General features: G+C 55.7%; 54 protein-coding genes (2 of these 54 cut by a window edge). 21 read left to right on the top strand and 33 right to left on the bottom strand.

Annotated elements, in window-relative coordinates:
• Both thiE and G491_RS0102680 read left to right on the top strand, forming a co-directional pair.
• Positions 1-136, top strand: the end of a protein-coding gene (thiE, locus tag G491_RS29155) for a thiamine phosphate synthase (protein ID WP_051326987.1). 491 nt of this gene lie to the left of the window's left edge; 136 of the gene's 627 nt are visible here — the last part of the coding sequence; the start codon falls outside the window, past its left edge; its stop codon occupies positions 134-136.
• Positions 137-416: 280 nt separating this feature from the next.
• Positions 417-2,210 (top strand): S10 family serine carboxypeptidase-like protein, encoded by a 1,794-nt coding sequence (locus G491_RS0102680; protein WP_028313491.1) that lies wholly within the window; start codon positions 417-419, stop codon positions 2,208-2,210.
• 221 nt (positions 2,211-2,431) lie between these two features.
• Here G491_RS0102680 and G491_RS0102675 read toward each other — a convergent pair whose 3' ends face one another.
• Positions 2,432-3,838 (bottom strand): arylsulfotransferase family protein, encoded by a 1,407-nt coding sequence (locus G491_RS0102675; protein ID WP_169829379.1) that lies wholly within the window; start codon positions 3,836-3,838, stop codon positions 2,432-2,434.
• Positions 3,839-4,054: 216 nt separating this feature from the next.
• Between G491_RS0102675 and G491_RS0102670 the strand changes: the two genes are divergently transcribed.
• The 5 genes from G491_RS0102670 (at position 4,055) to G491_RS0102650 (ending at position 8,463) form a co-directional block, all read left to right on the top strand.
• Positions 4,055-4,885: an undecaprenyl-diphosphate phosphatase gene (locus tag G491_RS0102670; RefSeq protein WP_028313489.1), complete on the top strand. Its 831-nt coding sequence runs from the start codon at positions 4,055-4,057 to the stop codon at positions 4,883-4,885.
• Positions 4,886-4,918: 33 nt separating this feature from the next.
• Complete coding sequence (locus G491_RS0102665) at positions 4,919-6,265, top strand: phosphomannomutase/phosphoglucomutase (protein WP_028313488.1); 1,347 nt, start codon at positions 4,919-4,921, stop codon at positions 6,263-6,265.
• A 124-nt stretch (positions 6,266-6,389) separates the two neighbouring features.
• Positions 6,390-7,562, top strand: coding sequence for an MFS transporter (locus tag G491_RS0102660; RefSeq protein ID WP_015947155.1), 1,173 nt, complete (start codon positions 6,390-6,392; stop codon positions 7,560-7,562).
• Positions 7,563-7,769: 207 nt separating this feature from the next.
• On the top strand, positions 7,770-8,210 hold the full coding sequence (locus G491_RS0102655) for an iron-sulfur cluster assembly scaffold protein (protein ID WP_015947154.1): 441 nt from the start codon (positions 7,770-7,772) through the stop codon (positions 8,208-8,210).
• 4 nt (positions 8,211-8,214) lie between these two features.
• On the top strand, positions 8,215-8,463 hold the full coding sequence (locus G491_RS0102650; RefSeq protein WP_015947153.1) for an FmdB family zinc ribbon protein: 249 nt from the start codon (positions 8,215-8,217) through the stop codon (positions 8,461-8,463).
• A gap of 281 nt (positions 8,464-8,744) precedes the next feature.
• On the opposite strand, the gene G491_RS0102645 is transcribed toward G491_RS0102650, so the two are convergent.
• Both G491_RS0102645 and G491_RS0102640 read right to left on the bottom strand, forming a co-directional pair.
• Positions 8,745-9,593, bottom strand: coding sequence for a metal ABC transporter permease (locus G491_RS0102645; protein ID WP_015947152.1), 849 nt, complete (start codon positions 9,591-9,593; stop codon positions 8,745-8,747).
• Positions 9,586-10,344 carry a metal ABC transporter ATP-binding protein gene (locus G491_RS0102640; RefSeq protein WP_015947151.1) on the bottom strand — a complete coding sequence of 253 codons (759 nt, stop codon included), beginning with the start codon at positions 10,342-10,344 and terminating at the stop codon, positions 9,586-9,588. Before G491_RS0102640 ends, G491_RS0102645 begins: the two co-directional genes overlap by 8 nt.
• Positions 10,345-10,589: 245 nt before the next feature.
• On the opposite strand from G491_RS0102640, the gene G491_RS0102635 reads away from it, so the two are divergent.
• Positions 10,590-11,870 (top strand): HDOD domain-containing protein, encoded by a 1,281-nt coding sequence (locus tag G491_RS0102635; RefSeq protein WP_028313486.1) that lies wholly within the window; start codon positions 10,590-10,592, stop codon positions 11,868-11,870.
• A 169-nt stretch (positions 11,871-12,039) separates the two neighbouring features.
• Here the strand turns inward: G491_RS0102635 and G491_RS0102630 are convergent, their stop codons facing one another.
• The 26 genes from G491_RS0102630 to G491_RS0102505 form a co-directional block, all read right to left on the bottom strand.
• Positions 12,040-12,402: a DVU0772 family protein gene (locus G491_RS0102630; protein WP_015947149.1), complete on the bottom strand. Its 363-nt coding sequence runs from the start codon at positions 12,400-12,402 to the stop codon at positions 12,040-12,042.
• A gap of 268 nt (positions 12,403-12,670) precedes the next feature.
• Positions 12,671-13,105, bottom strand: coding sequence for a flavodoxin domain-containing protein (locus tag G491_RS0102625; protein ID WP_015947147.1), 435 nt, complete (start codon positions 13,103-13,105; stop codon positions 12,671-12,673).
• Between the two features lie 119 nt (positions 13,106-13,224).
• Positions 13,225-15,195, bottom strand: a complete 1,971-nt coding sequence (gene cooS / locus G491_RS0102620; protein ID WP_028313485.1) for an anaerobic carbon-monoxide dehydrogenase catalytic subunit — start codon at positions 15,193-15,195, stop codon at positions 13,225-13,227.
• Positions 15,196-15,324: 129 nt separating this feature from the next.
• Positions 15,325-15,555, bottom strand: coding sequence for a DUF4177 domain-containing protein (locus G491_RS0102615; RefSeq protein ID WP_028313484.1), 231 nt, complete (start codon positions 15,553-15,555; stop codon positions 15,325-15,327).
• Between the two features lie 110 nt (positions 15,556-15,665).
• Complete coding sequence (gene sfsA, locus G491_RS0102610) at positions 15,666-16,379, bottom strand: DNA/RNA nuclease SfsA (protein WP_035217626.1); 714 nt, start codon at positions 16,377-16,379, stop codon at positions 15,666-15,668.
• Positions 16,380-16,381: 2 nt separating this feature from the next.
• Positions 16,382-17,083 carry a DVU0298 family protein gene (locus G491_RS0102605; RefSeq protein ID WP_035217624.1) on the bottom strand — a complete coding sequence of 234 codons (702 nt, stop codon included), beginning with the start codon at positions 17,081-17,083 and terminating at the stop codon, positions 16,382-16,384.
• 65 nt (positions 17,084-17,148) lie between these two features.
• On the bottom strand, positions 17,149-17,499 hold the full coding sequence (locus G491_RS0102600) for a hypothetical protein (RefSeq protein ID WP_028313481.1): 351 nt from the start codon (positions 17,497-17,499) through the stop codon (positions 17,149-17,151).
• Between the two features lie 9 nt (positions 17,500-17,508).
• Positions 17,509-17,700 (bottom strand): ferredoxin, encoded by a 192-nt coding sequence (locus G491_RS0102595; protein WP_015947141.1) that lies wholly within the window; start codon positions 17,698-17,700, stop codon positions 17,509-17,511.
• Positions 17,700-18,893, bottom strand: a complete 1,194-nt coding sequence (locus G491_RS0102590; protein ID WP_028313479.1) for an FprA family A-type flavoprotein — start codon at positions 18,891-18,893, stop codon at positions 17,700-17,702. The genes G491_RS0102595 and G491_RS0102590 overlap by 1 nt, the downstream gene beginning before the upstream one ends.
• Positions 18,894-18,973: 80 nt before the next feature.
• Positions 18,974-19,132 (bottom strand): rubredoxin, encoded by a 159-nt coding sequence (gene rd, locus G491_RS0102585; RefSeq protein WP_015947139.1) that lies wholly within the window; start codon positions 19,130-19,132, stop codon positions 18,974-18,976.
• A 51-nt stretch (positions 19,133-19,183) separates the two neighbouring features.
• Complete coding sequence (locus G491_RS0102580) at positions 19,184-19,543, bottom strand: cytochrome c3 family protein (RefSeq protein WP_028313478.1); 360 nt, start codon at positions 19,541-19,543, stop codon at positions 19,184-19,186.
• A gap of 21 nt (positions 19,544-19,564) precedes the next feature.
• Positions 19,565-19,744 carry a hypothetical protein gene (locus G491_RS0102575; protein WP_015947137.1) on the bottom strand — a complete coding sequence of 60 codons (180 nt, stop codon included), beginning with the start codon at positions 19,742-19,744 and terminating at the stop codon, positions 19,565-19,567.
• Positions 19,745-19,755: 11 nt separating this feature from the next.
• Positions 19,756-21,255, bottom strand: coding sequence for a multiheme c-type cytochrome (locus tag G491_RS0102570; RefSeq protein WP_028313477.1), 1,500 nt, complete (start codon positions 21,253-21,255; stop codon positions 19,756-19,758).
• Between the two features lie 3 nt (positions 21,256-21,258).
• Positions 21,259-21,414: a rubredoxin-like domain-containing protein gene (locus tag G491_RS35835; protein ID WP_015947135.1), complete on the bottom strand. Its 156-nt coding sequence runs from the start codon at positions 21,412-21,414 to the stop codon at positions 21,259-21,261.
• A gap of 85 nt (positions 21,415-21,499) precedes the next feature.
• Positions 21,500-21,874 carry a desulfoferrodoxin gene (locus tag G491_RS0102560; RefSeq protein WP_015947134.1) on the bottom strand — a complete coding sequence of 125 codons (375 nt, stop codon included), beginning with the start codon at positions 21,872-21,874 and terminating at the stop codon, positions 21,500-21,502.
• A gap of 101 nt (positions 21,875-21,975) precedes the next feature.
• On the bottom strand, positions 21,976-22,551 hold the full coding sequence (rbr, locus tag G491_RS0102555) for a rubrerythrin (RefSeq protein WP_028313476.1): 576 nt from the start codon (positions 22,549-22,551) through the stop codon (positions 21,976-21,978).
• A 67-nt stretch (positions 22,552-22,618) separates the two neighbouring features.
• Positions 22,619-23,038: a Fur family transcriptional regulator gene (locus G491_RS0102550; protein ID WP_248635299.1), complete on the bottom strand. Its 420-nt coding sequence runs from the start codon at positions 23,036-23,038 to the stop codon at positions 22,619-22,621.
• A 168-nt stretch (positions 23,039-23,206) separates the two neighbouring features.
• Complete coding sequence (locus G491_RS0102545; protein ID WP_028313475.1) at positions 23,207-23,785, bottom strand: hypothetical protein; 579 nt, start codon at positions 23,783-23,785, stop codon at positions 23,207-23,209.
• Positions 23,760-24,569 carry a ParA family protein gene (locus tag G491_RS0102540; protein WP_028313474.1) on the bottom strand — a complete coding sequence of 270 codons (810 nt, stop codon included), beginning with the start codon at positions 24,567-24,569 and terminating at the stop codon, positions 23,760-23,762. The genes G491_RS0102545 and G491_RS0102540 overlap by 26 nt, the downstream gene beginning before the upstream one ends.
• A gap of 79 nt (positions 24,570-24,648) precedes the next feature.
• The gene (locus tag G491_RS33260; protein WP_051326985.1) at positions 24,649-25,566 is read right to left on the bottom strand and encodes a response regulator; all 918 of its coding nucleotides are present in this window, start codon (positions 25,564-25,566) and stop codon (positions 24,649-24,651) included.
• A gap of 32 nt (positions 25,567-25,598) precedes the next feature.
• Positions 25,599-28,352 carry an HD domain-containing phosphohydrolase gene (locus G491_RS0102530; protein ID WP_028313473.1) on the bottom strand — a complete coding sequence of 918 codons (2,754 nt, stop codon included), beginning with the start codon at positions 28,350-28,352 and terminating at the stop codon, positions 25,599-25,601.
• Between the two features lie 17 nt (positions 28,353-28,369).
• Entirely contained in the window at positions 28,370-29,119 is a 750-nt protein-coding gene (locus G491_RS0102525; RefSeq protein ID WP_028313472.1) for an oxygen-binding di-iron domain-containing protein, read from the bottom strand.
• 28 nt (positions 29,120-29,147) lie between these two features.
• Positions 29,148-29,516, bottom strand: coding sequence for a roadblock/LC7 domain-containing protein (locus G491_RS0102520; RefSeq protein WP_015947126.1), 369 nt, complete (start codon positions 29,514-29,516; stop codon positions 29,148-29,150).
• Positions 29,517-29,636: 120 nt separating this feature from the next.
• Entirely contained in the window at positions 29,637-30,665 is a 1,029-nt protein-coding gene (gene cydB, locus G491_RS0102515) for a cytochrome d ubiquinol oxidase subunit II (protein ID WP_028313470.1), read from the bottom strand.
• Positions 30,666-30,731: 66 nt separating this feature from the next.
• Entirely contained in the window at positions 30,732-32,042 is a 1,311-nt protein-coding gene (locus G491_RS0102510; RefSeq protein WP_028313469.1) for a cytochrome ubiquinol oxidase subunit I, read from the bottom strand.
• 76 nt (positions 32,043-32,118) lie between these two features.
• Positions 32,119-32,553, bottom strand: a complete 435-nt coding sequence (locus tag G491_RS0102505; protein ID WP_028313468.1) for an RrF2 family transcriptional regulator — start codon at positions 32,551-32,553, stop codon at positions 32,119-32,121.
• Between the two features lie 384 nt (positions 32,554-32,937).
• Here G491_RS0102505 and G491_RS0102495 point away from each other — a divergent pair, with 384 nt between their 5' ends.
• From G491_RS0102495 to G491_RS0102430, 13 genes are all read left to right on the top strand, one after another.
• On the top strand, positions 32,938-33,408 hold the full coding sequence (locus G491_RS0102495) for a ferritin-like domain-containing protein (protein ID WP_015947122.1): 471 nt from the start codon (positions 32,938-32,940) through the stop codon (positions 33,406-33,408).
• 185 nt (positions 33,409-33,593) lie between these two features.
• Positions 33,594-34,796 carry an NAD(P)/FAD-dependent oxidoreductase gene (locus G491_RS0102490; RefSeq protein WP_028313467.1) on the top strand — a complete coding sequence of 401 codons (1,203 nt, stop codon included), beginning with the start codon at positions 33,594-33,596 and terminating at the stop codon, positions 34,794-34,796.
• 421 nt (positions 34,797-35,217) lie between these two features.
• On the top strand, positions 35,218-35,685 hold the full coding sequence (locus G491_RS0102485) for a response regulator (protein ID WP_015947120.1): 468 nt from the start codon (positions 35,218-35,220) through the stop codon (positions 35,683-35,685).
• A 78-nt stretch (positions 35,686-35,763) separates the two neighbouring features.
• Positions 35,764-36,276 (top strand): chemotaxis protein CheW, encoded by a 513-nt coding sequence (locus G491_RS0102480; RefSeq protein WP_028313465.1) that lies wholly within the window; start codon positions 35,764-35,766, stop codon positions 36,274-36,276.
• 375 nt (positions 36,277-36,651) lie between these two features.
• The gene (locus G491_RS36230; protein ID WP_051326984.1) at positions 36,652-39,405 is read left to right on the top strand and encodes a methyl-accepting chemotaxis protein; all 2,754 of its coding nucleotides are present in this window, start codon (positions 36,652-36,654) and stop codon (positions 39,403-39,405) included.
• A gap of 689 nt (positions 39,406-40,094) precedes the next feature.
• Positions 40,095-40,526, top strand: coding sequence for a PaaI family thioesterase (locus G491_RS0102465; protein ID WP_028313464.1), 432 nt, complete (start codon positions 40,095-40,097; stop codon positions 40,524-40,526).
• A 161-nt stretch (positions 40,527-40,687) separates the two neighbouring features.
• Positions 40,688-41,638 carry a YbgA family protein gene (locus G491_RS0102460; protein ID WP_028313463.1) on the top strand — a complete coding sequence of 317 codons (951 nt, stop codon included), beginning with the start codon at positions 40,688-40,690 and terminating at the stop codon, positions 41,636-41,638.
• Between the two features lie 3 nt (positions 41,639-41,641).
• On the top strand, positions 41,642-43,012 hold the full coding sequence (locus G491_RS0102455; RefSeq protein WP_028313462.1) for a deoxyribodipyrimidine photo-lyase: 1,371 nt from the start codon (positions 41,642-41,644) through the stop codon (positions 43,010-43,012).
• A 747-nt stretch (positions 43,013-43,759) separates the two neighbouring features.
• Positions 43,760-45,136 carry an MBL fold metallo-hydrolase gene (locus tag G491_RS0102450; RefSeq protein ID WP_028313461.1) on the top strand — a complete coding sequence of 459 codons (1,377 nt, stop codon included), beginning with the start codon at positions 43,760-43,762 and terminating at the stop codon, positions 45,134-45,136.
• A gap of 67 nt (positions 45,137-45,203) precedes the next feature.
• Positions 45,204-46,703, top strand: coding sequence for a TolC family protein (locus tag G491_RS0102445; RefSeq protein ID WP_028313460.1), 1,500 nt, complete (start codon positions 45,204-45,206; stop codon positions 46,701-46,703).
• Positions 46,696-47,862 (top strand): efflux RND transporter periplasmic adaptor subunit, encoded by a 1,167-nt coding sequence (locus G491_RS0102440; protein WP_051326983.1) that lies wholly within the window; start codon positions 46,696-46,698, stop codon positions 47,860-47,862. Before G491_RS0102445 ends, G491_RS0102440 begins: the two co-directional genes overlap by 8 nt.
• On the top strand, positions 47,855-51,064 hold the full coding sequence (locus G491_RS0102435) for an efflux RND transporter permease subunit (protein WP_028313458.1): 3,210 nt from the start codon (positions 47,855-47,857) through the stop codon (positions 51,062-51,064). The genes G491_RS0102440 and G491_RS0102435 overlap by 8 nt, the downstream gene beginning before the upstream one ends.
• Before the next feature lie 339 nt (positions 51,065-51,403).
• Positions 51,404-53,707, top strand: coding sequence for a NosD domain-containing protein (locus tag G491_RS0102430; RefSeq protein WP_028313457.1), 2,304 nt, complete (start codon positions 51,404-51,406; stop codon positions 53,705-53,707).
• A 133-nt stretch (positions 53,708-53,840) separates the two neighbouring features.
• On the opposite strand, the gene hcp is transcribed toward G491_RS0102430, so the two are convergent.
• The 4 genes in view from hcp to G491_RS0102410 are tightly spaced (at most 56 nt apart) and all read right to left on the bottom strand, a layout consistent with a single transcriptional unit that may run on beyond the window.
• On the bottom strand, positions 53,841-55,451 hold the full coding sequence (gene hcp / locus G491_RS0102425; RefSeq protein ID WP_028313456.1) for a hydroxylamine reductase: 1,611 nt from the start codon (positions 55,449-55,451) through the stop codon (positions 53,841-53,843).
• A gap of 56 nt (positions 55,452-55,507) precedes the next feature.
• Positions 55,508-56,245, bottom strand: a complete 738-nt coding sequence (locus G491_RS0102420; protein ID WP_028313455.1) for an HD domain-containing protein — start codon at positions 56,243-56,245, stop codon at positions 55,508-55,510.
• Positions 56,245-57,108 carry a 4Fe-4S dicluster domain-containing protein gene (locus tag G491_RS0102415; protein ID WP_028313454.1) on the bottom strand — a complete coding sequence of 288 codons (864 nt, stop codon included), beginning with the start codon at positions 57,106-57,108 and terminating at the stop codon, positions 56,245-56,247. The genes G491_RS0102420 and G491_RS0102415 overlap by 1 nt, the downstream gene beginning before the upstream one ends.
• A protein-coding gene (locus tag G491_RS0102410; protein WP_028313453.1) for an ATP-binding protein crosses the window boundary here: on the bottom strand, positions 57,108-57,158 show its 3' end. The gene runs 693 nt beyond the window's last position; only the last 51 of its 744 coding nucleotides appear in the window; its start codon lies off the right edge, out of view — the gene reads right to left on this strand; the stop codon is at positions 57,108-57,110. Before G491_RS0102410 ends, G491_RS0102415 begins: the two co-directional genes overlap by 1 nt.

Below are 57,158 nucleotides of genomic sequence, written 5' to 3'. Positions count from 1 at the left end.
CAACCCGGAAAACCTGCCCCAGGTTTTGGAGCACGGCGCCGGGAATTTCTCCGTGGTCCGGGCGGTTAACCAATCCCATGACCCGGAGTCCGCCATTGCAAACCTCATGGACATCTGGCGGAAGCATTATCCTTGAAGGGATGTCGCCATAATCCTGACGCAAAAGCAGGCATCGCCTTTTTCAACCTCGAGCGGCTCCGGAGCACGGGCCGCTCGAGGCCTCATTTCCGAATATCTCCGTCAAACTCCCAGGGCCTTATTTTAGAGCGCCTGCGGATGCAAAACCAAGCGCGCTCGCAACGGATTCCCTATTCATCCCTTTATCCGGTGCAAAAATTGCATAGCATTAGTCGCGGCAATCCTATTGTTAATAGACTGCTCATGGTCAACGAATTATAATTATATAGGAGGAGTGTATGAAAAAGATTTCTTGGATTATTTTGCTTCTTTTGTTCTTATGCTTTTTGCTGACGGGTGCATGCGACCTTGTAGACGATGACGGACACTTGACGCCTGAAGGCGTGGATTTGATTAGCAGGGCTGGCTTTATCAAAATTCCTTCCATTACCTATAGCCTCCACCACGATTGGTTTAATGGCGTTCAGACATCCCCGGCTCACATTTTTTATTCTTTTCAGGCGGCGGACGTGGAAAATCCGGAAGAATACCCGGTATTTGTATTTTTTAACGGAGGCCCCGGGGCCGCCACAACGGGAAATCTGCTCAGCATGAACACCACGGACCGCACCCTGAGCAAACTGGTCACCGGCGACGATCCGGATGCAGCGAACCCCTTTAGCTGGCGAAAAATTGGCAACCTATTATACATAGACGCTCCTGGAACGGGCTTCTCCTACACTCAAGGAGCGGGCGGCGACATCTGCGACGACTTGGGGCAAAGAATGGAGGATTACTATCACGGGGTGAATTTCAATCCCTATATAGACGCCGATATGATGGTCAGGGCTATGTTGGAGGCCCTGCGAATCAATGACGTGCAGGCTGGCAAGGTTGTCCTGGTAGGGGAAAGCTATGGGGGCGTCCGCACCTCCCTCATGCTCAACATGCTTCTTTTTTATAATGATTACTCCGGGCCTTCGGAGCGCGTGTTTTGGGATAATGAACTCCCTGATGTGGTCCGCGCCCATCTTAACGCCATTAACGGCTCCTTGGGACAGGACTTCTCCCCAGCCCAAATTGCGGAGATGCAGTTTGGCAAACATGTCATGATCCAACCCCAGTTGACGGGATGGAGGCAAACCTACCTGACAGGCATGATGCTGGAGGAGGACGGCTCCGTAATCGATCAATTGGCGGATCAATACGGCAAACCCCGTTACGTGCGTTGTGCGGAAAGCAACGCCATCACCTGTTACATCCCCTTCATGGGAGGGCCGTATCTCTCGGTGCTGGATTACGTGAGCAACACCTTGGAGTTGGATGGATACAATTTCCAGGAAGCCATAGGATGGACCGATTCATTTGAGGAGCATACCACCAACAGCCTATACAACCTTAAGGTTTTAAAACGGCTTTTGAACTATGATCCCGAGCTCATAACCGGCATGTATGCAGAGTACAGGCAGGACAACAACGCCTATAAGTATCTTAATGCCCCCACCCCAATCCCGGAGTTCGTGGACGATAACCTGGATCTTGTCCCGGCCTACGCCAAGGCCATAGCAATGGTTAAAAACCCGGTGAACAATATCGGAGCCAATGACCTTGAGGACGCCTTTGGAATTTTGGAGGGGTGCGACGCATACGTTAAAACCTGGGATGAAGAACAGTGCTACGCCTATTACATGAACGACGCGTGGATAAACCTCTTTTTCCAGTTTTTCGGGGATTGGAGCAAAATCGGCAAGTACAGGATAGACCCGGAAGCAGACGAGTACGGCAGGCTGTTTTTATACAACCTGGCGGTGGCCGACGTTATGATCACCAACGCCGCCTATGACTTTATGGTCTACTCCCCCTCCGTTCCCCCGTCCTTTGAAGGGTATGATGAAGTAAACAGGGTGGAGACCGACGCCCAACACGAGGCGTTCACCATATATTATCAAGATTCAACGTTGCGCCAGGACCTTCCTGAGACTTCCAGCAGAACCATATATCATCCCGCTTACGATTCTTCCGGCCACGCTGTCTCCATTACCCAGCCGGAGAAGCTCCGCCGGGATGTGGCGAACTTTGTGTACCGGAGATGAGGAAAGGGCAATTGTGAAAAAACTGAGGGGGTCACTGGTGGAGGCATTATCCCCGAGAGGATGCCGCCAAATGCGTTAGCATGAGAGCAAACAATGCACCATCAGCCTTGAGCGGTTTCACCAGACGGGCGGGCCGTTCAAGGCGTTATTCTCAACCATTCTGGCTCATTGACGGCGCCAAGTTGGGGGTGGACATCCCTCACCCTCAACTCCCAAAAAAATTATTGAGTTTTTGAGAGACGTCCCCAAGAATTCTCCTGGCTCCCCCAATCCGTTTCCGAAAAGTAACTGGCGGGATAAATCCGGGCGCCGGTGATTTCAGTCACTCTGTCTTCGTCATACCGGTTGATGTATTCCCAGACAATGCGGCCTTCCGCATCGGTTTCAAACACGCGCCCTCCCTCATATTCCGTGATGAGCAATCCGTCGCGGGCTGTCAATTCCACCTTGCCCCTGATGACCGATAAAAACTCCTGCCCCTTAACGCCGCCATATAGAACCTTGCATTGGTCGGTCACGGGATTGCATGCCATGATGTTGGTTACTCGAGGGATGTCCGGACGGCTTTCCGATGCATGGGGGGGACGCCCGAAAACATCGCGGTATATGTTGTTGTTGAACACAACAATGGAGCCGTCAGGGCTGAACTCCGGGTCGTGCTGCCGCCGCCAGGGGCCGATTTTCCACCATTTGATTTTTTCCGTGCTGGGCGAGAAAACCGCGAGAAGATTGTATCCCCGGATGGAAATAGCCAGATCGTGGGGTTCGAACATGGGAAAATTTTTCGCCGAATCCCTGGACAACTCGGCTACCTTGTTCAAATGGACGATTTCATCGTCCAACCAGGCATCCAGGTCAAAACTGCATCCGTTGGCGGTCAAAATCGTTTCAAGCCCATTATCCAAAAACAGCTTGGGGATGGAGATTTCCTGCAAGAGTTTACCATCGTCGGAAACCCTTAATGCCGTGTCTTCCCGGCAGGGAGTTTCAAAGGGGGGGAGAGGGGACGCGCTGTCTGCGTCGTAATGCCGGGTGCTGCAGACCCAAAATCCGCCGTCTTCGGCTATCTCCACGGAGTGATGGGTGTCTTTGTACAATTTCCAAACGACATTGCCGTTCCGATCCAACTTGACGAGTCCTGCGTGCACCATGTTGAATACAACCGACCCGTCCGGGAGGGCGACGGCGCCGTGTATATCCACATTCCAATCCGTGGCCGGCGGCTGCAGCATGTGGCTGTCATCCTCATATATCTCCGAAAATCTGATGGGCCACCTGTTAACAAAAGCGCCGTCTCTTGTGATGAGCCGGATTTCGTTCCCTCCATCAAAAAAGCCCGTCATAAATATAAATTCATTGTTATCATTATCCGGGTGGTTAATGGTGACTCCTTCCCCTTCATATTTGGCCGGCTGCAGAAACTGGTGCGGGCTGGTTTTTGTCAGGGTGGGAAGTTCGCCGAATAGCGTGGCAAAGGAGTCCTCAACTTGATGCTTTACGTCCAACACCGCCATGTAAAGAGGCGATTTATGTCCTCCCAGGTAAAGCCCCAAGATGAATGTAAAGCCAAGGATGATAATGATTGAAGCCGTGAAAAACAAAAATTTTGAAGCATCAAAGCGCCTCATGCGAGCAATGTCCTTTCCAGCGGGAGCCTGATTTGATTTGCCGGAGCCTACCATCCTGAAAATTCACTGTCAATCCTGCAAGCCGGTTCCAATCAGGGCAAGATGCCGCCCCGGAGAAGACAATGGTTGCCCAAACGCCCAAAAAACGATAAAGCATCTGCACTATTCAGGGGACGCCCCCTAAGATGCTTATTTCTATTTGAAAGGAGAACCTCCTTGCATTGGCTTGAAGTGGTTTTATTAGGCGTTATTCAAGGTTTGACGGAGTTTCTGCCCGTAAGCAGCTCCGGCCACCTGGTCCTTTTTCAGGGCCTCATGGGCATGGAGGAGCCGGAGCTGCTCCTGGACATCTGCCTGCATGTGGGCACACTGGCAGCCGTGCTTTGGGTGTTTTTCGCTCAAATTTTGGAGGCCGCCAAAGGCTTTTTCCGTTTTTGCGCCGCCGCGCCTAAAGGCAAGGCCGCCATGGCTCAGGTCTGGACGACCGATCAGGACGCCCGCATGGCCCTGCTTATTATCATCGGAACCATCCCCACCGGGTTCATCGGCATGGGGTTTCATAAAATCGCGGACAAGCTCTTTGCGTCTCCCGTCCTGGCCGGGGCCATGCTCTTGATCACGGGCGCCCTGCTTTGGGCCACGCGCTATGTCAGGGCTGAGGGCAAACTATTGCCCAAAATGACATGGGGAAACGCCCTGACCGTTGGGACCATCCAGGGTTTGGCCATCCTGCCCGGCATATCCCGGTCAGGCTCCACGATTTGCGCGGCCCTGTTTTTAGGCGTAGACAGAGAGGTCGCCGCCCGTTATTCTTTTTTGCTGTCCATACCCGCTATTGTGGCTGCGCTCATTCTCGAAGTTGCGGACGCCAGCGCCGCGGCTCATCCTCCGGTTTCCATGCTTTTGCTGGGCGGGATCGTATCTGCATTCACCGGCCTGGCAGCCCTAAAATGGCTGTTGGCCATCGTGCGCAAGGGCAGCCTGTGGTGGTTCGCCCCTTACTGCTGGCTGGTGGGCGCAACCGTATTGGTCGCCAATTTTGTCTAAACGATTAAAAATAAGATTTTTTGGAGGTGTTTCATGAATCCGCAAATGTTCAGGGAATACGATATTCGAGGAATTGCAGGCGAAGATCTTACAGAGGAAAACGTTTACAATCTGGGCAGGGCCATTGGGACCTTGTTAATCCGCAAGGGAAACCGCAAAATCGTACTGGGCCGAGATTGCCGCGTCTCCTCGCCCTCTTTGTCGGCGCGCGCCGCCCAGGGGCTTATGGACGCAGGCTGCGATCTGCTGGATATCGGCGTGTGCCCCACGCCTTTGCTCAGCTTCGCCATTCATCACCTGAACGCGGAAGGCGGAGTCATGGTCACGGCCAGCCACAATCCGCCGGAATATAATGGTTTCAAGTTGAGCAGCGGTACGGATTCCATCCACGGCCAGGAGATCCGCAGCCTTTTGACTTTGCTGGATAGCGGGGATTTCGAGTCCGGCGAAGGATCCATCCAAGACGTGGAAGTCAAGCCGGCGTATCAGGAATATGCGGCCAACAACATTACCATATCCAAGCCCTTGAAAGTGGGCGTGGACGCAGGCAACGGCACGGCCGGCGTGATCGCCGTTCCCCTGCTGAAAGCTCTGGGCTGCGAAGTGCACGATATATACTGCGATATGGACGGCGCCTTTCCCAACCACGAGCCCGACCCCACGGTCATGGCCAACATGGAGGATCTGGCCGCCCTGGTCCGGGATAAGGGCTTGGACCTGGGCATCGGCTTTGACGGAGACGGAGACCGCATCGGTGTGGTGGACGAAACCGGCGCCATGATTTTCGGCGACCAATTGATGACCCTTTTCGCCCGGGAAATCCTCACCCGCAAGCCCGGCGCCGTATTCATCTCCGAGGTCAAGTGCTCCCAGACCATGTACGACGACATCAACAAGCGCGGCGGCAAAGCCATTATGTGGAAAACCGGCCACTCCCTGATTCGCGCCAAGATGAAAGAGGAAAAGGCTGAGCTTGCCGGCGAAATGAGCGGGCACATGTTTTTCGCCGACAGGTACCTGGGCTTTGACGACGCCTCTTACGCCGCCTGCAGGCTTTTGGAAATCCTGGCCGACTCCGGCGGAAAAATGTCCGACCTTCTTTCCGATTTGCCCAAGACCTATAACACCCCGGAAATACGTGTTGAATGCCCCGAGGACGTCAAGTTCGGCGTGGTGGGGAAAGTCACGGAATATTTCCGTTCCCGTCATGAGGTCATTGATATTGACGGAGCGCGTATTATATTTGAGGACGGCTGGGGACTTGTGAGAGCTTCCAACACCCAGCCGGTTTTGGTTTTGCGCTTCGAGGCCTTGTCCCAAGAGCGCCTGGCTGAAATCAGAGAGTACGTGGAATCCGTGGTGGCCGAAATCCGAGGATAAAGAGGGGGCTTGAGATTTCGGGGGACAAGACCTTACCTCTAATGTCTATGCGGCGAAAACATTAAGCATGACGTCTGAGATAAGCATCGCGTCCCCCGTTTATTTGGTATTATAGGAATCTTCCATGGCCCGGAAAATTTTTATAACCCTGTTCTTTAGTATTTTTACGTCCGTAACAGGGGTGGGAATCGTCGTGCCCCTTTTGCCGGTCTACGCCAACAACCTGGGCGCGTCCGGCTTTATGGTGGGCATGATTTTCGGTTCATTCTCGCTCTCCCGAATTCTGTTCCTGCCTTATTTCGGCAAGCGCTCGGACATGATTGGCCGCAAGCCCTTCATCACCATAGGCTTGTTCGCATACTCCCTGGTATCCATAGCCTTCATGTTTTCCCACGGCGTGACCCAACTGGTGGTCATCCGTTTTATCCAGGGCATTGCCTCGGCCATGATTCTTCCCGTATGCCAGGCCTACATTGGAGAGATCGCCCCCCAGGGCCGGGAAGGCTTTTTCATGGGCTTGTTCAATATCTCCATGTACAGCAGCCTGTCTTTGGGCCCCATACTGGGCGGGGTGGTGAACGATCACTTCGGCCTGCAAACCGCCTTTGCATGCATGGGCGTATTGTCGTTGCTGGCTTTTTTCATGGCCCAGCACTTCCTGCCTCCGGTCAAGGAGGAGCCCCGCCAGGAAAGGGGCAGGGAGCCCGTGACGTACCGGATTCTGGCGAAAAACGCCGGCATCATGGGCGCGGTCCTGTTAAGGACCACATACACCTTTTGCATCGGCGCCATTTGGGGCTTTTTGCCGGTGTACGCCGATGCGCATTTTAATCTGTCGTCCAGCGCCATCGGATTCCTGATCATGCTGGGCGTTTTAACCTCCGGGGTGCTTACCACGCCCATGGGGTGGCTGGCCGACCGGGTGGATAAACGGTTGTTATGCGTGATTGGAAGCGTTATGATTTCTGTTGCGGTCTATTCCTTCACCTTCGCGGACGGATTTTGGCATCTGTTCGCCAGCAACATGGCCTTTGGAATCGGCGGCGGCATTATGGCGCCCGCCCTCACCGCCATTTGCGTCATCGAAGGGCATAAGGAAAGAGCCATGGGCTCGGTCATGGCCTTGCTCACCATCGGGCACAGCCTGGGCATGCTTGCGGGCTCCGTGGCGACGGGCGTGCTGATGGACATGTTCTCCCTGTCCGCGGCCTTTACGGCAAGCGCGGTCTTGGCGATTTTGGGAACCGTGGTTTTTATATGGACGGCGATTAAGGACAGCAAGCAAAAGGCTGGTTAACCTCCGCCTCCTCCTGGAACCGGACTTTTATTGTCCTCAAAAGGAACATTTTTGCAGTTAGAACTTGATTGAAACCGGCATTAATGGCATGGAAGACGGGGTGAAAGAATACGCGTCAACTTGCGAGCGCTTTTATCCGGGGCGCCCTGAACCTTATAGACGCTTTGATAACTTTTTGGATAAGAGCATGGATTAAAGGAACGAACTATGGGAAGCGACATTTTACAAAACTATGATGCAGAAGCTGTAAAGGAAATGCTGCAGTCTTCAGGCTACTCAGATAAAGCCATTCAGTATTACGTAGAACGCAAGGGCATGGGCAAGCTGGAGGAAGCAAACCAGATTACCGAACTGACCGGCCCCTGCGGCGACACCATGAAGGTTTTCCTCAAGATCGAAGACGATAAGATCCAGGACGCCAAGATTCAGGTGCTGGGATGCCCCGGCGCCATCTCGTCCGCCATGGTGGCCATGGACATGGCCAAGGGTAAAACCCTGGAGGAAGCCAAAACCATTACGGAAGGCGTGATTTTCAAGGAACTGGAAAACATTCCGGATCAGAAGCAGCACTGCATTCAGTTGACCGTGAAAACGCTTCAGAACGCCATTGAAGAATACCAGAAGGGCAATAATCATAAGGAGGGATGAGACCATGCCGGTTTTTGAGTTCCAATGCCAGGATTGCGGCAGCCAGTTTGAATTATTGATTTTTAATTCGGATGAAAAGCCAAAATGCGGAAGCTGCGGAAGTCAGAACCTGACAAAGCTCCTCTCCGCCCATTCCAGCTTTTCCGGCGCATCCACGGGCGCCATGCCCGGCGCCGGAGACACCGCATGCTGCGGATCAACTCCCGGCCACGCCGGCTGCGCAGGCCCCGGAAGCTGCTGCGGCAAAGCCTGATACAACCCAACAAGAAAATACAACAAGGCCGGTCCCTAAAAAAGGGCCGGCCTTTGTGTTTGCAGGCTGTAAATTTGGCCGCCAGGACTGCCCAAAAGAAGGGTGCTGCAAGCCCCGCAGCGCAGTTTCATTTGGCCGTCTACGATGAATTAAGGAACTCGTTCCCATGCTTCGCGTGGGAATGAATATATAACTATTTGAAATTAATCATGTTGCGTATAATGGTTGCGCACCTGAAACCGCTTCCAATGATACGGACCGCCCAAGAAAATGGCCTGCCTTTAACTTCTTTTTCCGACAAACCGTGCGCCGGAAACCACCGCCAGATAGGTCAGGCCGGCAATCACGATGATCGTGGGACCGCTGGACAGGCTGAAATGATAGCTCACGCCCAGGCCGGTCCAGGTGAACGCCAGGCAAAAGAATACGGCCATGACCATGGTCTGCCACAAGCGTTTGGCGAACTGGCTGGCCACGGCGGCCGGGATGGTCAAAAGCGCAATCACCATGACAATGCCCACCACCCGCACCAGAAGCACAACGGTCAGGGCGGTCAGGCACAGCAGGAGCATATACACCGCGCCTACGGGAATGCCTCTGAGGGCGGAGAACTCCTCGTCAAAGCATACGGCCAGGAGCCTGTTGTAGAACCACAGGGATAAGCCCACCACCAGGACGTTCAAACCCAGGACCATCCACACGTCCTGGGTGGAGATGAGAAGGATGTCTCCGAAAAGATAGCTGGAGATGTCAAAATATCCCGGCGTAATGTCCACAAAAAGAAGGCCGGAGGCCATGCCCACGGCCCACAAGGCGCCGATTACCGTGTCCTCCCGCTGTTTAGCGTACAAGGAAACCGCGCCGATGATCACCGCGGCCAGCAAAGCCGCTCCCACGGCGCCGTACATGGGATCGAACCATTGCAAGCCCACCTTGTTTTGGAGGTACAGGCCCAGGCCGATGCCTCCGAACACGCAGTGGGAAATGGCGCCGGCCAGATAGCTGATTCTTCGGGTGACCACGTAGGCGCCCATGATGCCGAAAGGCACGCTGGCCAGTCCGCCTACGATAAAGGCGAGACGCAGAAAGACATTGTCCGGGTTCATCAAGGCCTGGATGAACTCAATCATGGCAATGCCCTCCCTCGGCGCACCGGTGGTCGTGCCTGACCAGGCGGCAGTCTCCGCCGTAGATTTCCTTGATCAGGGTGCCGTCCAGTTCGCTGGTGGGATGCACCACCAGCTCCCGGCTGACGCAGATTACGCTTTTCACCACCTGGGAGACGAAGCCCAAGTCGTGGGATACCAGGAGGATGGTCATTTTTTCGTTCAATTTTTGAAGCATGTCAAAAAGGCTTTGCTGCACTTCCGGGTCCACGTTGGAGGTGGGCTCGTCCAGCAAGAGCAGCTCCGGCTTGCATGCCAGGGCCCGGGCGATAAGCACCCGCTGCTTTTGGCCGCCGGAAAGGGCGCTGTACATATTGCGGGCCACGTGGCTTAACTGGACCTCGTCCAGGCATTCCATGGCAGCGTCCTTGTCTTTTTTTGAATGCCGGAGCATGGCGCCCTTGCGCATACGCCCCATGAGCACCACGTCCATGACGGTCACAGGAAATTGGGGGTCCAGGTGGGAGTATTGAGGCATGTAGCCGATTTTCAGCCGGGCCTTTTCGGGCGTCGCCCCCAGCACGGTAATGGAGCCGGCGTCCGGTTTCAGCAGTCCCAGCATGAGTTTCAGCAAGGTGGTTTTTCCGCCTCCGTTGGGCCCCACAATGCTGGCGAACTCGCCTTTTTCCACCTGCAAGCGCACGTTGTTCAACACCGGCTGGCGGGTATATCCAAATGTTACGCCATCTAACTCGATGTCGTAGTTGATGCTCATATCAAATGCCCTTTATAAAACGGCGCCCATAAAATCGAAGCCTGTACGGCTGCAAACTCAGCAGCGCGCACCAGCAAAAGTCCGAATTAAAACAAAACATATTAACATAGCACATAATTCTACACAACTTTGCAATTCTTACCCCCGGCTCAAATTTTTATGAATTCCTGCTAAACCTCCATGGGCATTATTCCGAGATTAGAAGAAGGACTATGAAAAACTTTCCCCCATTTAAGGATTGAAAAATGCAGATTGAAGGAAATTTCTCCAAGCCGGGATCTCTTCCGCATCTTATAGATACTCTGTCCCAGACAAAACGAACCGGCGTGTTGCGGTTTTCCGACAACTCCCAGACCGTGATTATATTTTTCAAGGACGGACAGGCGGTTTACGCCTCCGGCCCCAAATCCCAGGCAAGGCTAGGTTTGCTTTTGAAAAAACGGGGCCTGATCTCCGAGGACAACCTCAGGATGGCCGTGACTCACGCCAGGCAAAAGAAGGTCATCTTAGGCCAGGCCCTGGTGGACAAGCATTTGATTGAACCCAAGGATCTGCATACGGAAATAAAGGCTCTGACAGACAGAACCCTGGAAGAGTTGCTCCATTGGAGATCTGGCAGCTTTGCCTATGAGGACGCCCCGGTTTCTCTGGAGTCTTTCTACCCCGCCAAACAGTCCGTGGATGCGAATCGGATGAAAAAGCGCATCGCCAACAGCGTGCGGGTGCTCCCCCCCATGCCGTCGGTCATCCAAAAGGCCCAAAAGGTCATGGCCGATCCCAATTCCAGCCTGCGGCGCCTGGGGGAAATCCTGGAAAAGGACCAGGGCATCGCCGCCCGGATTCTCAGGCTGGTCAACTCTCCGTATTACGGCCTGACGTGCAAGGTCGCCTCCATCGAAAGGGCCATTGTGGTTCTGGGCCGCAAAACCTTGTCAGAGATTATCTCCATGGCATCCATGTCAGTGTTCGCAAACAGAGACTATATGGGATACGGATTCACGGGCGAGGAAATGTGGTGGCACACCATCGCCGTGGGCATGGGCGCTAAGATCATCGCCGAAAAAGTCAGCCCGGGTCTGGCTGAAGACGCCTTTGCGGCGGGCCTGATTCATGACGCCGGCAAGCTGGTCCTGGACAAATTCGTCCTGGAGGAAAAAGCGGAGTTCGACCGCATGATTGCTAACAAGCAACTCTCCTATGAAGTGGAAAAGGAATTGCTTGGCTGGAACCATGCGGAAATCGCCTCCCAGATTTGCAGTTCCTGGAAGGTCCCCGACCATATGACCGAAGCGGTCATGCACCATCACAAGCCGGGAAACACGGAACACAAAACCTTGGCTTCCATTGTTCATTTGGCGGACGCCATGGCCCACGTCTGCGCGGCGGACTTGGGGATGCCGGCCAATCCCTATAAAATCGACCGGAACGCCGTCCAACTCCTGGGCTTGGAAACCCTGGAAATGAACCACATCATGAACAATATCCAGGAAGCCGTTGAAAAAGCCAGGGAAACCATCCAGGCGTAGTCACAAGCATCAAGCGATAGGCAACTATAAAAATAAAAAGGCGACCCGCCAAATTGGCGAATCGCCTTTTTTACAGCGTCACGGGCCGACGCCGTCTTGCGAAAATCTCCGGAGTGACCGGGGATGAAATCCGGCCGGCGGCAGCCGATTTTCCGCCGGCCGAAACTGATTACGCGTCGTAAAGCCTGTTCTTGAGCCAATCCCGCACTTCGCCTTCCACTGCGTATACTCCGCGGTTTCCGCCTACGGATTCGCAAAACACTTCTTGAATCTCCTTGGGTAGCTCAATCCTGGCCAGTTCTTCGGCCTCCGAGGAATCGCGGCGGATGAGCAGGATGTAGGGTTCCTCCTCCCAATTGTACACCACGAAATAATGGGTCTCGTCATCCACGGAGCGAATGACGTAGCGCTTGGCCATGGCCCAGTTGTTTCCCCATTCCAGGTATAGCCGAACGGCTTCTTCCGGGGTCATGTCCCAGTCGATTTTATTCAGCAGGTCGTTGTTGGCTTTGATATCTTCCAATTGCATCATAGGGCGCCTCCTTGGTTTTTTATTCATTGTGCTTTTTTTATTCCCCTGTTCTATGTTGGGGATGCAGAGGGTTTAATAGTTCTCATTACTATTTGATTCAAACAAAACAGCCTCTTAAGCCGCGGACCGGCCAATTGGGCCTTACCGGTCCGCGGCGGCGGCTCAGCCGCCTGGAGCAAGGAGAACTACGCCCGAATGGGGCTTGTATTCAAGCCGGCGTCCCGGCTTTGAATTCCTCTGCAGGTCGATATATTTTCAGCGAGTTATATCATCCCGCCTTTTTTGCCATGTCGCGGCCGTAATCCTGGGCCATGGCCACTCCGCCGCCCAGGCCTGCATTTTTCAGACGCAGGGACTGGGAAACCATGTCCATTTTAAAAATATTCTTCATGGTGTCGAAAATGCGGTCCGGGGACTCGCCGCTCCAGCCGAAAGCGCCGAAAGCGCCGCCGATCTTTCCTGCCAGGTCGGCCTTTTCGGCCAGGAATAAAAAGGTCTTCATAGCTTGGAGCATCTCGCCGTGGTACGTGGGCGCGCCGAAAGCATAGGCGTCGTATCCATCCAGGTCCTGCTCGTTCTTGACGTCCTTGACGTTCAAAACCTTGGCTTCCATGCCTCCGAAGCGCATTCCTTCAGCAACCAGATTCGCTATCTTTTCCGTATCTTTTGTGCGCGTGGTATAAACAACCAATCCCTTTTTCATGCGTATTCTCCTCTTCTGCAGCCTGGATGTTCCGGTTAATGTGTTTGCTGAGCCCCGACCCAGCCTGGTTTTTTGCTTTTGGGGGCTCCCCTAAGGAAGCCCCCGGATGAAATCCCTGCTTACGCGACGTCAAGTTTCTGGCGGTCCGCCATATCCATGAGCACGCGCTCCCTGGCCTTGTTGATGCCCAGTTGCTCGCGCTTCTTGTCAATGTGGGCGATCATCATGTGGGCCATTTCAATGGGGTCGTTGGAGAAACCCCACTTGCCCAGGCCCATTTCCTCAAGCTCTTCAAAAAGGTGCTTGTGGAATTTAGTGCCTTCGGTGATGGGAAAAGTGGTCCCAAACACCGTGTACACGCCGGAGGCCACAAAGTAATGGCCGATGGATATGGCTTTTTCGCTCATCCACTCGGGCGCGGCGCCTGCAGCAGGCAAATCCGCAATGGAGTGACCCAGGCCGCCTGTCCGCACCATTTCACTGGCAGCGGTCAAAATCCGGCTGTTGTCCACGCAGGAGCCCAGGCCCAGGATGGGCGGCATGCCTACGGTTTCGCAGACTTCGGCCAGTCCGTCCCCGGCAAGGTGCGCCGCTTCGGGAATGAGCAGCCCGGCCTTTGCCAAAGCGATCTGGGAGCATCCGGTCTGCAAGACCAGGACGTCGTTCTTGATGAGCTCCTTCACCAGTTCCACATGCATGTAATCCTGCTTGGTTCTGGGCTGGGTGCAGCCCACCACGCCGGCCACGCCCCGGATGCGTCCGTTGATGATGTTTTCGTTCAGGGGCACATAGGACTCGCGGAAGCTTCCGCCCAGCATGTAGCCGATGTATTCCTTGGAAAATCCATGGATGCCCACGTTTTTGTTCTTGGGAATCTGGATGTCTCCCTTTCTGTTCTTGAAACGGGAGATCGCCTTGATCACCACTTCGTCAGTGCAGGCCATGGGATCGTCTTCATCAAACTCAATGTGCTTTACCCCTTCAATATGGCAGCGGGGGTTGGTGGTGAAGAGTTCCGTGCCGTAGCAGTCCGCCACCTTGCCCAAACCCTGCTTGATGCACTGGACGTCCACGGCCATGGCATCCACGGCTCCGGTCACCAGGACGGCTTCCGTGGACATGAAGTTGCCCGCATGGGGCACGCCGTGGCGGGACATCATTTCCGCGCCGGAACAGCACATGCCCACCAGGTTGATTCCCTTGGCGCCGGCCGCTTTGGCCGCTTCGACCATGGTGGCGTCGCTGGTGGAAATCATGATGGACTCAAACAGGTTGGGTTCGTGGCCGTGAACGATGATGTTTACATGATCTTCCTTTAAAACGCCCATGTTCACTTCCGCCATGACCGGCCTGGGAGTTCCGAACATAATGTCCGATATTTCCGTGGCCACCATGGAGCCGCCCCAACCGTCGGAGAGCGCCGTACGGCTGCATTGGTTGACAATGTTTTCGTAATCCTGGTCCACGCCCATGTGGGTGCGGTGCATGATTTCCATAATCTCGCGCATGGCCCCGCGAGGCACGATGTTGTGTTTGCGCCAGGTTTCCAGGGTTTTTTCCGGGACGGCCTTGGCAAAGGGAAATTCCCCTTCCACCTGGGTGTAGGTCTTCATCAGCTCTTCGTAAATATCCAGACCAATGTCCTGGTAGGCCCGGCCGTCGGTTTCAATCTCCAGGGTCTGGGCGACCTGGAGGAGCTTCTGGGTGTCCTTGATTTCGTAGTCTTTGTTGTGACCCTTGACCACTTCCCCGAACAAATGGAGAATGCTCATGCCATGGTCCGTGTGGGCCGCCGCACCTGACGCGACCATGCGCGCAAAGTTACGGGCTTGAATGGTGTCTATGGTGGCGCCGCAGACGCCTACCTTGCCGTAGGGATCCTTGGCGTTTAACCGGCAGGGCCCCATAGAACAATGTTTGCAACATGCTGAATCAGCGCCGATAGGACACGCCTTCATGGTCGCAGCCCTATCGAACACGAGCTCCACACCGTCTCTGCGGGCCTTGTCAATCATTTGCGCAGTGGCCTCGCAAGTGGTGCAGTCGTGTGCAGGCGTCAATTTTTTCTTCAGCTCCTTAGTCTCTCCCATGCAATCCTCCTTGCACAATACTTGGGGGATCAGTACAGAGCGGCATGCCTATTTTCCAGTACAGATAGCCAACCCTTTCAAGCCATCCTGCAACTAATCGCCTTACAGTGAAAATGAGCGTGCAGGCTCCTAATCCTGCCTACGCCGTTTCCAAATGGCCATGCATCCATCTTTGCCGAATCCAACCTGAACCAACTCCCATCCTTGAGCCCCTTTCTCGTTAAGGACGGCGTTCAGGGCGGATCTTTGCGATTCCGGTACTTTATCCAAAGTACAGCCCCCGGACTCGTTGCAAAAAGCAACCACCTTGGAGAAGGCTTCCTGGGGGTAAAAGGTGACATCGTATTCAAAGTTTTCCATAACAGCCTCCTTAGTTGATCAGGCCGCAAAGGGCCTATTTCAATAATGAGACTCATTATCAATAATCTAATACAGGAGTGGGTCTTGTCAACTCAAATGCAGCAGGCTTGTTAAGATAAATCGCAGGGCAGCGGCCGGTTGAGGCGCAGGGAATGCAGATCCATGTCAACGTCCCAGGCCAGGGCTTCCACGCCATTGGTGCAAACCCGGCGCAGGGCGGCCCCGTAGGCCGGATCGATGTGGTCAGCGGGTGCAAAGACGTCGGCGTCCATTCGCTGAATGAGAAAGAACATAACGCTGCGTTTGTTTTGAGATAATGCCTTCTCCAGTTCCTCCAGGTGTTTGAGGCCCCTGGCCGTGACCGCGTCCGGGAACATGGCCCGGCGGTCTTCCACCAGGGTGCAGTTTTTGACTTCCACCAGGCAATCCCGCCGTCCTTCCTCCGAAAGCATGATGTCCACGCGGGAGTTGGCTCCGTACGGGACTTCCATACGCAGCCCGCCGTATCCTGAAAGTTCGGGGATCACCTGATCCTCAATGGCTTTTGCAACCAGTTTATTGGGGACTCCCGTATTGATTCCGACGAGGGAGTCCGGCATTTTGATCATTTCGAGGGTGTACTTGAGTTTGCGTTTGGGATTGGAGGCCGGAGAAATCCATACCGGGCTGCCGGGATCCGAGCAGCCGGTCATTCTGCCGGAATTGGGGCAATGGGCGGATACCACGGTTCCGTCCTCCAACTCCACGTCGGCGATAAAGCGTTTATACCGCCGTAAAAGGGTTCCTTGAATGAGCTTGGGCCAGGGGAGGGCGCCTTTATCCATTTTCACGATGCAGCGGCCTCCAGTTTTTCCAGGGCTTGCCGGGCCAGATCGCCAACGCTCGCCTGGGTTAATTCTCCGTCCAGGAACAAAGGCGTCATGGTTTTGTCATCCGTCATGGCGCGGAGCTTATCCGCAGCCGGGGCGTAACCCATATTGCCGACGGCCCAGGCGGCCAGGCCTTGATTCGGAGCATCCGGGCAATCCAAAAGGGCGGCCAGGGCCGGGCCCGCATCCTGCACCAGCTTGGGGTGGATCCGGGCGATTCGCCCCACGCCCCACACGGCGCCTCGGCGGAATACGTCGTGCTCCAAAAAGCATTGGTCTTCGTCCACGTAGGAGACCAGGATTTTGGCGAATTCCCTGGCCAGGCCGGGATGATTCGCCATGACTTCGGCCATGGCTTCGGGCACGCCCCAGCCAATGCCTCCGGACTCTTCGTTCATATGCCACATGAAGCGGCGCATGATTTCCCGGGCGTCTTCCATGCGGGACTCTGCCATGGCCGGAACCACGCGCCCCAGGGCTGTGACGGCTCGCCACCGGATTTTTTCGTCCTGATGGCATAAAAGCCCTATGAGCGGATTGACCGCCTTTTTAAGGGGAAGTTGCAATATTTGAGCCAAGACCTGGTCCGGAGAATTCTGGGACAAAATCTCCAGGACCTGATTTTTTAATGCCCTTCTTCCGGTCCGTTTTTCCGTCATGCCTGCTCCTTGGAAACAAAAGCCCCGCCGATTTCTGAAAAAGGGCGGGGCTTGCATACAGCAAATTAGAATGTGACGACGGTGTACCCCTGCTCCTGAAACGCGGACATGGACGGATGCCCGGCCATGTCATCCAGCAGTTCCAGGCCGGCCGCCTGGACCTCGTCCAGCACCTTCATGGCCTGGGAGCAGGCCTTGCACGCCCCGGCGAAAAGGCCTTTGTCCAAAACCTTTTTGAACACGGAATGGCGCGGCGCGCCTTCCACGGCCAGTTCCGGGATGAGCTTGGTTGCGGCGCCTTCCACCACGATTTTGGATTCCCAGCCTTTGGCCTCATAGTCCAGGGCGTATAAAAGCACATGGACAAAGCACATGGGATCGTCCCTGAATGCGAACAAAACAACCTTTTGCTCCATGGCGCTCTCCTATTCGTCCTCCCAGGTAATGCAGTCCGACGGGCAGTACTTGATGGCCTCGTCCACGCATTCTTCGGGATAGGAATCCAGGTCTTTCACCTGGATCATGCCGGCGTTATTCCTAAAAAAAATCTCGGGGCATACCTCAATGCAGCCTTCGCAATCCACGCACGTACTGTTATCCACGACCGGAACTTTCATTATTCCACCTTTTTCAGCAACGCCTGGCCGATCTGTTCGCCTAATGCGTAGCACGCCTGCAGGCTGTCGCCGTCCGGGATGTACTGGACGCGCAGGGGATCGTTGGGCAGATCAAAGCCGCTGGCTTCCAGCTCCGCGTTCACCTGCTTGACGGCCTCGCCGCTCCAGCCGTAGGAGCCGAATGCGCCGCCGACCTTGTTCTTGGGCTTGAGGCCCTTCATGTAGGTCAAAAAGTCCGCCACGGTGGGAAACATATTGTTGTTGATGGTGGGGGAGCCCACAACCACAGCGCCTGCGTCCATGACTTCCGTCATGATCTCGCTGCGATGGCAGGAGCGAATGTGCATGACCCGGGCCTCGATGCCTAAGTCTTTAAAGGCCTCCACCATTGCGTCCGCCATTTTTTCCGTGCTGTGCCACATGGTGTCGTAAACCACCACGACTTTCTTTTTAGGCGTCTGCTTGGCCCACTCGGCGTAAGCCTGGATGATTTTGCCGGGATCCTTGCGCCACAAGATGCCATGGTCCGGGCAGATCATGTCTATTTCCAGGCCCATTTCCGTTACCTGATCCACCAGCTTGGTCACCAGTTGGGAGAAAGGCAGCAGGATGTTGGCGTAATATTTGGCGGCGTGAGGCATGATCATTTCGCCCACTTCGTCGTCAAAGCGCTCCAGGCTGGCGTAATGCTGGCCGAATGCGTCGCTGGAGAAGAGAATCTTGTCCGACGGCAGATAGGTGAACATGCTGTCCGGCCAATGGAGCATCCGGGTTTCCAAAAAGGAAAGGGTGCGTTTGCCCAGAGACAGTTCGTCGCCGCTTTTCACGGGCTGGAAGTTCCACTCCTGATGAAAATGGGCCTTTAAATTCTTCATGCCATTATTGGAGCAATAAAGGGGCGTGTCCTTAGCCAGGCGATGCATGACCTTGGGCAGGCCGCCGGAATGGTCCATTTCAGTATGATTGGATATGACGATGTCAATTTTGGAGGGATCCACAACCTGACTGATCCGGCTGAACATGTCGTTGGTGAATTCCTCCTTGACTGCATCGATCAAGGCGACTTTTTCGTCAACGATCAAAAAGGCGTTGTACGTGGTTCCCTGGTACGTGGAATATCCATGGAAATCCCGTATGTTCCAGTCAATGGCTCCAACCCAATAAATATCTTTTGCTATTTCCAAGGGCTTCATGATTCTGTGTCCTTATCCCTCCGAACAGGTAAGGGCGCCGGGCGAAACCGGCGCCCAAAAATTACTCGAAAAACAGGGTGTTACTCTTTTTCAAAATCGTCTTTGGAGGCGCCGCAGGTGGGGCATTCCCAGTCATCGGGCACATCTTCCCATGCGGTTCCGGGGGCTACGCCGTTGTCCGGATCTCCGTCTGCAGGATCGTAAACATAACCGCAAACCGTACATACCCATCTATCCATAATGATTCTCCTTTCGGTGGTCTTGTATCGCCGATGAAATCGGCCTTTTCGCTAATTTTTCTGGTGGCAGCCCCTGCACGAGGTGGGGCCGGTCTTTTCGCCCGCCTTTTTCATTTCTTTATGACAGCCCGTGCATTGGTTCATGACCGCTTTGGATTTAAGCGAGCCGTCCGCCTTATTTTTGTCGATCACGCCTTTTTCCTGGGGGAACATGCCGTGGCATGCGTCGCATTTTCCCAGGGTGGTCTGATGCTGGCCGTGGGGAAAGGGGACGTCCCCGGTCTTTCCTCCGTTAAGCGTCATTTGCGCGGCGCCCGCGTTTTGCGAGACGGCGGAGCCGGCCGTAATCATAAGGCCCGCTGCAGCCAATATCGTACATAAAGCGCCCAAAGCAAACGTTCTGACTTTCATGGTGATTCCTTTAGTTCACTGTTATTCGGTTTCGTGAATCACACAGCCTTCATGATCCTTACCGCACTTTTCACAGTTAACCCTAACTTTGCCGTCGGTGTCACCATATTTTTTTCTGAACTCGTCCGGCGTCATGTTGCAAATAAGGCCGCACCCGCATTCCGGGCATTCCGATTTGATCTGATATCTTTCCTTGGCCATTTTAAACCTCCCTACTGAGACTTTTTCTGCGTTTCAAGCCATTGGGCCATGTCCGCCAGATTTTTGGACATATCCCAGCGTCCGCCTGCAAAGACTCCATAGTCAGCCCCGGCCATGGCGGAGGCCTTTCTGGTGGAGTTGGCGTAGAACAGCCACTGGAGCATCCATTTGCGTTCAATGGATTCGTCAAAGAGATTGTCCGCCTGGGCGTATTTTTTGTTCCAGGCTTCCTCCATGACGTCCGTAGCCGCCTTGACCATCGCGTCTGATGTTTGCAGGGTGTTTTCCATGCGCTTCCAATGGCCTTCCGCCCACTGGCGGCTGTGACAGCCTGCGCACACCCCAAGCATAGCGTTTTTTCTTTCCTCCCGGGCGGCTTCGTCAATCAGGAAATCCTTGGCCCATTCCCCGTCCAGACTGGTCGCCATGGGCTGCCCTTCCTTGTTGCGGATGACGGTGGTATCTGCTTCCTTGGGCTGGGGGTGGGAATAGATCACCCCGAACAGCCGCCAGGGCAGTCGATCGTTCATCTGATGCGTGGACTCGGCCAGCACGTTTCCATTTGCGTCCTCCACGCCGCTGGCATGGCAGACCGCACAAGTCGGGGCGTTAAAATCGCGTCCCGCAACCCAGGGCTTTTGGGTGTAGTCCCAATCTTTGTCCTGACTCGCCTGGATGTTGCCGTGCTTGCTCACCGAATAAATGTTGTACGCCGGGGCGTCGGGCCCCTTGTGGCATTGGGAGCATGTGTACGGCTTGCGCGCCGTGGTCATGTCAAACCCGTGGCGGGGGTGGCAGGCCGTGCACGCGCCCGCGCTCATGTCCGGGTTGATCCTGCCCACGCCCTGGCTGGGCCAGCCTTCCAAGACCGGGAACTCCAGATCCCCGAAATCCGTCTCGCGCACCTGGGTACCGTTAACCTTCACCTCGGTCCCATGGCAGGCCAGGCAGGATTCCGCGTTGGTAAGCTCGTCCGCCGCCGTGGTCACGGGCTTGCCGTCCTTGATGACCGGCGGGCCGTTGATGGCGTTCACCATGGTCATGTACAAGGGGTTGTCCACCAGAATCCTGTGAGCGTTCCCCATTTTGTTCCGGCTGTACTCGTCGGTCTGCCGGGCGTGGCAGACGGCGCAGTCCTTGGGCGACACCACGATGTGAACCTGAAAGCCCTCATGGTTGAACGTGTCCTTGTGGGTATCCGGGTTCAAGGTGTGGCATTCCGCGCACCCCACGGCGACCTCGGCCAGTTCGCCTTCCGGCGCCAGGGAGGAAACCTTCCGGGATCTTTCCGGCGCAGCTGCAGCCATGGTAAAAGACGTTTTGGCGTGGAGGCTGTTTCGCCAATCGGCCACGATTCCCGGGGTGGCCTCCTCATGGCACATCAGGCAGCCTTCCGTGGCCTCGCTCAAGGGAGGCGCTTGCGCCAGGGCGCCGGAATTAAAGAGGAGCACGCCAGCGGCTAAAACCGCCGGAACCAGACCCTTTTTCCATATGTCAATGCGTCGGGCCATGGCCTACTTAATCCGGTCGTCCGTCTTGGTATCCTCGCAATCCGGCGTATAGCAGGACGCGTCCAAAAATTCACATTTTTGCTTGCAGGACGGGCACTCGTTGGGCGGTGCGTCCTGTTCCATCTGATAACCGCAGTTGGAGCATCTCCATGTAGCCATTCGGGCCTCCTTATGGAAGGCCCCGCTTTACCCCGGCAAGGGAGAAAAGCGGGGCGGGATTTACGCAGTATGGGGCGACGGTTTTTTAGGCCTTCCAGAGCCCATGGAGGTTACAGTATTCCCGCACGGTAATGTCTCCGTCCGGCACGCAGAAGGTGGCTTCAGGCGCTTGGCCGGGGGACAGGAATTCGCGATAGGCCTTGCCGTCCACGATGACCTCAATCCATTCGATGTAGTGCTTGTCTTCCATGGGATGGGCCACGGAGCCGACCGTCACCTTGACGCCATCGGCGGTCTTTTCCACCACAGGCACGTGCTTTTCCTTGGCGGCGTCCACGGTGTTTTCTGTAAACAGCTTCATGGGAGCGCCGCAGCATACCAGTTCGCCGGCGCCGCCGGTCAAAACTTCCACGATGTTTCCGCATGCTTCACATTTGTAGATCTGGAATCTTTCAGCCATTTTTTAACCTCCTGTTGAGTTGATTTGCTTTTCCATAAGTTTGCCGCGCCGTTAAAGCCTCCGCCTTTCGGAGGAGTGCAGGCGCAATCAATGGTTGACGGTTACCAGTTTTCGCCCAGAAGCTCGAAGTGGGCCTGGGGGTGGGCGCATGCCGGACATACTGCCGGGGCTTCGTTTCCTTCATGCAGGTATCCGCAGTTGCGGCAACGCCATGTAACGGTTGCGTCACGCTTGAAGACCCTGCCGGCCTCGATGTTGGCGGCCAGGTCCAGGTACCTTTTTTCATGCTGCTTTTCAGCCACGGCGATGGCCATCATCACGTCCGCGACTTCATTGAACCCTTCTTCCCGAGCTATATTGGCATATTCGGGATACATGGAAGTATGCTCATGATTTTCGCCTGCCGCCGCTTCCTTCAGGTTCTCCAGGGTGGAGCCGATGACGCCGGCCGGGAAAGAACCCGTGATTTCCACTTCGCCCCCTTCCAGAAACTTGAACAGGCGCTTGGCGTGTTCTTTCTCCTGGGCGGCGGTTTCCTCGAAAACAGCGGAAATCTGCACGTAACCTTCCTTTTTAGCCTTGCTGGCGAAATAGGTGTAACGGTTTCTTGCTTGGGATTCGCCGGAAAATGCGGTCAAAATATTTTTTTCGGTTTTAGTGCCTTTTAATGACGCCATGGTTGCTATCCTCCTTCAAAGATTTTTTTAATCGGTTAAGTTGATGCAGCATATAGGCGGCCAACGCCTATCGGCATTTTTCACAGATGCCCTTAAACTCCAAACGAAAGCCGGAAACGGCGAAGCCGTTAATCGCCTGGCTCCCAAGATCAAGCTCCACGCCTGCATCCAGGGGAACGTCGCGCACCGCGCCGCAACGCACGCAACGCGCGTGGTGGTGCATGTCCGTGTTCCAGTCATACCGCCTTTGATTCCCGGAAAGCTCCAGCCGGGCCAGAATGCCGGCGTCCGCCATCTTTTCCAAGTTGCGGTATACGGTGGACAGGCTGATCCTTGGCTGCTTTTTCCGCACCAGTTCATAAACCTCGTCCGCCGTAAGATGCTGCCTGGCCTTTTGGACTTCCTCCAGGATGCCTTTGCGCTGATTGGTCATGCGCAGGGGCTCGGGGCGATATGGTTGATTGTTGGCGTTCATGGTTGAGAACAATAATAGTAATTATTCCTAAAAGTCAAGAACTTTTTTTCAAAGTTCCTAAATAGACGGTTTTTCAAGGAGCGCGATACTCATCATAGCTGCGCTTAGTAGGGCATATACCTGGAAAATGTAGGTACGATTACCCCGCCCGTCAAGGGTATGAATAGAAATTGACCGCCATTAACGGGCGTGCAGAATCCCCGCCACCTGATCAATGGACAGCTCAATTTCACCGCGTTCATCCACCTCCTGGGAGCAAATCACCATGAGGTAGGATGGTATTTCATTGATGAAAAATCTGCGTAAGACTACCTTGTCGGTATAGTTTATGTCCATGGAAATATTGTTGGCGTCGTGTTGGTCCAGGAGCTTGGCCGCCTTGGACAAAGCGTCGCCCAGGACGATGGTGAAGGCGCTGATGGCCTCTTCCTGCACCGGGCTGTTAAAAACGGCCAGAGGCAGGCCGTCGTCGTCGGCGATGACGGCGCCTATAAAGCCGCCCCGTTTGCACATGGCGTACAGGACGTTCTCCAGGCGCGCGCCCCGGGTTTCTCCTTCCGGCGGAGGAGGGGGCAGTTGGGTGGGGGCTGCCGGAGCGGAGGGCCTTGAGGGGGGCTGCCTGGGCGCCGGGGCGGGCTGGGGCGCGGAGCGCCTCATAAATCCCGGAGTGCGGGGAGGGGACCATGCCGCCGGGCCTGCCAGTTCGTCCAGAATACGCGCCGCTTCCTGTATTTCAGAAGAGTCCTTCAGCGTCTTCATTGCTTGCGCCTTTCATCTTGCTTTGCAGTTCCCTGACTTTCAGTTCCATGGCCAGATCCAGATAGGGGCGCGCTGCTTCCTGTCCGTCGGGAAGCATGCCCACGGCCACAGACCGCATGGAGGCCCATTCAAACATTTCGTCATAGGGGATGACGGTTTCGAAAAAAATGGACGGTGGAAAGCTCTGGAGGATCTCCTGCTGGATTTCCCGCTGATAGGGGCTTTGTTCATCCATCATGGTGAACACCACTCCCTCCAGAGCCAGGCTTTTGTTGGCCCTGGCCTTGACTCGTTGAATGAGTTTTAAAATGCCGGCCATGGTCTTCATGTTCATGGTCCGGCAATTGACCGGAAGAATGACGCTGTTGCTGACGGCCAAGAGGGCGTAGGCAATGCTTCCTGCGCCCGCCGGAGCGTCTATGAGCACGGTTTCGTATTGCTGCGCGATGGCATGGATGGTCTTGGACAGGTTCCCCTTGAGGGCCTCCTTCTCATAATACATGACCTCTTCCGGCTCCATGGCGCCCACGCCAAGGAACGCCATGCTGTCGTCCTTGGTGGGGATGATGAGCTTGGAGGGGTCCTCCTGGCCTTTGAGAATGTCCACGAGCCCCTGGGTGGTGCGCTTTTTCAGGTTGCTGGCAATGGCAATCCCGCCCTGGGGGTCTGCGTCCATCACCAGGATCTTCTGGCCCAGCCTGCTCAGGCTGTAACCCAGGTTAAGCACGGTGGTCGTTTTTCCAACCCCGCCCTTTTGGCTTGCTACTGTAATGACCTTGGCCATATCTGTCTCCCAATGTATGGTTCAGGGCATGGGAGCCGGATTCAGCTTCCCTGCCGCCCGGAACGAAGCCCGCAGGCTCCTATGACAAATTCCGGGGCTTTGAAGGTTTTAGTTTTCCTTTTTTCACCGCGTCCACCACAGCCAGTAAATTCTCTTTCAGGCTCCCGCCCATGAGGGCCGTCAGATCGCGCAAGGGCGTGGGCGGGTCCGTCATGAGGTCTTTCAATCCCGGCGGACTGTCCCAGGACGGCCCGGGCTCCAGGCTCACCGGGACTTTGCTCATGCGGTTGATGTGGGCGTTTATTTCGTCCACTTCCGCCAGGACGTTCATCAAGACCGCCATCAAAGGGGTGGACCTTTTGGGCAGATCCTCGGGCAGTTGGTCGAACTGCACCTTAAACGGGCCTTTTTCCATGAGGAACATGCGCTCCAATGCGTTTTCCCCGGTGAACGGCCCCATGGAGGCGTGGACCAGAGCTCCGTCCTCCAGGTAAATATTGGCTTTCATCCCGTCCAGGCGGATGGCGGCGGTTTTGGCGCCCAACTCCATGCTCTGGAGCAGGTCCGTCAAAGCCACGTTGGCCAGGTCCCCGGCCATGAGCCCTTCGGTCTTACGGTAGCGCATGGTGCGCCGCAGGCTCGCCTTGACCCGGGCCAGGAGCTCCGGGGGATGAAAAGGCTTGGTGATATAGTCGTCCGCGCCCAGTTCCAGGCCTTTTACTTTCAAGTGCTGCCTGTCCAGGCTGGAAAGAAAAAGAACCGGAGTGTCGGCGATTGCCGGGATTTTCCGAATCTGCGTCAACGTGGCGAAGCCGTCCATGCCGGGCATCTGGATGTCCAGCAGCACAAGGTCCGGTTCATGCTGCTGCATCATTTCCAGGCACTGATTTCCATCCTTGGCATGGATCACCCGGTAATGGGAGAGCTTGAGGTATTCCTCCAAAAGCTCCCTTTGCATGGGTTCATCGTCCGTAATGAGAATTAGAAAACCCGCCATGAGATCACCGGACTTCGTCCTTTCCTGTAGATTCAATCCTCCGCCTGGAGAGCAGGCAGGGAGAGAATGAATTGGCACCCTCCCTCAGCCTGGTTGCGAACGGAAATGGATCCGCCGTGCATCCGCAGGATTTCCCGGGATATATACAGCCCCAGGCCGGAGCCGTAAGTGCGCTCCGTGGAATGAGTCCCTTGTTTCTTGACCTGAAAATACCGGTCGAAAATTTTTTCCATGTCGCTTTCGGGGATGCCCGGGCCTTCGTCGGATATAAAAATCTCAACCCGGTCTCCGCCGTCATCTTTGTAGTGCACCTCCACGGCGCCCCCGTCCGGGGAGAATTTCAGGGCGTTGGACAGTAAATTGTCGAAAACCTGAACCATCCGTTCGGGGTCGGCGTTCACTTTGCGGCGCCCGCCTTTGTCCTGAAACATAATCCGTTTGTCGCCGTTCTGCAGGGCCGTGGCCATGTTCTCCACGTGCTCCTGAAGCAGTTCGTTCAGGAACAGCGGCTCCATTTCCACATCCAGCTTGCCGGATTCGATTTTTTGCGCGTCCAGAATCTGGCCGATGAATTTGACCATCCGGTTCACGGAAAAGATAATGTTGTCCAGGTACTTGGCAATGGTCTCCGGCGAGGCGAATCCCGCCGTTTCCTTAATCAGTCCTGCGTAGCCGGCTATGACGTTCAGGGGCGACTTCAGGTCGTGAGAGGTCACGGCCATGAGGTCGCTTTTTAACTGGTTCAGCCTTTCCAGCTTGATGTTCTGGCTTTCCAGGGCCTTTTCCAGATTCCGGCGCTCGGTGATATCGGCCATATGCCAGATATGGCCCACCGCATTTCCCGTGGAATCCGACAGAGAGTTCACCGTAACCAGGGCCGTTACCTCTTCGCCGTTTTGGGCGCGATGGCTCAACTCCCCGGACCAGCTTCCTCCCGCCTGCTTTTCCAACTTGCGGCGGATTTCATTATATACCTCATTTTGGCCGGGACTGCCAAGCATGGCCGGCGTTTGTCCCAAAAGCTCCTCCATGGAGTAGCCGTAAAGGTCCAGCATGGCCTTGTTTGCGTCCGTTATAAATCCCTTGCCGTCCGTGAAGACAATGGCCTCCAGGCTGTTCAAAAAGCTCTGATACAGCACGGAAAGGCGCTTGACGGGTTGGCCGCCGCCGCTTTTTTTTCGGAGCAGGGCGTCCCATCCCCTTGCGCGGGGCAGGAAGATCGCCTCCATATGCACGCCGTTCCGGGCCGCCAGATCCGTGGAAATCACCTTTTTTTCGCTTTTTTCAAGCATGGCCAGGAATTTCTGGGTGCCCGCGTCGCCTTCCGTCATGTGTATTATGCGGGTTGCGTCGCTTCCAAGGAGCTTCTTCACCCCTTCTCGGCCTTCCAGGATTTCCAGCTTTTCCGATAATCCCACCCGGATCCATTCTTCGGCCTGGCCCAGCATGGCCCCGCGCCCTTCCGGAGTGAGGGTTACGGCGCGTTTGCCGGGCGTCAGGCTGGCCACGTCCGCGTCGTCAGTCATGAACAGACGCTGGAATTCCATGGCTTCCTTGGGCAAGGGCAGGGCGCCGGCGCCGCATGAGTCCAGGACCATCAAGGCCGTGGGCGCTATCCTGGGGTCGAACCGGGAGCCGGTTTCCCGCCGGATTTTCGCCATGGCCTCCTGGTGCTCCAGGGGAGGGCCTTCCACGGAGCAACTGGTCAGCCAGTCGTAGGCGTCCGCATAAGCCAGCATCCTGCCGATCAGGGGGATTCCTTCCGCCCTGCTGCCAAAGGGGTACCCGGTTCCGTTGTACCATTCGTGGTGCGAACCCGCTGCATAAGCCAGGTAAGCCAGATCCTTGATGTTGGAGATGATCTCCACCGTAAACCGTGCATGGCGCTCGAAAGCTCCGTGGCGGGATTCGCCCCGGGCGCAGTTGTTCAAGGCTTGGCGCGATACCCCCATGATGCCTATGTCATGCAGCAGCGCGCACCATAAAACGTCCCAGGGGTTGATATCCTCTTCGCCCAATGCCTGGGCAATCTTCTGGGCGTAATAGGCGACGCGCACCGAGTGGCCCATGAGCTTGGGGCTTTTGGCGTCTATCATCCTGGCGGACAGCCACAAGAGCTGGCCCAACAGATCCAGGCGGGAGTAGTTATCCGCCTCCGGGGGGACGGCCTCGACTTCGTACACCAGGGTCTTTATTCCTGCGGGATCGAACAGGTCGGCCATTAATTTCGGGTTCGAGGCCAGAACGTCCATGGCCGCCTCCGCCGTCTCCGGCGGCAGCGCGCGTCCCGAGTGATAGCGCAGCACCGGCTCCACGTTGGCCATTCTCTCATTTGCCGGCATGCCGCGGAATGCCACGTCAATGATGTCGCCGGCCTGCAAAATGGAGGACTCCATGGGGATTTCATCCCCTTTGAGTCCGTTGGGAAACCCGCCGCCGTCATAATGCTCATGATGATAGGCGATGTGGTCCGCAATGGGGGCCAGGGGCGCAAAGGGCCTGACAATGGCCGCCCCCCGGGAGGAGTGCTCCCTTGCCTCCTGGTCCTCAAAACCCATTTGGGCATGGTGGATTATGTGGTCCTTCAGACCCACGGATCCTATGTCATGGAGCAGGCCGCCATGATACAAAAGATCGCAGCGGGGATGCCCCATGGCCTTGCCGATCAGGTGGGACATGACTCCCACCCTCCAGGCATGATTGAGCTTACGCCCCTCATCCAGATCCAACACCAGCGACATGGCCCGAATGACGTCGGAGAATAATTCCTGGTTACTGCTGTTCATACTGCTTGGCGCTCCAGCTATGCGGGAATGGGATATTCCTCGTCCATCAGGTCCAGGCCGCAACTTACCGTACTGATCCAGTCAATGAATTTGTTGGACATTTCCCGATTCCCGAACACGGCGCCATGCTGGGGCGCAATGATTTCGATATCCAGCTTGCGCACCGTGTTCACCCACATTTTAAGGGCTTTGGAGGTGGGGATGTAGCGTTTGTGGAAGCCTTCCATGTATTGGATATGGTTGTCAAAATTCTCGACAATAGCGTAGTCCTGGCCTAAAGAGGCGCCCAGGTCGCCCGAATACAGGATTTTGGCGACCGGATCGTAAACCTGAAAGTTTCCCGAGGAATGGAGAAAGTGCGCAGGAATCAGGGGAAACCGTTCTCCGGCCACTTCAATGACCATGCCTTCGTCCGGGATGGGCTTGATTCTGTCAATAACCAGTTCGTCCACGCCGAAATGGGTGATGAACCGGGTCCAGATGGTGGAGAGATACGCTGTGGCGTCCGTCACCATAAGCCATCCGTTGGCGGCGGCGATGATGTCAGGATCCTGGTGTGAGAAGAAGATATGCTTTAAGTTGTTGATGGACAGAATGGCGGCGATCTCGGGAAAAAATTTGGAGTAGATTTTGTGCCCGCCGGGATCCAGGACCAGCCCTTCGCCCTTATGGACCACCAGGTGCTGGTTGGCCTGAACCATAGCCCCCGAACCCAAATCGTTGTACATCACGTTAACGTGATCAGCGCTTTCAAATAACTTTATCATGGTAAACCTCAGCGTCCTTCCGTCTCTTTTACATCAAGATGTTTTCCACTTGCTCGGCGGCGCGGGCCAGGTCGAAAAAGATCAGCCCAAGTTTGGCGTCTTTTCCCGTCATGGCGAGCATCACGGCGTGGGGGCCGGCGTACATGATGATAACGTACCCGTCCTCGCCCTTGACGAAAAGCTGCTGCAGTTTACCGCGTTTCAACTCCATGGAGGTACGGCTTCCCATGGACAGCATGGCCGCGCTCATGGCTGCGATGTGGGTCTCCTCCAGCCCTTGGGGAAGCATGCTGGCGATAATCAGTCCGTCTTCAGACACCACGGCGCAAGCCTGGACGTCCGCGGAGCTGGCCTGAAGATTGGCCAGGGCCTTGTCGAGTTCTTCATTTCGTGACATTCCACTCACCTTTCACTCTGTTTTTGGTAAGACAATATGACGAATCAGGCGCCACTGATTCAAATAGGCCGGCCCATGCTCCGTGTGAGTCCGGAGCCCTTTTGGGCCGGCCCGGGTTTCCTAATACGCTTCCTCGTGCGACAGGTCTTCTTCCGTAACCTTGTCGGAGAAAAGTTTATACGCCCATGTCTGGTATGCCAGGACAATGGGGATGAAAATGACCACCACCACCAGCATGATTTTAAGGGTCAGGGGGCTGGAAGAGGCGTTGTGCGCCGTCAGGCTGAGGTCGGCGTTGATGCTTGAGGGGTATAAACGGGGAAACAACCCGGCGACTCCAAAAAAGGTCACGCCGACGATGGACAGGCAGGAGCAGCCCCAGGCTTTAAACCAGGCTTCCTTGCCCATGAATACTTTGATGCCGAGCAAGCCGGCCACGGCCAATACTAAAATGAGAAACAGAACCGGGTTGGCAAGATAGTTGTCGTACAAATCCGTAAAAACGGCGCTGGCGATCAGGCACACCACAATGGCGCCCACCATGACCGGCCACAACCTCTTGCCCGTTTGAATGGCCCGGGCCTGCAAATCGCCCTGGGTCTTGATGGCCAGCCACAAGGAGCCGTGGACGATGAACATAAGCACAAAGACCACCCCGCCGATGAGCCCGTAAGGGTTGAGCAGGGTAATCAGGGTGCCCTGGAATATGCCGTTTTCGTCAAAGGGAATGCCCTGGAAGATGTTGGCGAAAGCTACGCCGAACAAAAGCGCCGGGGCGAAGTTGCCGATGAAAATGGTCGTGTCCCAGACCCTTTTCCACTTGGGGCTGTCCACCTTTCCGCGGAACTCAAAAGACACGCCCCGCAGGATCAGGGCGAAGAGAATCAGCATCAAAGGCGTGTACAGGGTGGAGAACATGGTGGCGTACACATCGGGGAACGCGGCGAATGTCACGCCGCCCGCAGTGATCAGCCAGACCTCGTTTCCGTCCCATAAAGGCCCCACCGAGTTGATCATGATCCGCTTTTCCTCCTCGGTCTTGCCCAGGAAGGGGTACATGGTCCCCATGCCGAAAACGAATCCGTCCGTCATGAAAAAAATCGCCCATAACAGGCCCCATAAGAAAAACCATATATTCTGCAAAACCATGGAAACCTCCTTGTTGCACTAAATATCAAAGTCGTTGAATAAACGTTTTATAAGCGGTCTTCGGCGTTAAGCCTCGGTTTTTTCAGGCCCCTTTTTGGCGGCGGTGTATATCAGGTAAAATCCCACCGCGCCCAACAGGCCGTAAATCAGAATAAAGGCCGTCAGGGAAATGGCGCCCTGGGATTGCAGAATGGGCGACACCGCGTCCGACGTTTTCATGACTCCGTAAACAATCCATGGCTGCCTTCCCACTTCCGTCAAAACCCAACCCAACTCGTTGGCTATGTACGGCAGGGGGATGGCGAACATCATGATTTTCAAATACAAGGGGTATTCCTGGAGCTTGTCCCGCTTCCACAAGCCGAACAGCGTCAGGAAGATGAGCAGGGTGCCAATCCCCACCATGCCCTTGAAGGCCATGGAGACGATGAGGACCGGCGGGCGCTCGTCTTTGGGGAAGTCCTTGAGGCCCTGAACTTCGGCGTCAAAGCTCCCGTGGCCCAGGAGGCTCAGCAAGCCGGGGATCGGCATGATCTCAATGACATTGCGCTCGTTTTCCTCGTCAGGCCATGCAAACATATAAACGGGCGCGTGGGTTTGGGTTTCCCACAGGGATTCCATGGCGGCCAGCTTGGCGGGCTGTTTCTGCGTCACGTCCTTGCCGTGGATATCGCCTTCAACGGCCACGAAGATCGTAAAGATGACGCCCATCACCAGGGCGATGCGGAAGGACTTGGTGAAAAACTCATCATCCGTTTTCTTAAGCAGATGATAGGCGCTGATGCCCATGACGAAAAACGAGGAAAGCACGTAAGCGCCGGCCAGGGTGTGCATGATCATCAAAATGGCGAATTCGTTGGTGACAACGGCGAAGAAGTCCGTCAATTCGGCCCGGCCGTTGCGGATGACGTATCCCACGGGATGCTGCATCCAGGAATTGGCGATGAGAATCCACACCGCCGAAAGGGACGACGCCCCTGCCACCAGCCACATCACTGTTGCGTGGGCCTTGGCCGACAGCTTCTTCCAACCGAAAATCCACACGCCCAACAGCGTGGACTCCAGAAAAAAAGCCGCCGTGGCTTCGATGGCGAGGATGGATCCGAAAATGTCGCCCACGTAGGCCGAGTACCGGGACCAGTTGGTGCCGAACTGAAATTCCAGGGTAATGCCCGTCACCACTCCCAGGGCGAAATTGATCAGGAACATCTTTCCCCAAAACTTGGTCATCCTGAGATACACCTTGTCTCCGGTGCGCACATACTTTGTCTCCATTATGGCGACCAGGATGGAAAGACCCAAGGTGAGGGGAACAAAAAGGTAGTGGAACATGGTTGCGGCTGCAAATTGCAGGCGTGACAGCATCAAAACGTCCATAAGGCGCCTCCTCCACGGGGTTGGGGTTGATTTATGTTATACGAATGTGTTTTTTTTATTATAAACCAAGAATCGCTTAAGCTCTATCATCTTTTTTCTGCAGGCAGTGGCCCTCCTCCACCAGCCCGGCGAACGTCGCCCCCCCCAGGGTCTCCCGCAGTTGCATCCTGGCCTTGCTCCATACCCGGTGGACGGAGCACGTGGGCTGGTTCCGGCACGAGTTGGGGTCCGACACGCAGTCGTTCAGGAAAATCTCCCCGGTTATGGCCTCCACCACGTCCAATAGGCTGATATTTTTGGGATCCCTGGCCAGGCGCAGCCCTCCCTTGGAGCCCTGGATGATCTCCACAATGCCCGCCACGGCCAGTTGCTGGGCGATTTTCGACAGGAATTGATCCGGAATTTCCATGTTGAGCGCGACTTCCTTTTTTTTGACCACCTCCCCTCGGGGACAGCCAGCCAGATAAAGGATGCATCGCACTCCGTATTCTCCTGCGCGTGTGAGTCTCACGGGGCCTCCTAAAGAAGGATAAATAAGATACTTTTTATCTTGTATCTCCCGGGGTAAAACCTGTCAAGCATTTTCGCCGGGGTCCCTGCTATTTCCGAAAAACGTCATGGATGTCTTTCCTACGCTCCCTTTGTTCAGCCTGCCCGCCGGCGTCCGGCGTCGGGCTGTAGTTTGGGGCCGTATTGCGCTTCAGGCTTTTTTTCGGCTTGACTCCTTTGCATAATGCCTGGTTTTTGGCCGGAAACCGCAGGGTTCATTCAGAACAAACCCTGATTGTTTTGCTTTTTTCCCAAAATTATAATATGGCAAACTCTTCTTGACAATCCTTGTGCCATAACAATAATCTTTACCAACATACTAGTCACCCTATTAAGGAGGCGTACCATGGCTTACGAATTTAGTGCAGATGAAATATTCGCAATGGCGGAAGAAATTGAAAAGAACGGCGCCAAGTTTTATTCCGACGCCGCTGCAAAAGTGGATGATGCCGACAACAAGCAATTCCTGGAGGAACTGGCGGCCATGGAAAGAAACCACGAAAAGGTTTTCGCCATGCTGCGCGCCGACCTCGCCGAAGAACTGAAAAATTCCAGCACCTTTGATCCTGCGGGAGAAACCGGTCAGTACCTGAAATCCCTGGCCGACATGCGGGTGTTCTTTAAAAAGGAAATGGATTTCTCCTCCATGAAATCCATCCTCAAAGACGCCATTGTGGCGGAGAAAGACTCCATCGTCCTGTACCTTGGCATGAAGGACCTGGTGGACAGCAAGGAAGGCAGAGCCAAAATCGACCTGATCATCAAGGAAGAAATGGGTCACGTCACGGTTCTGACGAACCGGCTGACCAAAGCCTGATTCGCCGCATCATGCCGTAAATAGTCGGTTCAACCTCGCTCAATCCCGTCCTTGGCGGCTTGAGGCGCGTCGGACCGTGCAGGCTTACTTCATAATTTTTTCAATTATTTTTGTGTGTTAGTCGCCAATCAATAGCCGGCCTCCGCCCCAGGGGGCCGGTTGGATTTTTTTTGCCGGGTGGAGACATGACTCATTATTTGATTGTAGGCAATGGCGTGGCCGGAACCACGGCCGCCGAAACCATTCGCAAGGCCGACTCCCAAGGCCGCATAACCATCCTGACCGAAGAGGATTTGCCCTATTACTCACGGATTCGGCTGCCTGAATACATCGCCGGAGAGACGGATGAGGACGATCTGGTTATCAAGGCTCCCGACTGGTATCAGGAGCGCGCCATAGACATCCGCCTGAAGGCGGAAGTCGCCGGACTTGATCCCGATTCCAAAACCGTGACCTTAAAAGACGGCGAGAAGATTTCCTATGACAAGGTGCTGCTGGCCACGGGAAGCCGTTCATTTGTCCCGCCCATCAAGGGATCCGACCTGTCCGGAGTGTTTACGCTCCGTAATGTCCAGGACGCCCGGGCTATCAAAAGTTACGCCGAAAAATGCGCCAATGCGGTTGTCATAGGCGGCGGCGTTCTGGGCCTGGAAGCGGGGAACGCCTTGATCAAACTGGGGAAAAAAGTCCGGGTGGTGGAGTTCATGAGCCGCCTGCTGCCCCGCCAGACGGACTGGGAATGCTCCAAGCGGCTCCAGGCCATCCTGGAAGGCATGGGGTTCAGCTTCAGCCTGGACTCCAAAACCAGCGCCATTGAAGGAAACGGCCGGGTGGAAAAAGTCCTATTGGAAGGCGGCGAAAGCCTTGATGCGGACATGGTCATCATCTCGGCCGGCGTCAGGCCGTGCAAGGACCTGGCCGAGCCTGTGGATGTGGCCTGCGACAAGGCCGTCAAGGTGGACGAGCATATGCTCACCTCCATGGCGGACGTCTACGCAGCCGGAGACGTGATTGAATTTGAGGGCCGCCCCTACGGCATCTGGCCCGCTGCTTCCGAACAGGGCCGCATAGCCGGAAACAACATGGCCGGCAAAACCCAGGAATACGAGGGCACGCCCATGGCCAACACCCTCAAGGTGGCGGGCGTGGAACTGGCGGCGGCCGGCGAACTGGACCCGGACGGAAAATTGGACTCCGCGGTGTATGAAACCGAAGACGTGTACCGGAAAATCGTCTTTGACAACGGCCGTATTGTGGGGTGCGTCATGCTGGGCGACAAGACCGGCTTTTTTCAGGTGACCAAGCTCATGGGCAAGGATCGCGATTTTTCCCAATTCAAGGAGCAGTTCCAAAGTCCGGATTTCGACTTTAAACAATTGACCGCTTAATTTTATCAGCCGCTAAAAAAAAGGCCTGAACAGATTCAGGCGCCCAAGCAGCCTTTCCGGCGTTTTGCGCCTGACGGCCTTCCCTTAAATTTTTTCCCGCACAGCCGGAGTTTTTTGGCTGTGCGGGTTTTTTCTTGCTTAGCCGCATTTTCTTCCCGCTAAACGATTTTTTGTCATTTCTTCTCAGGTTTCGGTATTAATATTGCATAATTCCCAAAGCGATAAATACCGAGGCAAAAATCTATGTTGTTACAAATGGAATTGATCAAAGGCCTCCCGTAAAACCGGGAAGGCGGAAAATATGAACCGCTGAAGAAACTGCTTTCGTAAAAAAGTCCGGCCGCCCCTGGGCCGGCGTGGATCTGTCAGAGCTTTGACGGTTCATTCGCAATGGATGGCATCCGGTAAAGGAGACGCAACCATGGAGAACGGGTTGTTAAATCAGGAACAGCGCCCCGAAACCGCCGGGGGGCTGAAAATTCTCGTTGTCGAAGACGACTTTGTGGGACGCAAGCTGCTGTTTAAGCATTTGTCCGCTTATGGAGAGGTGGATCTGGCCGTGGACGGCGCCGAAGCGGTGAAAGCCTTTTATATGTCCATGCTGAAAAAAGAGCCCTACGATTTGATTTGCCTGGATGTCATGATGCCTGAGATGGACGGACAGGAAGTGCTGAAATCCATCCGGGAAACGGAAATCAGAAATGGAATCCGGCCGGGCCAGGGCGCGAGAATCATCATGACCACGGCCTTGGACGACACCCATAGCATTATGAAGGCGTTCCGGGAGCAATGCGACGGGTATCTTGTCAAACCCATCAAAAGAGAGGCTCTTTTAAGCACAATGCAGGATCTGGGCCTGATTAAAGATGCTCCGGGCTCCAAACAATAAAGATTTATAACATCAATCCAAAGAAACGCCCGGCCTAAAACTTGGCGCCGGGCGGCGATGGCTGTGAATGGAGGAAACATGTCCAAGGAAATCCAGGCAATGAACGCAGCAACCCAGGCGATGTCCGACCACGAAGGCAAATATCTCACCTTTACCCTGGCGGAGGAGGAGTACGGCATAGGCATTCTTAAAATCCGGGAAATCATCGGCATGATGCCCGTGACCACCGTTCCCCAAACCCCGGATTTCGTCAAGGGCGTCATCAACCTGCGGGGCAAGGTCATCCCTATTGTGGACCTGCGCCTCCGGTTTGGGATTGAAGGCATTGATTATACCGAGCGCACTTGCATCATTGTGGTGGAAATCGCTTCCGAAGGCGGAACCGTGCAAATCGGAATCGTCGTGGACTCCGTCTCCGAAGTGCTAAACATCCGGGCCGAAGACATTGAACCCACCCCGACTTTCGGCGCCAAACTCAATACGGATTACATCCTGGGCATGGCCAAAATGGAGGGCGGCGTCAAGATTCTGCTCCATATCGATAAGGTTCTGAGCGCCGAGGAAGTGGGCATGCTGCAAAGCGCCGCCTGATCTTCCATCTGCATAAAGCCAAGCCGGACCCATGCTTGGCTTCAAAAAGAAATCACGCCTTCGCGCACACCCTTTTTTGCAATCTGCTCCCCGTCTTTCAGGCGGGGAGTTTTTTTTTATCTCCGCCCCTGCACCATGCATCCGTTATCCGTCCGATCACGGGCGAATCATCTGTAAAAAATCCTTTGTTTCAAGCCCTCTAATGCGTTTAACGGCATTGAATTTGCACCCTGTTTGCCCGTATTTCCATTTACTATCCAGTTCGACCCGGTTTGCAGCGTATTTTACGGCCCGATTTTTCATCGATCGGAAGATTTTGTCCGGCGAATTAGCGCCGGCAGGCGCCGTTCCCAAGCTCGATAAAGGAGATGCATAATGTTTGACAAGATCAATCTGGGCGTCAAACTGGCCGTTGCGTTTTTGGCGGTGGGTTTGATCCCATTCGGCCTCGTGGGGGGCGTTTCTCTGTATAAGTCCGGCAAGGCATTGGAAAAGCAGGCCTATCGCTCTTTGGAAAGCGTTCGGGAAATCAAAAAATCCCAGTTGGAGGATTTCTTTTCAGCGCGTCAAGCCGACATGGGCGTGCTCATGGAAACCGTGGAAAGCCTGAAAGACGCCGCCTTCGCCAAGCTGTCCACGGCCCAGGAGTTAAAACGCACCAACATCATGGAATACATGGAAGGCATGATCTCCCAGATGAACGTCCTTAAAAGCGATCCCTACACCATGGACGCTCTGATTGAGATGGACGCCATCCTGGAGGCCTTTGACAACGACCTGGAATCCCTCGAATATAAAGGCACTGTCAAACGATACGACGTACGCATGAAGGCCATGGCTGAGGCCAACGGGTGGTACGACTTGCTGCTTATCCGGAAGAACGGAGACATCATTTACTCCACGGCCAAAGGCGCGGACCTTGGCCGGAACATCCTGGAAAACGGCCTGAAGGACTCCCCCTTGGGCAAGGCGTTCGTGCAAGCCAAGGCTTCCGAAAACAACGCCGCCTGCGTGGGGGATTTCGAGCCCTACGCTCCTTCCGGCGGCAAACCGGCCGCCTTTACGGCCGCCAAGCTGGTCAATCAAATGGGGGAGTTGCAAGGCTACGTGGCCTTTCGCATTCCCACGGAAAAAATCAACGCCATCATGCAGCAGCGGGCGGGAATGGGCGTCAGCGGCGAGTCCTACCTCGTGGGCAGGATCGGAGACCAAACCTCCTTTCGCAGCGACATGAAAACCATGGGCGATGGAAAATACGTGGTGGGCCATCCCATATCCACGCCCTATATTGAAGCCGCCCTAAAGGGGGAGTCCGGCCAAAATGTGTTTACGGACAGCACCGGCAAGCTGGTCATGACGGCCTACGATCCTCTGCCCATCCAGGGCCTGAACTGGGCGGCAGTCTCCAAAATCAATCTAAAGGAGGCTATCGCCGGCGTCGCGAATGGCGAAGCCCGGGATTACTTCTCCAAATTCGTGGATCAACTGGGGTATTACGACCTTTTTTTAATCCACCCGAAAGGCGATGTGTTTTACACCGTAGCCAGGGAAGCGGATTACGGAACCAACATCATCAACGGCGAATTCGCAGACTCCGGCCTGGGCAAGCTGACGCGAAAAGTATTGAAAACCAGACAATTCTCCTTTGCGGACTTTCAGCCCTACGCCCCCTCCAAAGGCGCGCCCGCCGCTTTCATGGCCCAACCCTTGATCCGCAACGAGCGGCTTGAAATGGTGGTGGCCCTGCAATTGTCTCAGGAGGCCGTCAATGCGATCATGACCAAAAGGCAAGGCATGGGCGAGACCGGCGAAACCTATCTGGTGGGAGCGGATAAGCTGATGCGGTCCGACTCCTTTCTGGACCCGGTCAATCGCTCCTTAACCGCTTCGTTCGCCAATCCGCAAGCCGGAAGCGTGGACGCGCCGGGCGCAAGGGCGGCCCTGTCGGGCCAAACCGGCAAAGGCGTCTTTCCGAATTACAGGGGAGACTCCGTGCTTTGCGCTTATACGCCTATCAAGTTCGGCGACACGGCCTGGGCCTTGGTGGCTGAGATCAACGAAGACGAGGCCTTTTCCTCGTCCAAAGCCATCATGGGGCTGATGGGCCTTATTGCGCTGTTTAGCTTTGCCGCCGTTGTTGTGGTGGCTTTTTTGGTCACCCGTTACATCACCAAGCCCATCAACCAGGCCATCGAAGGGCTTAACCAGGGCGCGGAGGAGGTCTCCTCCGCCTCCTGTCAGGTTTCCTCCGCCAGCCAGTCCCTGGCCGAAGGCGCGTCCCAGCAGGCCGCTTCTTTGGAGCAGACCTCCTCGTTTATAGAAGAAATGACCGCCGCCACCCGGCAAAACGCCGAAAGCGCTAATCAGGCGAACGCCCTCATGCAGGAAGCAGGGCAGGTGGTGGCCATGGCCAACGCCTCCATGGGCGAGCTTACCTATTCCATCGAGGAGATCGCCAAGGTCAGCGGCGAGACGTCCAAGATCATCAAAACCATCGATGAAATCGCTTTTCAAACCAATTTGCTGGCCTTGAACGCGGCCGTGGAAGCGGCCAGGGCCGGGGAGGCGGGCGCCGGTTTCGCCGTCGTAGCCGGGGAAGTGCGCAACCTGGCGACAAGGGCCGCCCAGGCGGCCGGAAACACGGCCGGCCTTATTGAGGGGACTGTCAAAAAGGTGGCGGAGGGGGCCGACCTGGTCAAAGACGCCAACGATGCCTTCATGGAAGTGTCCAACACGGCCTCCAAAGTGGGGAAGATCGTGGAGGAGATAGCCGCCGCCTCGGACGAGCAGGCTCGGGGCATTGAATCCGTCAGCAAGGCCGTGGGGGAGATGGAACAGGTCACCCAGCAGAACGCCTCCAGCGCCGAGGAATCCGCCTCCGCATCCCAGCAGATGAACGCTCAGGCCGAACAAATGAAGTCCGTTGTCAGCCGTTTGGCGGCCCTCATCCAAGGCTCCTCCGGCCGGAACGGAAAACCTGCAAAAGACTCGAAACGCGCAGCCGTTCACTCGTATGAGCAGGCGGAAGCTCAAACGTCCGGCCCGCCTTCCGCCCGAGAACACAGTGCGGAACTGGTCCGGCCCCATGACATCCTGGATGCGGATCAGCCCGACGATTGGATTGATTGACGCAACAAAGAAGTCTTTTTGCCAGCCGCGGCATGCAATGCCGGGGGCCGCCAGGCCAATAAGGGCCACCTAAAATGTATGTTGAAATTGGGGATGGTCGGCGGCCGAAAGAGCTTGTCCAAAACCGTTTTTTGTAGTCACGCGGCCTCCTCGCCGTATGGGCGTCGCTTGCTGCGCCCGGTAGTTAGGCGGTCCCCTCGTCCGTGGTTTTAGGGTGGCCCAGGCAACGGCAGTATGTTGCCTGGGTGCGATAGCACAGAAGGAGCGACCTGCATGATTACAGGATTTGAGGATGCCCGGCGGGCGCAAATCCATTTAGAAATCGTTTTCACGTAGTCGCGCGGTCCCCGCGCCCGTAGTTGGGAAGGTTCCCGCGTTTGAGTTTTTTGGGTGGCCCTGGCAGCGCAGTATCCTGCCAGGGTGCGAACGCACACTTTGTGCAAACCTAAAACGTTCCTTGAAAAGGAAAGAAATGGTTGGGTGAAAAACCACTTTTTCGTGGTTACGCGGTCTCCTCGCATGCAATCGCGCGCTCCCTGCACCCTGGACATTTCGTTTTCCAATCCCCCAATCAACAAGGTGGCGCCCCCCTCCGTTTAATGCTATCATTGCACGATCGGACAAACACATAGGGCTGCGGACCCATTTTTTTTCATCACCAAACCCAATGGCAGGCGAAAAAAGCAATCATGGATGCAAAATATCAAGAATTTCTGATGGGGGATTTTTCCCAGGGCTTTACAAAATACATTGGCATGGAAGCCGTCTCCAGCTCCGACGGCAAGTTTGAATCCCGCATGGTCATTACGGAAAACCATCGTCAGCAAGACGGCTTCGTCCACGCGGGCGCTGTTTCCACCCTGGCGGATCACACCGCCGGGTATTCCGCTTTTACCTTGGCCGGGGAGGAGAATCAGATCCTTACCATTGAGTTCAAGATTAATTTTCTGGCGCCCGCCCACGGGGACAGCCTGGTTTGCCGGTCCGAGGTCATCCGCAGCGGCAGAAAAATCATGGTTACGGAAAGCCGGGTGTATGACGTAAACGGCGATGAAGAAAAAATGACCGCCCTGGCCATCTTCACCATGGCTGTGGTGCCCAAAAAGGACCTTGTTCGTTAGAATCCTGATTGAATCGGACGCCCCCTATTTCATAACGATAACAATCTATTCGACGCCTTCGCAGCTCTTGTGCCGTTAGTATTCAGAACATTATTTGATCTGCGCCCTAAACCTATGTATCATGATTCACAACAACTCACACTCAAACGGGGCGTTCTATCATGACCGAAAAAATAAAAATGGGAATCGCGCGGTGCTTGATGGGCGAAAAAGTCCGCTATGACGGGGGCCACAAGCACGACCGGTACATCACCCAAACCTTGGGCAATTATTTTGATTTCGTTCCTGTATGCCCGGAGATGGAATGCGGCATGCCCGTCCCAAGGGAGTCCATGCGCCTGGAAGGCGATCCCGCGGCCCCGCGGCTCATGACCCACAAAACCCGCCGGGACCTCACCCCCATGATGCAGGAATGGGGCGTGGAAAAATTGAAGGAATTGGAAAAGGAAGATCTGTGCGGCTACATTTTCAAGACCCGGTCGCCGTCCAGCGGCATGGAGCGGATCGCCGTATACGGCGAGGATAAGACGGTCCGCAAGAACGGAGTGGGCATTTGGGCGCGGATGTTCAAGGATCATTTCCCCCTGCTGCCCGTGGAGGACGAAGGCAGGCTGCACGATCCCGGGCTGCGGGAGAATTTCATCACCCGGGTGTTTGTCATGAAACGCTGGCGCGACATGATCGCCGGCGGCTATGACGCGGGCAAGCTGGTGGACTTCCACACACGCCACAAGCTCCTGATTTTGGCCCATAGCCAGCAGCATTACCGCCAGATGGGTCCCATGGTGGCCAAAATCCGGGAGCAAAAGCCCGAGGACTTCTTCCCGGCTTATCTTGAAATCCTCACACAGGCCCTGGCTCTCAAGACCACGCCCGCCAAGAACATCAACGTGCTGCAACACATGATGGGCTATTTCAAAAAACAGCTATCCCCGGACGAAAAGCAGGAATTGCTGGAGCTCATGTACCAGTATCGCCAGGGCGCCGTGCCTTTGATCGTGCCTATCACCCTGATCAAGCATTTTGTTCGTAAGTACGATCAACCCTACTTAAAGGAGCAACTGTACCTTTATCCGCATCCCCTGGAGCTGGGCCTGCGCAACCACGGATAAGCCATGCACAAGACCGACGCCGCCCGCATTCGAAGGCTGAACGAACGTCCCGGGCAAAAGGGGGCCTACGTTCTTTATTGGATGCAGCAATCCCAGCGGGCCAAGCATAATCTGGCCCTGGAGTTCGCTATCAGCCGGGCCAACGATTTAGACGTGCCTGTCGTCGTCGTTTTCGGCCTGACCGTCAACTACCCCGAGGCCAACTATCGCCACTATCTGTTCATGCTGGAAGGCCTGGCCGAAACCCAAAGGCAATTGCGGGATAGGGGAATCCCCCTGGTTGTTTTGGAAAACTCTCCGCCCCTGGCCTCCCTGGATCTGGGCAAGAAAGCCGCCTTGATCGTGACGGACAAAGGGTACATGCGCCATCAAAAGGCGTGGCGGGCCCAGGTCGCCGCCCAGGCCTCCTGCCAAGTGGCCCAAGTGGAGACGGACGTCATCGTTCCTGTGAACATCGCCTCCCAAAAGGCCGAGTGGGCCGCCCGCACCATTCGTCCTAAAATCAACCGGGAGCTGGACAATTTTTTGCTGCTCCCGGAAAAATACGCCCTGAAAAACAAGCTCCGGGATTTTGATATCCAGGGCCTGGACCTGTCCGATCCGGCTGCGCTATTGAAAAGCCTGGGCATGCAGGCAAATCCATCCGGCGTTTCCGCCTTTTTCAAGGGCGGAGCCTCCGCCGCGCAAGAGCGCATGGATAAGTTCATCCAAAAAAGCCTGGACAATTACAGCCGTCACCACAACCGGCCGGATTTGGCGGACGTGTCCGGCATGGGGCCGTATTTGCATTTCGGCCAGGTGTCCGCCGCCGCCCTGGCCCTGCAGGTGAAAAATCTAAAAGACGCGGACCCTGAAGCGCAGGCCGCCTATCTGGAGCAGATCATCGTCAGGCGGGAGCTTGCCATGAACTTCGTCCACTTCACCCCGAACTACGACCAATACGCCTGCCTTCCGACTTGGGCGCAAAAGACCCTAAAGGAGCGCGCCCAAGACCCGCGCGACCACCTATACACCCCGGATCAACTGGAAGCCTGCGACACACACGATCCCTACTGGAATGCAGCCATGCGGGAAATGGTCGTCACCGGATACATGCACAACCACATGCGCATGTACTGGGGCAAAAAAATTCTGGAGTGGTCGCCCACGCCGCAAAAAGCCTGGGACGTCCTGCTTCATCTGAACAACAAGTACTTCCTGGACGGGAGGGACCCTAATTCCTATGCCGGCGCGGGTTGGATTTTCGGGCTGCACGACCGGGGCTGGAACCGCCGCCCCATATTCGGTACGGTCCGCTATATGGCCGCCTCCGGCCTGGAGCGCAAATGCAAGATTAAGGACTATGTCGCCCGGATTGATTCCCTAAAGCCATGATTCTCAACCGGGTTTGAATATATAGTTGCAATCAAAAGAGAAAAAATCATTAGGCGGCCTATTAGGCGCCAAGCAAAAATGACGCTGGGTCCCCGCTTGCGGTCGTTCCTGAAAAGCGGATCTCCCTCGCGGGGATGACGAGCGATTTAGGCGTTGGTAAACTCATCGTGGGATTGCAGCCTGCATTTGTTGGGTTTCGCAAGCTCTACCCAACCTACGTCTTTTCACGTAAAAATAGTAGGTTGGGTAGAGAGTTCGAATAACTATCTAATTGAAGGAAACCCGCTTCCGCCAAAAAAGAGGGTTGAGATTTAGGGAGCAGATCTCGAAACCCAACTATCAGAATGCCCACATGCTGTATAGGCTTTCACTCTCCGTCATCCCCGTGGAGCCATGGAGGTATGATGATTGCGGCTGAGTTGGGGGGACATGACCTTATCTCGCCTACGGCCTTTCAAAATGGTTTTGGGCTATTGAGATAAGGATCGTGTCCCCTCAACTCAATCCCGGAAACGGGGATCCAGTGTCACTGCATTGCTCCCAATCTCCTTATTTTGAACTTGCGGCAGTGCTGTGCAAGCTGCAACGCAAAATCAAAAACTTGCCAGCATGGGTGGGAAGCATTATCATTATTAAACGATGTGAGTTTTTGCTAAAAATTGTTCACTGGTTTGTGCGTCTTTCGTGGCGCCGCTCCAATTCCGCATTAAATGTTCCGTCCATCAATAATTGGCAGGGAGGATGACTATGTATTTCAAACAATTCGTAGCAGAGGGCCTTGGATGCCTTTCCTACCTGATCGGCTGTCCCATGGCCAGGGTGGCCTGTGTGGTGGATCCCAGGCGCGACATGCAGGTATACCTGGACGTCGCCCGGGAAAACGACATGCGCATCACCCATGTTTTTGAAACCCATGTGCATGCGGATCACGTCTCCGGCAACCAGGAAATCAAGTCCCGCACCGGGGCGGAAATCTGCTACATGGAGGACACGCCGGTCAAATTTGAACACACGGTCTTAACCGAAGGCCAGGAAATGACCTTTGGAAACGCCAAGCTCAAGTTCATTAAAACTCCCGGCCATACGCCCCACGCCATGTCCATTCTGGTGACCGACCTATCCCGGGGCGAAGATCCCTGGCTGGTTCTGACCGGAGATTGCATGTTTGTAGGAGACGTGGGCAGGCCTGACCTGGCGGGGAACGAGCACATCGATGAGCAGGTGCAAAACCTGTACAATTCCCTGTACAATAAATTGGGCATGATGCCGGACAGTCTGGAGGTTTTTCCGGCCCATGGAGAAGGCTCCCTGTGCGGCCGGGGCATGAGCTCCAAATCCAGCTCCACCATTGGTTTTGAAAAGCGGAGCAATGAACTTTTGCGTATGGCCGAGCCGGATTTTAAAAAGGAAATGTCCGGGACGTTCCCGGAGCGGCCCAAGAGCTTCTCCCATATCATCAACACCAACATGGAGGGCGTCCCCTTGCTGGACCGGTGCCCTGTCGTAAAAGACTTGTCTCCGGCCCAGGTGGAGCACTTCATGCAGCAGGGCGCCCTGGTGCTGGACGCCCGGGACACGGCCTCCTTCGGAGGGGTGCATATTCCCGGCAGCATCAATATCGGCTTAAAAAAGCAAACCGCCAACTGGATCGGCATGGTCATCGATCCCAAGGCGGATCTCATCCTTGTGGTTCCGGACGAAAAAGCCTATCATGACATGGAAATTCAGTTGCATCGCATAGGCTACGACCGGATTATCGGCTATTTGTACGGAGGCATTACCGCCTGGCAGGAAGAGGGCCTGCCGATCACCCAATTATGGCAGATTTCGCCCGAAAAGTTAAAAAACAAGCTGGCGAAGGGCCTGCCGAAATACTTTTTTGACGTTCGCACTCCGGCCGAATGGGCCTCCGGGCACATCCAGTACGCGGACCATTTGCCCATCACCCAGTTATTGAAGTCGCCCCCGGACATTCCCAAGGACGAAGAGGTGATCGTCACCTGCGCCGTGGGATACCGGGGCAACATCGCCGCCAGCTTTTTACAAAGTCAGGGCTTCGAGCATGTTCACAGTCTTGCCGGAGGAATGAAAGCCTGGATTAATTCGGGCTATCCGGTAACCTGAAGCCGCAGGTTTCATGACGTGTTCCCCCGTGGGTTGGCTGAATAATTTTCGTATTCAGGGAGGACGTATGACGTGGCTATTTAAACCCTTTTTCCTTATCAGGAGCGGAGGCGCCGCCTCGTGTGTTCGGCCGCTCCTTGCAGCAGGGCTTTTGGCCCTGCTTGCAGTTACCGCGGGTTGCGCCCGCTCCCAATGGGAAAACCGCTACGACTACGACAACATAGTCAGCAGGATAAACATTCAAACTCCGGCGCCGGAGCAACAAACTTCGCCAGCGGCCAAGGATCTGGGCAAAATCACCCTGGCAGACGCCATCAAAACGGCCCTGGAAAACAACCCGGACACCGACATGGCCCTGGCCCGCATTCGCCAGTCCGAGGCCATGATCGATCAGGCCAAGGCGGCCTATTGGCCCGTGCTTTCCCTGTACGGATCCTATTCCCAGGGGGATGCGCCTTCCGGCTATTTGTTTTCCACCATCGATCAGCGTTTGCTTCCTCCCAATACCAACTTTAATGATCCCGGATGGTTCGAGAATTACGAGATCGGCGCCAAGGTGGGCGTCAACCTGTTTAACGGCGGCCGCGACTGGCTTAACCGCCATATGGCCGAAACCGGACTGGCTATCAGCCAGTTGGATAGCCGGGCCGTCAACAACGGGCTGGCCGCGTCGGTCATCAGCGCGTGGTACGACTGCCTGGCCGCCGGGGATTTTATCGCCATCGCCGAAGAATCGGTGTCCACCGTGGAGGCTGAGTTAAGGCTCATGCAGGTGCGGTACGACGCCGGCGGCGTCTTGAAATCCGACGTGCTTTCCCTGGATGTTCGTCTGGCCCAGGCCAAGGAAGAGCTTGTGCGCGCCCAGAGCAACCGCAGCCTGGCCCTGGCCGCCCTGGCCAACCTCATGGGCCTGAACCCGGACGCCCAATTTGAGCTGGACGCTCAGGCCGCCATGAATCCGGATCTGCCGCCTGACTATTCCGCCGGCTCGATCCTGGCTTTGGCCAAACGGCCCGAGCTTAAGCAGGCCCGGCTCGCCGTCATCAAATCCGCCATGGGCGTGGATATGGCCAAAAGCCATTATCTGCCCACGGCCGACGCGCAGTTGAAATATTATATGGACGATCCGGACGCCTCTTTTGACTCGGACCGCGACAACTGGACCGCCGGAGTCATCATCAACTGGAACGCTTTCACAGGCGGCAGGACTTCCTCTGCCGTGCGTCAGGCTAAAAATGTGCAGGACGAAATGTTGGCCGCGGACCGGAAAGCCGCTCAAAACGTGCTTTTGGACGTTAAAACGGCTTATTTGAATCTGGATTCCGCCAGGGCGAGAAACCTTGTGGCGGCCGCGGCAGTAGAGCAGGCCCGGGAATCCCTGCGTTTGGTGAAGAAGCAATACGAAGGAGGCTCGGTGACGGTCACCCGGTATCTGGACGCGGAACTGGCGTTCAACAGCGCCCGCATCCGGTCGTCTTCCGCCGTGTTCGACAGTGAAAAAGCAGCGGCCTCCGTCGGCCGCGCCTTGGGCTTATGGGCTTCCCTGGAGGGTGAATCAAATGAGTAGTCAGTCAAAAGCGAAAAAAATCATCGGACCTGTCATCGGCCTCGCCGTGCTGGTCTTGCTCATGTTGTACATGACCGGCGTGTTCGCCGGAGGAAAAATTCCGCCCGGCGCCGTGGACAGCAAGGTTTCCGCACCTGCGCCAGAGGCAACGGCGACCGTGTCCGTGGAGGACATCATTGAATATTACGAGGCCGTGGGAACGGTCCGGCCCCGGACTGAAACCCAGATAGAGGCCCAGGCCACAGGCCGCATCCTGCAATATAATGTGAGCCCCGGAACCCAGGTGCAAAAAGGCCAGGTGCTCATCCAACTGGACAGCGATCAATTGAACGCCCAGGTGGAGGAAGCGACCCAAGGCCTGGTTTCCGCCCGAGCCATGCACGAGCAGGCTAAGCAGGGGTTGGAACAGGCCAAAGCGGCCTTTGACGAAGCGGCCAAAGCCTATCAACGAGTGAAGACCTACTTCGCCTCCGAGGCGGCCACCCAGCAGCAGTTGGAGCAGGCCGAATCCGCCTATCTCCAGGCCCAGGCCGGAGTAAGGCAGGCCGAGGACGGAGTCAAGGCGGCCAGAGCGGGCGTGGCCGGGGCGCAAAAAGTGGTGGATCAGCGCATGATCGCCAAGAGCTACACCACCATTACCGCGCCCACCGACGGCGAGGTGGTCAAAAGGCTGGCGGAAAAAGGCGATCTGGCGTGGCCGGGCAAGCCTTTGCTGGTCATCCAGACGCGCAGCCAGCTTAGGCTGGAAGCGGTGGTCCGGGAGGGGCTCATCAGCCGGGTGCGCATTGGAACGCCCTTGGAAATCGCCATCGACTCCATGGATTTGATTATTGAAGGAACGGTGGAGGAAATCGTGCCTTCGGCCGACCCGGTCACCCGCACCTTTTTGATCAAGGTGGACCTGCCCCAAACCCAGGGCATGTTCCCCGGCATGTTCGGCAGGCTTATGATTCCCGCATCCACCCGATCTGTTGTGGCGGTCCCCAAATCCGCCATTGAACGGACCGGCCAGCTTGAGATGGTCACGGTCCGGGAAGACGGAATCTGGAAAAAGGTTTTCGTCAAGACAGGCAATCTTTTGACGGGCGGCAAGGTGGAGGTGTTGTCCGGCCTGGAAGGCGGCGAAACCATTGGAGTCAGGGGGGGAGAAAATGGCTGATCAGGACCGCGCGCCCGGCGGATTCATTACTGGGGTGGTCCGCCTGTTTTTGGAATCCAAGCTGCCCATATTGTTCATCCTGTTCGCCATCGGCATGGGAGCGGCCAGCATTTACGTCACGCCCCGCGAGGAGGAGCCGCAAATCGTGGTGCCCCTGGCGGACGTGTACGTCCAGGCCCCCGGGGCCAGCGCCGAGGAAGTGGAGAAGCTGGTGGCAACGCCCCTGGAGCGGCTGTTGTGGCAGATAGACGGCGTGGAATATGTGTATTCCACCTCCCACCGCGACATGGCCGTGGTTACGGTCCGGTTTTTTGTGGGCGAGGATCGGGAGCGATCCATCGTCAAACTTCATAACAAAATCATGATGAATCAGGATCAGGCGCCGCCCATTGTCAAAGGGTGGGTGGTCAAGCCGGTGGAAATCGACGACGTACCCATCGTCAACCTGACCCTGTATTCGGAAAAATACGACGACCACGCCCTCACCCGCATCGGCCAGGAAGTCCTGGCGCGCCTCTCCGAGGTGGAGGACATCTCCCGCACGTCCATTGTGGGCGGCCGCAAGCGTGAGGTGCGCGTGGAGCTTCTGCCCGACCGCATGAACGGCCTGGGCGTGAGCATGCTGGAGGTGGGACAGGCCCTGGCCGGAACCGATGCGTCCGTCGCAGCCGGATCCTTCTCCCGCGCTAACCGTGATATTACCGTCACGGCCGACGGATTCGTCTGCTGCGCCCGGGACGTGGAAAACCTGGTGGTGGGCGTTCACGGAGATCGCCCCGTGTACGTGCGGGATATCGCCAGGGTCACTGATGGGCCCGAGGAGGCTTTCTCGTACTCCCGGTTCGGCTACTCCCAGCATTATCGCCAGGAAAACGGACTGGACGGCGAGCCTGCTGAATACCCTGCAGTTACCCTGGCCCTGGCCAAGAAAAAGGGCGTCAACGCCGTTAACGTGGCGCAAAACATCCATGAAAAGATGGAAGAGTTGAAAAAGGACGTGATCCCGCCCGACGTTCACGTCATAACCACCCGCGACTACGGGCAGACCGCCCAGACCAAGGTGGACGACCTCTTGAGCTCGCTCTTTTTCGCCATCCTCACCGTGGTGGCGCTGCTTATATTCACCCTGGGGTGGCGGGAAGCCATGGTGGTGGCCCTGGCCGTGCCCATCAGCTTCGCCCTGGCCCTGTTCGTGAACATGATGATGGGCTACACCATCAACCGGGTCACCCTGTTCGCCCTGATTCTTTCCCTGGGCTTGGTAGTGGACGACCCCATCACCAACGTGGACAACATCCAGCGCCATATCGGCATGGGCAAATTGAAGCCCAAGGGCGCCACTTTGTTCGCCGTGAACGAGGTGCTGCCGCCGGTCATCATGTCCACCCTGGCTATCATCGTGTCGTTTACTCCCATGTTTTTCATCACGGGCATGATGGGCCCGTACATGTCTCCCATGGCCGCCAACGTGCCCCTGACCGTTATATTCTCCACGGTCTGCGCACTGACCATCGTGCCGTGGTTCACATTCACCCTGCTTAAAAAAAGCGGAGTTCCCAAGGAAGCCGGCCAGGACGTCACCCCGGCCTGGGTAAGAAAAGGCTACGCATGGGTGATTCGGCCGTTTTTGGATTCAGGCCTGCGCCGCATTCTCCTGGGCGTGGTGGTGGTCGGGCTGCTGATTTTTTCAGCCTCCCTGGCTTTGTTCCGCCATGTGCCTTTGAAGATGCTGCCTTTTGATAACAAAAACGAATTTCAGATCATCCTGGACATGCCGGAGGGAACGCCCCTGGAAGCCACGGATCGGGCGGTCCGCGCCTTTGAAGAATACCTCCGGGGAGTGTCGGAAGTGACCAATACCATTTCCTACGTGGGCGAGCCTTCCCCCATGGATTTTAACGGCATGGTGCGCCACTATTATTTGCGCAAGGGCGGAAACATGGCCGACATCCGGGTCAACCTGTACGATAAAGTCCGGCGCCAGGAGCAAAGCCACGCAATCGTTTTGAGGCTGCGCCAGGACCTCCAGGCCATCGCCGATCAGCACGGCGTTGACATGAAAATCGTGGAAGTTCCGCCCGGGCCCCCGGTCATCTCCACGGTGGTGGCGGAAATCTACGGCTCGCCGCAGATGCAGTACCGGGACCTCATTGACGGCGCCGCCCACGTAAAGGAGATCTTCCGGCAGGAAGATTTTGTGGTGGACATCGACGACACCACGGAAACGCCCCGGGATCGCCTGGATTTTGTTCTGGATAAGGAAAAAGCCGCCCTTCACGGGGTGACTACCGAAATGATCGCCCACACCCTGCGTATGGCCGTGGGCGGCGCCAGCCCGGCCACGGTGCACGCTCCGGGGGAACGCCAGTTCCTGCCCGTGACGGTCATCCTGCCCCGGGCTCAGCGGTCTAGCGCCCAGGGCTTGTCCCAGGTTCCCGTCAAGACCGCCGCCGGCAAGATGGTAGCTTTGGGCGAGTTGGGGACATTTCGAAAAATCCCGGTGGATCAGCCCATTTACCATAAAAATTTAAAGCCCGTGGTTTACGTGTTCGGCGAAATGGCGGGCAGGGCGCCTGGCGAGGCCATCCTGGACATGCAGTCGCGGTTGAAGGATAATCCGCCGCCTCCGGGCATCAGGGTGGATTGGGCCGGAGAAGGGGAGTGGAAAATCACCCTGAGCGTGTTCCGGGATATGGGCCTGGCCTATCTGGCGGCCTTTGCAGGCATTTACGTGCTGTTGGTCATCCAGATGAACTCCTTTTTCATGCCCGTGCTGATCCTTATGGCCATTCCCTTGACATTCATCGGCATCATGCCGGGGTTCTGGCTGTTTAACCTGTTTTTTGCAACGCCCGTAGCAGCCTTTGAAAACCCGGTGTTTTTCACGGCCACAAGCATGATCGGCATGATCGCCCTGGGCGGCATCGTCATCAGGAACTCGCTGGTGCTCATCGAGTTTATCCAGCAGGCCCTGGGCGAGGGCATGGGCCTGAAAGACGCCATCCTGCAAAGCGGCGCCGTCCGGCTGCGGCCCATCATCCTGACTGCCGCAACCACGGCCCTGGGCGCCTGGCCCATCACCCTGGATCCCATATTTTCGGGACTGGCCTGGGCCTTGATTTTCGGCTTGTTTGCGTCCACGGCCTTCACCCTGCTGGTGGTGCCGGTCACCTACTTTGCGTTGAACAAAAACAAGGCCTGATTCAACAGGCAAATTTGCTCAAACCCCAAAACCTCCCCGAGACAACTTTCGGGGAGGTTTTTTTTGGGCGGTATTGCACATGGAAGATGGGCCGGATAATTAACTGTACGAAAAGGTTTACTTGCCAAAAGGCAATACTCCCTGTAAATAATCTTCAGACCATGTTGCAATAAACCGCCTGGATTCTCATTTATTTAACACAGACAGCTATTATAGAAATCTGGACGGAGGCCTGTGCATGGTGCGGCGTATATCGGGCCGCTAAAAAATTATGCGCCGTAAAGGCCCATGCGCCCCCCCCCCGGCGTGGTTCCCGACAAAAATATGGAGGAGCAAGCCATGATTCGTCGAGTAGCGATTTTTCTGGTTATCCTGTGCGTCCAGCCATTGAATGCAGCTTATGCCTTAAACGTGGAATACTCCTCCCCCAGCCATGTCCAAGTGCTGCTGTCGCGTTGGCCGGGCGATTTAGGGTCTGTTCGAAAAGTGGAACTCTTTTCAGGGGATTCTGAGCAAGCCTGGATAATAACAGGAACCTGGGGCGGGATGGGAGACGTAACCGGTGAAACCTTCGCAGATCTGGCTGTAGGACCGGGAGTTCATTATCTGCGGGCGAAATATTACCGATATGACTCTTTCGAGGAAATTTGGACCCTGGAAGAAACTCAGACGCTTTCGCTGAATAAAATTTCAACTTTTGGAACGCTCCGGCCTTCGCTGACTGGGATAGGCATGGTAACTTGGTCAAACAGCGTTTGGCTATCAGATGAAGTGGTTGTGGAAGATGGGACTCTTGTTATTGAGCCCGACGCCGAGGTGACTTTTTTGGACACCGCTAGCCACGGCGCTATCTTGCGCATATCCGACGGCGCTCTCCTAAAGGCAAATAAAGTTAGTTTCCGTAATGGGGTTTCGAGCTCGCTTTATGGCGAGGTGATATGTGAGTCGGACGCTTCCAGCGGTCTTCAACAAACCCTAATTTCAAACAGTACGTTCCATGACGTCGATCTTGTTGTCGTTGGCTCAAACCTGCTTTTTATGGATAATATTTGCGGCCAGGTGGAAATCAAGGGAAACAGGAATGTCCTGACCGGGAGCACGATGGGAGATCTCCACCTTTCGTACGCTTCCGAAGCTCTCGTGCAAGACAACACCCTGGATTCAATCGTTGTCGGATACAATACCGCCACGTGTATTTCAAACACAATTCTCGCAAATAAATGTGAGTTCATTATATTTCCCGACACCCTCAATACGTCGGATGGAAACGTCGTGGAAAGCAATGAGACAGGGCGCATTTTCATAGGAGGAAAGAACAACCGGGTAATCAATAACAAAGTGTCCTGCAAAGAGTGGGAACCCGCCATAGTCATAGCAAATGAAGGAAATGAAGTGCGCGGCAATAAACTGAGCGACTGCCAGGACAAAGGCATCGAGGTGAGCTCCAGCGACAATATTATTCATCGGAATATAATAAAAAATTGTGGAGACACAGGCCTCTTTTTACGCGCTTTTACGCCGGGAGCCGTGGGGAATGAAATTACAGAAAACGAAATTTTGGGATGCCTCGGAGACGGCATCGCAATTTATGGCGGACAAAACACGGTGATAAAGGGCAATAAGATCAGTAACTGCGATCATCCCCTGCTTGATGGTGATGCGGGGATAGCTCTGAAGGATTTCAATCCCTACGTAGCATCTGCCAATTTGGTGACGGAAAATGAGATTGAATCCTGTGAAATAGGCATCCTGTCACAAACCTCGGCGCCTTCCAACGAGCCGCTGTCAGCCAATCAGTGCGAGGACAATCAAATAGCTTATTGTGAAGTAGGCGTCTGGGTCAAATCAGGCCTCGCCGTGGTAACCAACAATGCTTTTGTCGAGAATGACACGCACGCCCTGGATGAGTGGTCGGTCGGCGTCTGGAATTTGGCGCTCAGCGATGCGGAGAGAAACATTGTGGGAGGCCCCTTTTGGGGCGGTAATTATTACTCAGGATACAGCGCGCCTGACGTAAACGGGGATTACATTGCGGATGAGCCATATGCCATTTATGATTTGCTACAAACTATAGAGACTTACGACCAGTATCCCCTGCTTATTCCCCGGCAGATTGCCGTCTCGCCCAAGAGCTATGATTTCGGGGGGCTGATACCAGGCGCCTACTCTTCCGTTCTGGTGGAATTTGGGAATGCCATAGACTCCCTGGACTCCTTGGAAGTAAGCAATGTGCAATTGACAGGTCCCGGAGCCTTTTCCCTGGACCTGTCCCCGGTTGGGAATCCATGCGAAGAAACGAATCTGTTTTTCAGTCCGGGCGACGCATGCAATGTCCTGGTCGCCTTTTCGCCCGCCGGCCTGGGCCAATTTGACGCCGTGTTGACGATTTCCTCGGACGACCCTGACGAACCCGAGTTTGAAGCGACTTTTACGGGCAAGGGAGTTGCTTTGCCCGGCGACGCCAACGGGGATTATGTCCTATCCCTGGCTGACGCGATTCTGATCCTCAAAGTATGCGCAGGCCTCAAGCCATCGGAGCTTTTTGTCGAGGGCCTCGCCAACGGATCGGATTTTGTCCCTGACGACATTTTGCAGGTCAATGATGCTCTTGGAATCCTCCAAACTATAGCCTTGAGCCGATAGTGAATCGAGGAGCCGCTCCATTTCCTATACCCCCCATTCCATCATGCCATGCCTTGCGAAAATGTAAGGCCCGGAAGGCTGCGCGCCTCCCGGGCCTGATTTATCTAACCGAGGTTATTCTACGCCGCCCTGATTATCCCAGGATGGCTTTCAGGTCCTCGTCCGGGGTGGAAATAGGCATGATGTTGAAGTTTTTCACCAGCACGTCCAGGACGTTGGGGGTGATGAAGGCGGGCAGCGTCGGCCCAAGGCGAATGTCCTTGATTCCCAGGAACAGCAAGGTCAGGAGGATGGACACGGCCTTTTGCTCGTACCAGGACAGGATCATGGACAAGGGCAGGTCGTTGACTCCGCATTCAAAGGCGTTGGCCAGGGCCACGGCGATCTGGATGGCCGAGTACGCGTCGTTGCACTGTCCCACGTCCAGGAGTCTGGGGATGCCGCCGATGTCGCCCAGTTCCTTGTCGAAAAAACGGAACTTGCCGCAGGCCAGGGTCAGGACCACGCAGTCCGAGGGGACTTTTTCCACGAACTCGGTGTAGTAGTTGCGTCCGGGCTTGGCGCCGTCGCAGCCGGCCACCAGGAAGAAATGCCTGAGGGCCTTGCCCTTGACCGCTTCGATCACCTTGTCGGCCACACCCAGGACTGCGTTCCGGCCGAATCCCACCAAAACTTCCTTGCCGGGGGCGTCTTCGGCGAATCCGGGAAGGGCCAGGGCCTTTTCGATGACCGGGGTGAAGTCGCCGTCGGATATGTGCTGCACGCCGGGCCATTCCACCACGCCGCTGGTGAAAATGGCGCCCTCGTATTCTTCCTTGGGCTTTTGAATGCAGTTGGTGGTCATGAGGATGGCGCCCGGGAAGGCTGCGAACTCCTTTTTCTGGTTCTGCCAGGCTGTGCCGTAATGGCCGTAAAAATGGCCGTACTTTTTCAGCTCCGGGTACCCGTGGCAGGGCAGCATTTCGCCATGGGTGTAAACGGTGATCCCCTTGCCTTCGGTCTGCTTCAGGATGGCTTCCAGGTCTTTGAGGTCGTGGCCGGAAACCAGGATGGCCTTGCCGGCCTTGACGCCCAAGGGTACGGGAGTGGGGACCGGATGTCCGTAGGTTCCGGTGTTGCCTGCATCCAGGAGTTCCATGGCCCTGAGGTTAACCTCGCCGCACTTGAGCACCAGGCCGACCCATTCGTCCAGGCCGAGATCCTTGTTCAAGGGAGCGGTCAGGGCTTCGTACAAAAAGGCGTACGCTTCGGGATCGCTCTGGCCCAGGATTTCCGCATGATCCATATACGCGGCCACCCCTTTAAGCCCGAAAAGCAGAATATGCTGCAGGGACAGGATGTCCGGATTGACGTCCGGATCGGACTTGAGGCCCACTTCGGCGGCCTGAACCAGCATTTCGTCCATGGTTGCGCCGGGGACGAAGGCGGCCGGGCCGTCCAGGGTCACACCCAGCTTTTCCTTGCAGGCGTCGCGCAATGCCACGGTTTTGCGGACCCATTCAGCCAGGTTGTCTTTGTCAAAGTTCACGTTGGTCAGGGTGGAAAACAGGGCCCTGGAGGTGAACACGTCAACTTCCTTGTCCACGATTCCCTTTTTACGGGCTTCCAGGGCGTATTGGGCCAGGCCGCGGAGGGCGTAGACCAAAAGATCCTGCATGTCAGCAACCTCAGGCTGCTTGCCGCAAACGCCTATGGCATCGCATCCGGTTCCTTTTGCCGCTTGTTCGCATTGGTAACAAAACATGTTGGGGCCTCCTTTGTTGTGTGAGTTATCCTACGTAATATTGGGCGAAATCTTCTTTATTGAGCGTACATCGAAAGGGCTTTTTGCCTGCCCGTTTCGGTTTTGAAAACCTTGTTGATGAGCTTGGCCAGGTGTTCCTTGTCAAAATCCGGGTACACGTCCGGGATGTTCACCAGCCAGTCCGAATCCCAAAGGATGCGGAACTCCGGAGTATCCATGCCTCTGACCGTGTGGTGGTTGGCGATGATGTCGCACACATGATCGATGGTTTCCTTATCCATGCCCAAACCTTCCATGATGGGCCGGGCGATGGGCGGGCCTTCGATCTCCTGATAGCGGCCTCGGTTGCTGCCGTGCTTTTTTTCCGCTTCCTGGATGCCGATATCGTGCAGCACCGCAGCGGAAAGCACTACCTTGGGGTCGCCTTCTTCCGACTTGATCAGGTCCTGGGCATGGCTTAAAACTTCCAGGGCGTGGTTGATGCGTTTTTCATCCTTGCCGAACTGCATTTTCATGGCGTCCACCAGTTGATCCACCAGGGATGCGCCGCCTTCCCCCTCGCCCATTTTTTCCTTGGGATCGTAGCCCAGGCATTCCTTGGCGTGCTCGCACCACAGGGCGCAGCCCAGGTTGAGCTTGGGGTTTTTGACCATATGCTGGCACTTGGGGCATCTACGGCGGGCGTCGTCGCGGAAAAACTCGATTTCGTGGCCGCAATTGCCGCACGGAATTTCAAAAACATCGTCTGCGGACCAAAACATGGTGTCTTGTCCGGGGCACATTGTTCTTCCCATTATTTCCTCCTATTCCAGCGGATCCAAAAATCCGCAAACCGTTCATTTTCCAGGCCGTGATCCAGATAATCCCTGACAATTTTGTCGATCACGGGCATGGCGTCCCGGGGGCTGGCGAACTCGCCCACAACCCTCGCCAGGTGGGGATGGCGGCCCAACTTGCCGCCGGCCAGCAGCCTGCCGCCTTTTTCTTCAAGGTTAATGCAATCGGCCGGGCAGGCCTGGGAGCAGTTGAAGCATCCCTGGCAGGCGTGGGGATCATGCACCGGGCGGTCGTCCTTCATGGTGATGGCCTTGTCCGGGCAGGATTCGGCGCAGTCGCCGCAGCCCACGCATGCGTCCAGGTTAAACTCAGGCCTTGCGTATCCCACGATAGCCAGGTCGGATATCTGGGGCCGGCTGCAACCGTTGGGGCAGCCCGAGACCGACACTTTGACCTTGTTATGAAATTTGACCGTGTCGGCTTGGACCTTTTGCCGCAGCTTTTCCGAAATCCCGGCGGCCTCGGCCCAATCCTTGATAGCCTGAGTCCATTCCTCCGTGTCGATCAAAGGATTTTGGCAGCCCGCCAAGGCGTTATGGCAGGCGTTGAAAGCCAGCATGGGAACCCCGGGCTCGTTTTTTGCCGGCATCTTGCCTTTCAGGGAATCCATGGTCTTGCCGGACATCAAGGCCTTGAACCGTTGCTCCGCCGCCTGGTAGTCGGCCAGGGAGACTTTATCCCCGCCTTTCTCCCGCACGGATTGCTCCACCTTGCCGCGAACCATGGGGCGCACCACAAGGGGTACGGATTTCAAGGCCTGTTCAGCCTCCTGATTCCAGGGCAGGCTGTCCGGCGCGTCTTTTCGGGCGAATAATTTCATCAGCTAATCTTTCCGTCCTTATCCAGGTTTCCTTCCATCAATACATCGCC

The sequence above is a fragment of the Desulfatibacillum aliphaticivorans DSM 15576 genome (genome assembly GCF_000429905.1).
In the GTDB taxonomy this organism is placed as follows: domain Bacteria; phylum Desulfobacterota; class Desulfobacteria; order Desulfobacterales; family Desulfatibacillaceae; genus Desulfatibacillum; species Desulfatibacillum aliphaticivorans.
Note: the sequence above shows the minus strand (reverse complement) of the source record. Positions and strands in the feature narration are given on the sequence as shown.

Excerpts from the sequence above, each read along its gene's own strand:
- G491_RS0102680 (WP_028313491.1), top strand. The coding sequence starts at position 417 with ATGAAAAAGATTTCTTGGATTATTTTGCTTCTTTTGTTCTTATGCTTT.
- G491_RS0102675 (WP_169829379.1), bottom strand. The coding sequence starts at position 3,838 with ATGAGGCGCTTTGATGCTTCAAAATTTTTGTTTTTCACGGCTTCAATC.
- G491_RS0102665 (WP_028313488.1), top strand. The coding sequence starts at position 4,919 with ATGAATCCGCAAATGTTCAGGGAATACGATATTCGAGGAATTGCAGGC.
- G491_RS0102660 (WP_015947155.1), top strand. The coding sequence starts at position 6,390 with ATGGCCCGGAAAATTTTTATAACCCTGTTCTTTAGTATTTTTACGTCC.
- G491_RS0102655 (WP_015947154.1), top strand. The coding sequence starts at position 7,770 with ATGGGAAGCGACATTTTACAAAACTATGATGCAGAAGCTGTAAAGGAA.
- G491_RS0102650 (WP_015947153.1), top strand. The coding sequence starts at position 8,215 with ATGCCGGTTTTTGAGTTCCAATGCCAGGATTGCGGCAGCCAGTTTGAA.
- G491_RS0102645 (WP_015947152.1), bottom strand. The coding sequence starts at position 9,593 with ATGATTGAGTTCATCCAGGCCTTGATGAACCCGGACAATGTCTTTCTG.
- G491_RS0102640 (WP_015947151.1), bottom strand. The coding sequence starts at position 10,344 with ATGAGCATCAACTACGACATCGAGTTAGATGGCGTAACATTTGGATAT.
- G491_RS0102635 (WP_028313486.1), top strand. The coding sequence starts at position 10,590 with ATGCAGATTGAAGGAAATTTCTCCAAGCCGGGATCTCTTCCGCATCTT.
- G491_RS0102630 (WP_015947149.1), bottom strand. The coding sequence starts at position 12,402 with ATGATGCAATTGGAAGATATCAAAGCCAACAACGACCTGCTGAATAAA.
- G491_RS0102625 (WP_015947147.1), bottom strand. The coding sequence starts at position 13,105 with ATGAAAAAGGGATTGGTTGTTTATACCACGCGCACAAAAGATACGGAA.
- cooS (WP_028313485.1), bottom strand. The coding sequence starts at position 15,195 with ATGGGAGAGACTAAGGAGCTGAAGAAAAAATTGACGCCTGCACACGAC.
- G491_RS0102615 (WP_028313484.1), bottom strand. The coding sequence starts at position 15,555 with ATGGAAAACTTTGAATACGATGTCACCTTTTACCCCCAGGAAGCCTTC.
- sfsA (WP_035217626.1), bottom strand. The coding sequence starts at position 16,379 with ATGGATAAAGGCGCCCTCCCCTGGCCCAAGCTCATTCAAGGAACCCTT.
- G491_RS0102605 (WP_035217624.1), bottom strand. The coding sequence starts at position 17,083 with ATGACGGAAAAACGGACCGGAAGAAGGGCATTAAAAAATCAGGTCCTG.
- G491_RS0102600 (WP_028313481.1), bottom strand. The coding sequence starts at position 17,499 with ATGGAGCAAAAGGTTGTTTTGTTCGCATTCAGGGACGATCCCATGTGC.
- G491_RS0102595 (WP_015947141.1), bottom strand. The coding sequence starts at position 17,700 with ATGAAAGTTCCGGTCGTGGATAACAGTACGTGCGTGGATTGCGAAGGC.
- G491_RS0102590 (WP_028313479.1), bottom strand. The coding sequence starts at position 18,893 with ATGAAGCCCTTGGAAATAGCAAAAGATATTTATTGGGTTGGAGCCATT.
- rd (WP_015947139.1), bottom strand. The coding sequence starts at position 19,132 with ATGGATAGATGGGTATGTACGGTTTGCGGTTATGTTTACGATCCTGCA.
- G491_RS0102580 (WP_028313478.1), bottom strand. The coding sequence starts at position 19,543 with ATGAAAGTCAGAACGTTTGCTTTGGGCGCTTTATGTACGATATTGGCT.
- G491_RS0102575 (WP_015947137.1), bottom strand. The coding sequence starts at position 19,744 with ATGGCCAAGGAAAGATATCAGATCAAATCGGAATGCCCGGAATGCGGG.
- G491_RS0102570 (WP_028313477.1), bottom strand. The coding sequence starts at position 21,255 with ATGGCCCGACGCATTGACATATGGAAAAAGGGTCTGGTTCCGGCGGTT.
- G491_RS35835 (WP_015947135.1), bottom strand. The coding sequence starts at position 21,414 with ATGGCTACATGGAGATGCTCCAACTGCGGTTATCAGATGGAACAGGAC.
- G491_RS0102560 (WP_015947134.1), bottom strand. The coding sequence starts at position 21,874 with ATGGCTGAAAGATTCCAGATCTACAAATGTGAAGCATGCGGAAACATC.
- rbr (WP_028313476.1), bottom strand. The coding sequence starts at position 22,551 with ATGGCGTCATTAAAAGGCACTAAAACCGAAAAAAATATTTTGACCGCA.
- G491_RS0102545 (WP_028313475.1), bottom strand. The coding sequence starts at position 23,785 with ATGAAGACGCTGAAGGACTCTTCTGAAATACAGGAAGCGGCGCGTATT.
- G491_RS0102540 (WP_028313474.1), bottom strand. The coding sequence starts at position 24,569 with ATGGCCAAGGTCATTACAGTAGCAAGCCAAAAGGGCGGGGTTGGAAAA.
- G491_RS33260 (WP_051326985.1), bottom strand. The coding sequence starts at position 25,566 with ATGGCGGGTTTTCTAATTCTCATTACGGACGATGAACCCATGCAAAGG.
- G491_RS0102530 (WP_028313473.1), bottom strand. The coding sequence starts at position 28,352 with ATGAACAGCAGTAACCAGGAATTATTCTCCGACGTCATTCGGGCCATG.
- G491_RS0102525 (WP_028313472.1), bottom strand. The coding sequence starts at position 29,119 with ATGATAAAGTTATTTGAAAGCGCTGATCACGTTAACGTGATGTACAAC.
- G491_RS0102520 (WP_015947126.1), bottom strand. The coding sequence starts at position 29,516 with ATGTCACGAAATGAAGAACTCGACAAGGCCCTGGCCAATCTTCAGGCC.
- cydB (WP_028313470.1), bottom strand. The coding sequence starts at position 30,665 with ATGGTTTTGCAGAATATATGGTTTTTCTTATGGGGCCTGTTATGGGCG.
- G491_RS0102510 (WP_028313469.1), bottom strand. The coding sequence starts at position 32,042 with ATGGACGTTTTGATGCTGTCACGCCTGCAATTTGCAGCCGCAACCATG.
- G491_RS0102495 (WP_015947122.1), top strand. The coding sequence starts at position 32,938 with ATGGCTTACGAATTTAGTGCAGATGAAATATTCGCAATGGCGGAAGAA.
- G491_RS0102490 (WP_028313467.1), top strand. The coding sequence starts at position 33,594 with ATGACTCATTATTTGATTGTAGGCAATGGCGTGGCCGGAACCACGGCC.
- G491_RS0102485 (WP_015947120.1), top strand. The coding sequence starts at position 35,218 with ATGGAGAACGGGTTGTTAAATCAGGAACAGCGCCCCGAAACCGCCGGG.
- G491_RS0102480 (WP_028313465.1), top strand. The coding sequence starts at position 35,764 with ATGTCCAAGGAAATCCAGGCAATGAACGCAGCAACCCAGGCGATGTCC.
- G491_RS36230 (WP_051326984.1), top strand. The coding sequence starts at position 36,652 with ATGTTTGACAAGATCAATCTGGGCGTCAAACTGGCCGTTGCGTTTTTG.
- G491_RS0102465 (WP_028313464.1), top strand. The coding sequence starts at position 40,095 with ATGGATGCAAAATATCAAGAATTTCTGATGGGGGATTTTTCCCAGGGC.
- G491_RS0102460 (WP_028313463.1), top strand. The coding sequence starts at position 40,688 with ATGACCGAAAAAATAAAAATGGGAATCGCGCGGTGCTTGATGGGCGAA.
- G491_RS0102455 (WP_028313462.1), top strand. The coding sequence starts at position 41,642 with ATGCACAAGACCGACGCCGCCCGCATTCGAAGGCTGAACGAACGTCCC.
- G491_RS0102450 (WP_028313461.1), top strand. The coding sequence starts at position 43,760 with ATGTATTTCAAACAATTCGTAGCAGAGGGCCTTGGATGCCTTTCCTAC.
- G491_RS0102445 (WP_028313460.1), top strand. The coding sequence starts at position 45,204 with ATGACGTGGCTATTTAAACCCTTTTTCCTTATCAGGAGCGGAGGCGCC.
- G491_RS0102440 (WP_051326983.1), top strand. The coding sequence starts at position 46,696 with ATGAGTAGTCAGTCAAAAGCGAAAAAAATCATCGGACCTGTCATCGGC.
- G491_RS0102435 (WP_028313458.1), top strand. The coding sequence starts at position 47,855 with ATGGCTGATCAGGACCGCGCGCCCGGCGGATTCATTACTGGGGTGGTC.
- G491_RS0102430 (WP_028313457.1), top strand. The coding sequence starts at position 51,404 with ATGATTCGTCGAGTAGCGATTTTTCTGGTTATCCTGTGCGTCCAGCCA.
- hcp (WP_028313456.1), bottom strand. The coding sequence starts at position 55,451 with ATGTTTTGTTACCAATGCGAACAAGCGGCAAAAGGAACCGGATGCGAT.
- G491_RS0102420 (WP_028313455.1), bottom strand. The coding sequence starts at position 56,245 with ATGGGAAGAACAATGTGCCCCGGACAAGACACCATGTTTTGGTCCGCA.
- G491_RS0102415 (WP_028313454.1), bottom strand. The coding sequence starts at position 57,108 with ATGAAATTATTCGCCCGAAAAGACGCGCCGGACAGCCTGCCCTGGAAT.